The sequence below is a fragment of the Novosphingobium pokkalii genome (genome assembly GCF_014652855.1).
GTDB lineage: Bacteria > Pseudomonadota > Alphaproteobacteria > Sphingomonadales > Sphingomonadaceae > Novosphingobium > Novosphingobium pokkalii.
Genome location: NZ_BMZP01000024.1, coordinates 1 through 57,671 on the forward strand (window position 1 = coordinate 1; position 57,671 = coordinate 57,671).

At 65.6% G+C, this 57,671-nt stretch carries 48 protein-coding genes and 1 tRNA gene (1 of these 49 running past the window's edge); 30 read left to right on the forward strand and 19 right to left on the reverse strand.

The annotated features are described in order from the left end of the window. Positions 1-143 precede the first annotated feature (143 nt). Genes IE191_RS18630 through IE191_RS18645 form a run of 4 tightly spaced genes read right to left on the reverse strand, consistent with a single transcriptional unit; the run spans position 144 to position 6,426 of the window. Entirely contained in the window at positions 144-2,165 is a 2,022-nt protein-coding gene (locus IE191_RS18630) for an acetyl-CoA carboxylase biotin carboxylase subunit (RefSeq protein WP_191325887.1), read from the reverse strand. Between the two features lie 17 nt (positions 2,166-2,182). Further along, positions 2,183-4,459 carry a methylmalonyl-CoA mutase gene (scpA, locus tag IE191_RS18635; protein ID WP_191325888.1) on the reverse strand — a complete coding sequence of 759 codons (2,277 nt, stop codon included), beginning with the start codon at positions 4,457-4,459 and terminating at the stop codon, positions 2,183-2,185. Then, complete coding sequence (gene mce, locus IE191_RS18640) at positions 4,446-4,883, reverse strand: methylmalonyl-CoA epimerase (protein ID WP_191325889.1); 438 nt, start codon at positions 4,881-4,883, stop codon at positions 4,446-4,448. The genes scpA and mce overlap by 14 nt, the downstream gene beginning before the upstream one ends. 16 nt (positions 4,884-4,899) lie before the next feature. Continuing rightward, positions 4,900-6,426: an acyl-CoA carboxylase subunit beta gene (locus IE191_RS18645; protein ID WP_191325890.1), complete on the reverse strand. Its 1,527-nt coding sequence runs from the start codon at positions 6,424-6,426 to the stop codon at positions 4,900-4,902. A gap of 137 nt (positions 6,427-6,563) precedes the next feature. On the opposite strand from IE191_RS18645, the gene IE191_RS18650 reads away from it, so the two are divergent. The 8 genes from IE191_RS18650 (at position 6,564) to IE191_RS18685 (ending at position 19,766) form a co-directional block, all read left to right on the forward strand. Beyond that, positions 6,564-7,973 (forward strand): helix-turn-helix domain-containing protein, encoded by a 1,410-nt coding sequence (locus IE191_RS18650; protein ID WP_191325891.1) that lies wholly within the window; start codon positions 6,564-6,566, stop codon positions 7,971-7,973. Between the two features lie 193 nt (positions 7,974-8,166). Next, positions 8,167-8,541 (forward strand): hypothetical protein, encoded by a 375-nt coding sequence (locus tag IE191_RS18655; protein WP_191325892.1) that lies wholly within the window; start codon positions 8,167-8,169, stop codon positions 8,539-8,541. Continuing rightward, complete coding sequence (locus IE191_RS18660) at positions 8,541-9,296, forward strand: cellulose synthase operon protein YhjQ/BcsQ (protein ID WP_191325893.1); 756 nt, start codon at positions 8,541-8,543, stop codon at positions 9,294-9,296. The genes IE191_RS18655 and IE191_RS18660 overlap by 1 nt, the downstream gene beginning before the upstream one ends. Next, on the forward strand, positions 9,293-13,747 hold the full coding sequence (gene bcsA / locus IE191_RS18665; protein ID WP_191325894.1) for a UDP-forming cellulose synthase catalytic subunit: 4,455 nt from the start codon (positions 9,293-9,295) through the stop codon (positions 13,745-13,747). Before IE191_RS18660 ends, bcsA begins: the two co-directional genes overlap by 4 nt. Before the next feature lies 1 nt (position 13,748). Continuing rightward, a complete protein-coding gene (locus tag IE191_RS18670; RefSeq protein WP_229815640.1) occupies positions 13,749-17,324 on the forward strand; it encodes a cellulose biosynthesis protein BcsC in 3,576 nt (1,191 codons plus the stop codon). Then, entirely contained in the window at positions 17,321-17,788 is a 468-nt protein-coding gene (bcsD, locus tag IE191_RS18675; protein WP_191325895.1) for a cellulose biosynthesis protein BcsD, read from the forward strand. Before IE191_RS18670 ends, bcsD begins: the two co-directional genes overlap by 4 nt. Continuing rightward, a complete protein-coding gene (locus IE191_RS18680) occupies positions 17,778-18,818 on the forward strand; it encodes a family 8 glycosyl hydrolase (protein ID WP_191325926.1) in 1,041 nt (346 codons plus the stop codon). The genes bcsD and IE191_RS18680 overlap by 11 nt, the downstream gene beginning before the upstream one ends. Positions 18,819-18,878: 60 nt before the next feature. Continuing rightward, complete coding sequence (locus tag IE191_RS18685) at positions 18,879-19,766, forward strand: LOG family protein (protein ID WP_191325896.1); 888 nt, start codon at positions 18,879-18,881, stop codon at positions 19,764-19,766. Positions 19,767-19,915: 149 nt separating this feature from the next. Here the strand turns inward: IE191_RS18685 and thiD are convergent, their stop codons facing one another. The 6 genes from thiD to ftsE all read right to left on the reverse strand — a co-directional run bounded on the left by thiD (position 19,916) and on the right by ftsE (position 25,052). Continuing rightward, entirely contained in the window at positions 19,916-20,701 is a 786-nt protein-coding gene (thiD, locus tag IE191_RS18690) for a bifunctional hydroxymethylpyrimidine kinase/phosphomethylpyrimidine kinase (RefSeq protein WP_191325897.1), read from the reverse strand. A gap of 10 nt (positions 20,702-20,711) precedes the next feature. Beyond that, complete coding sequence (locus IE191_RS18695; RefSeq protein WP_191325898.1) at positions 20,712-21,983, reverse strand: NRAMP family divalent metal transporter; 1,272 nt, start codon at positions 21,981-21,983, stop codon at positions 20,712-20,714. Continuing rightward, a complete protein-coding gene (locus IE191_RS18700; RefSeq protein WP_229815641.1) occupies positions 21,980-22,720 on the reverse strand; it encodes a lysophospholipid acyltransferase family protein in 741 nt (246 codons plus the stop codon). Before IE191_RS18700 ends, IE191_RS18695 begins: the two co-directional genes overlap by 4 nt. Before the next feature lie 23 nt (positions 22,721-22,743). Then, positions 22,744-23,295, reverse strand: a complete 552-nt coding sequence (locus tag IE191_RS18705) for a YdcF family protein (protein ID WP_229815643.1) — start codon at positions 23,293-23,295, stop codon at positions 22,744-22,746. Between the two features lie 78 nt (positions 23,296-23,373). Then, a complete protein-coding gene (locus IE191_RS18710; protein WP_191325899.1) occupies positions 23,374-24,291 on the reverse strand; it encodes a cell division protein FtsX in 918 nt (305 codons plus the stop codon). Next, the gene (gene ftsE, locus IE191_RS18715) at positions 24,288-25,052 is read right to left on the reverse strand and encodes a cell division ATP-binding protein FtsE (protein ID WP_191325900.1); all 765 of its coding nucleotides are present in this window, start codon (positions 25,050-25,052) and stop codon (positions 24,288-24,290) included. The genes IE191_RS18710 and ftsE overlap by 4 nt, the downstream gene beginning before the upstream one ends. Before the next feature lie 236 nt (positions 25,053-25,288). Between ftsE and IE191_RS18720 the strand changes: the two genes are divergently transcribed. Together IE191_RS18720 and IE191_RS18725 are read left to right on the forward strand one after the other, a co-directional pair. Next, positions 25,289-26,086, forward strand: coding sequence for an MJ0042-type zinc finger domain-containing protein (locus IE191_RS18720; protein WP_191325901.1), 798 nt, complete (start codon positions 25,289-25,291; stop codon positions 26,084-26,086). 137 nt (positions 26,087-26,223) lie between these two features. Beyond that, positions 26,224-26,310, forward strand: a tRNA-Leu gene (locus tag IE191_RS18725). A 143-nt stretch (positions 26,311-26,453) separates the two neighbouring features. Here the strand turns inward: IE191_RS18725 and IE191_RS18730 are convergent. Both IE191_RS18730 and IE191_RS18735 read right to left on the reverse strand, forming a co-directional pair. After that, a complete protein-coding gene (locus IE191_RS18730; protein ID WP_191325902.1) occupies positions 26,454-27,674 on the reverse strand; it encodes an MFS transporter in 1,221 nt (406 codons plus the stop codon). A gap of 32 nt (positions 27,675-27,706) precedes the next feature. Beyond that, complete coding sequence (locus IE191_RS18735) at positions 27,707-28,717, reverse strand: NAD(P)H-dependent flavin oxidoreductase (RefSeq protein ID WP_191325903.1); 1,011 nt, start codon at positions 28,715-28,717, stop codon at positions 27,707-27,709. Positions 28,718-28,908: 191 nt separating this feature from the next. On the opposite strand from IE191_RS18735, the gene katG reads away from it, so the two are divergent. After that, positions 28,909-31,107, forward strand: coding sequence for a catalase/peroxidase HPI (gene katG / locus IE191_RS18740; RefSeq protein ID WP_191325904.1), 2,199 nt, complete (start codon positions 28,909-28,911; stop codon positions 31,105-31,107). A gap of 166 nt (positions 31,108-31,273) precedes the next feature. After that, complete coding sequence (locus IE191_RS18745) at positions 31,274-31,414, forward strand: hypothetical protein (protein WP_191325905.1); 141 nt, start codon at positions 31,274-31,276, stop codon at positions 31,412-31,414. Between the two features lie 333 nt (positions 31,415-31,747). On the opposite strand, the gene wecB is transcribed toward IE191_RS18745, so the two are convergent. From wecB to IE191_RS18760, 3 genes are all read right to left on the reverse strand, one after another. Then, complete coding sequence (wecB, locus tag IE191_RS18750; protein ID WP_191325906.1) at positions 31,748-32,875, reverse strand: non-hydrolyzing UDP-N-acetylglucosamine 2-epimerase; 1,128 nt, start codon at positions 32,873-32,875, stop codon at positions 31,748-31,750. 115 nt (positions 32,876-32,990) lie between these two features. Then, complete coding sequence (locus tag IE191_RS18755) at positions 32,991-34,226, reverse strand: UbiH/UbiF/VisC/COQ6 family ubiquinone biosynthesis hydroxylase (protein ID WP_191325907.1); 1,236 nt, start codon at positions 34,224-34,226, stop codon at positions 32,991-32,993. After that, positions 34,226-35,905, reverse strand: a complete 1,680-nt coding sequence (locus IE191_RS18760) for an alkaline phosphatase family protein (RefSeq protein ID WP_191325908.1) — start codon at positions 35,903-35,905, stop codon at positions 34,226-34,228. The genes IE191_RS18755 and IE191_RS18760 overlap by 1 nt, the downstream gene beginning before the upstream one ends. Before the next feature lie 212 nt (positions 35,906-36,117). Between IE191_RS18760 and IE191_RS18765 the strand changes: the two genes are divergently transcribed. The 10 genes from IE191_RS18765 to IE191_RS18810 all read left to right on the forward strand — a co-directional run bounded on the left by IE191_RS18765 (position 36,118) and on the right by IE191_RS18810 (position 50,142). Further along, positions 36,118-38,172 (forward strand): protein-disulfide reductase DsbD family protein, encoded by a 2,055-nt coding sequence (locus IE191_RS18765; protein WP_229815645.1) that lies wholly within the window; start codon positions 36,118-36,120, stop codon positions 38,170-38,172. 374 nt (positions 38,173-38,546) lie between these two features. Further along, the gene (locus IE191_RS18770) at positions 38,547-39,209 is read left to right on the forward strand and encodes a hypothetical protein (protein ID WP_191325909.1); all 663 of its coding nucleotides are present in this window, start codon (positions 38,547-38,549) and stop codon (positions 39,207-39,209) included. 109 nt (positions 39,210-39,318) lie between these two features. Then, positions 39,319-39,513, forward strand: coding sequence for a helix-turn-helix transcriptional regulator (locus IE191_RS21395; protein ID WP_191325930.1), 195 nt, complete (start codon positions 39,319-39,321; stop codon positions 39,511-39,513). Then, on the forward strand, positions 39,513-40,652 hold the full coding sequence (locus IE191_RS18780) for an RNA-dependent RNA polymerase family protein (RefSeq protein WP_191325910.1): 1,140 nt from the start codon (positions 39,513-39,515) through the stop codon (positions 40,650-40,652). The genes IE191_RS21395 and IE191_RS18780 overlap by 1 nt, the downstream gene beginning before the upstream one ends. 75 nt (positions 40,653-40,727) lie before the next feature. After that, a complete protein-coding gene (locus IE191_RS18785) occupies positions 40,728-42,320 on the forward strand; it encodes a type I restriction-modification system subunit M (protein WP_229815647.1) in 1,593 nt (530 codons plus the stop codon). Further along, positions 42,310-43,347, forward strand: a complete 1,038-nt coding sequence (locus tag IE191_RS18790) for a virulence RhuM family protein (RefSeq protein WP_191325912.1) — start codon at positions 42,310-42,312, stop codon at positions 43,345-43,347. The genes IE191_RS18785 and IE191_RS18790 overlap by 11 nt, the downstream gene beginning before the upstream one ends. Then, positions 43,344-44,507: a restriction endonuclease subunit S gene (locus tag IE191_RS18795; protein WP_191325913.1), complete on the forward strand. Its 1,164-nt coding sequence runs from the start codon at positions 43,344-43,346 to the stop codon at positions 44,505-44,507. Before IE191_RS18790 ends, IE191_RS18795 begins: the two co-directional genes overlap by 4 nt. Then, positions 44,504-47,548: a type I restriction endonuclease subunit R gene (locus IE191_RS18800; protein WP_191325914.1), complete on the forward strand. Its 3,045-nt coding sequence runs from the start codon at positions 44,504-44,506 to the stop codon at positions 47,546-47,548. The genes IE191_RS18795 and IE191_RS18800 overlap by 4 nt, the downstream gene beginning before the upstream one ends. Continuing rightward, positions 47,548-48,279 (forward strand): M48 family metallopeptidase, encoded by a 732-nt coding sequence (locus tag IE191_RS18805; protein WP_191325915.1) that lies wholly within the window; start codon positions 47,548-47,550, stop codon positions 48,277-48,279. The genes IE191_RS18800 and IE191_RS18805 overlap by 1 nt, the downstream gene beginning before the upstream one ends. Positions 48,280-48,933: 654 nt before the next feature. Then, positions 48,934-50,142: a reverse transcriptase domain-containing protein gene (locus IE191_RS18810; protein WP_191325916.1), complete on the forward strand. Its 1,209-nt coding sequence runs from the start codon at positions 48,934-48,936 to the stop codon at positions 50,140-50,142. Positions 50,143-50,287: 145 nt separating this feature from the next. Here IE191_RS18810 and IE191_RS18815 read toward each other — a convergent pair whose 3' ends face one another. Further along, a complete protein-coding gene (locus tag IE191_RS18815) occupies positions 50,288-50,635 on the reverse strand; it encodes a helix-turn-helix domain-containing protein (RefSeq protein WP_229815648.1) in 348 nt (115 codons plus the stop codon). A gap of 110 nt (positions 50,636-50,745) precedes the next feature. On the opposite strand from IE191_RS18815, the gene IE191_RS18820 reads away from it, so the two are divergent. The 4 genes from IE191_RS18820 (at position 50,746) to IE191_RS18835 (ending at position 53,845) form a co-directional block, all read left to right on the forward strand. Next, positions 50,746-51,348, forward strand: coding sequence for a recombinase family protein (locus IE191_RS18820; RefSeq protein WP_229815650.1), 603 nt, complete (start codon positions 50,746-50,748; stop codon positions 51,346-51,348). Beyond that, the gene (locus IE191_RS18825) at positions 51,345-51,545 is read left to right on the forward strand and encodes a hypothetical protein (protein WP_191325917.1); all 201 of its coding nucleotides are present in this window, start codon (positions 51,345-51,347) and stop codon (positions 51,543-51,545) included. Before IE191_RS18820 ends, IE191_RS18825 begins: the two co-directional genes overlap by 4 nt. Further along, positions 51,542-52,090 carry a hypothetical protein gene (locus IE191_RS18830; RefSeq protein WP_191325918.1) on the forward strand — a complete coding sequence of 183 codons (549 nt, stop codon included), beginning with the start codon at positions 51,542-51,544 and terminating at the stop codon, positions 52,088-52,090. The genes IE191_RS18825 and IE191_RS18830 overlap by 4 nt, the downstream gene beginning before the upstream one ends. 288 nt (positions 52,091-52,378) lie before the next feature. Beyond that, positions 52,379-53,845, forward strand: coding sequence for a hypothetical protein (locus IE191_RS18835; RefSeq protein WP_191325919.1), 1,467 nt, complete (start codon positions 52,379-52,381; stop codon positions 53,843-53,845). Between the two features lie 193 nt (positions 53,846-54,038). On the opposite strand, the gene IE191_RS18840 is transcribed toward IE191_RS18835, so the two are convergent. Then, positions 54,039-54,248 carry a helix-turn-helix domain-containing protein gene (locus IE191_RS18840; RefSeq protein WP_191325920.1) on the reverse strand — a complete coding sequence of 70 codons (210 nt, stop codon included), beginning with the start codon at positions 54,246-54,248 and terminating at the stop codon, positions 54,039-54,041. Positions 54,249-54,399: 151 nt separating this feature from the next. On the opposite strand from IE191_RS18840, the gene IE191_RS18845 reads away from it, so the two are divergent. Further along, positions 54,400-54,867, forward strand: coding sequence for a superinfection immunity protein (locus tag IE191_RS18845; protein WP_229815651.1), 468 nt, complete (start codon positions 54,400-54,402; stop codon positions 54,865-54,867). A gap of 64 nt (positions 54,868-54,931) precedes the next feature. On the opposite strand, the gene IE191_RS18850 is transcribed toward IE191_RS18845, so the two are convergent. Then, the gene (locus IE191_RS18850) at positions 54,932-55,264 is read right to left on the reverse strand and encodes a hypothetical protein (protein WP_191325921.1); all 333 of its coding nucleotides are present in this window, start codon (positions 55,262-55,264) and stop codon (positions 54,932-54,934) included. A gap of 98 nt (positions 55,265-55,362) precedes the next feature. Then, positions 55,363-55,758, reverse strand: a complete 396-nt coding sequence (locus tag IE191_RS18855) for a VOC family protein (protein WP_229815652.1) — start codon at positions 55,756-55,758, stop codon at positions 55,363-55,365. A gap of 308 nt (positions 55,759-56,066) precedes the next feature. Here IE191_RS18855 and IE191_RS18860 point away from each other — a divergent pair, with 308 nt between their 5' ends. The 3 genes from IE191_RS18860 to IE191_RS18870 all read left to right on the forward strand — a co-directional run. Beyond that, positions 56,067-56,357, forward strand: a complete 291-nt coding sequence (locus IE191_RS18860; RefSeq protein ID WP_229815653.1) for a hypothetical protein — start codon at positions 56,067-56,069, stop codon at positions 56,355-56,357. Next, positions 56,354-56,857 carry a DUF6998 domain-containing protein gene (locus tag IE191_RS18865; protein ID WP_229815654.1) on the forward strand — a complete coding sequence of 168 codons (504 nt, stop codon included), beginning with the start codon at positions 56,354-56,356 and terminating at the stop codon, positions 56,855-56,857. The genes IE191_RS18860 and IE191_RS18865 overlap by 4 nt, the downstream gene beginning before the upstream one ends. 447 nt (positions 56,858-57,304) lie before the next feature. Continuing rightward, positions 57,305-57,671 carry the start of a site-specific integrase gene (locus IE191_RS18870; RefSeq protein WP_191325923.1) on the forward strand. Its footprint extends 758 nt past the window's final position, so 367 of the gene's 1,125 nt are visible here — the first part of the coding sequence; the start codon lies at positions 57,305-57,307; its stop codon lies beyond the right edge, outside the window.

The window sequence follows — 57,671 nt, forward strand, 5'->3', positions numbered from 1 at the left end:
CTTCACACGCGGCTTCACGTTGTAGTCGATCACCCGCTTCACGCAGACCAGGGCTTTCATCGCACTCGTGCCTTTCCCATGAATTTTGCAGCGATGTAATTCACGCTTACGTAAACGTCAACTAGCCTTCCGGTCAGGCGCGCTCATTCCATCTCGAGAATGATCGCGTCCACCGCCAGGCTTTCGCCGGCCTTGGCGTGCACTGTCTTGACCGTGCCGCTCTTTTCCGCGCGCAGGATGTTTTCCATCTTCATCGCTTCGACCACGGCAAGCGGCTGACCGGCTTCGACGCTGTCGCCCTCGGCCACGTTGAGACTGACCAGCAGGCCGGGCATCGGGCAGATCAGGAAGCGCGAGAGATCGGGCGGGATCTTTTCGATCATGTGCGCGCGATAGGCGGCGACGCGGGCGGGCAGCACCTGAACCTGGTGGATCGCGCCGCGCGTGGTGAGCTGGAAGCCGCCGCGCGTGGGCTTGACCTTCACGCCCAGCACGTCGCCATCGACTTCGGCCTCCACCAGGCTGTCGCCGGGGGTATATTCCATGGCAAGGTCGAGCAGGGCACCGTCCACGGTGACTTCGTCCCCGGCCAGTTCCACGGCAAAGGTCTGGCCACCGACCAGCACCGACCACTGCGAGGGCGGGCGCAGCCGCTTGCCGAGCTGGCCGTCGACGCGCCGCGCGCGATCGGCCCGCGCGGTGGCGAGGAACGCGGCAATGCCCGCCAGCGCGCGCTGGAGTTCGGCCGAGGCCGGGGCGCCGTGGAAACCTTCGGGATATTCCTCGGCAATGAAGCCGGTGGTCAGCTCGCCCGAACGGAAGCGCGGATGCTGCATGATCGCGCTGACGAAATCGATGTTGTGGCCCAGCCCCTCGATCTCGAAGGCGTCGAGCGCGGCGATCTGGCGGTCGGCGGCTTCGTCGCGGGTCTGGCCCCAGGTGACCAGCTTGGCGATCATCGGATCGTAGAACATCGAGACTTCGCCGCCTTCATAGACGCCGTCGTCCACGCGCACGCCATCCACCCCGCGCCGGCCATTGGCCTGGCCATCGTCGGTCCAGCCGGCGAGCGGCGGGCGATAGCGCACCAGGCGCCCGGTGGAAGGCAGGAAGCCGCGATAGGGGTCTTCGGCATAGACGCGGTTTTCGATCGCCCAGCCGTCGATGCCGATATCGTCCTGGGTCATCGCCAGCTTTTCGCCAGCGGCAACGCGGATCATCTGCTCGACCAGGTCGATGCCGGTGATCGCCTCGGTCACCGGGTGCTCCACCTGGAGGCGGGTGTTCATTTCCAGGAAGTAGAACGACTGGCCGGTCTTGTCCGCGCCCGAGACGATCAGTTCGACCGTGCCGGCGGAATAATAGCCCACGGCGCGGGCCAGGGCGACGCATTGCTCGCCCATGGCCTTGCGCATCTCCGGGCTGACGAAGGGCGAGGGGGCTTCCTCCACCACCTTTTGGTGGCGGCGCTGGATCGAGCATTCGCGCTCGTTCAGATAGAGGATGGTGCCGTGCTGGTCGCCCAGGATCTGGATTTCGATGTGGCGCGGGTTCTCGATGAACTTTTCGATGAACACGCGATCGTCGCCGAACGAATTGAGGCCTTCGCGCTTCACGCTTTCAAAGCCTTCGCGCACGTCCTTTTCGCTGAACGCCAGGCGCATGCCCTTGCCGCCGCCGCCGGCCGAGGCTTTCATCATCACCGGATAGCCGATCTCGCCGGCAATGCGCACGGCATGGTCGGTATCGTCGATTTCGCCCACGTAGCCGGGCACCACGTTGACGCCAGCGGCCTTGGCCAGCTTCTTGGATTCGATCTTGTCGCCCATCGCGGCGATCGCGCCGACGGGCGGCCCGATGAAGGCGATGTTCTCGGCGGCCAGCGCTTCGGCAAAGCTGGTGCGTTCCGAGAGGAAGCCATAGCCGGGGTGAACCGCCTGCGCGCCGGTCGCCTTGCACGCGGCGATGATCTTTTCGGGGATCAGGTAGGATTGCGCGGCCGGGGCCGGGCCGATGTGCACCGCTTCATCGGCCATCTGCACGAAGGGCGCGAGCGCATCGGCATCGGAATAGACCGCCACGGTGGCAATGCCCATGCGGCGTGCCGTCTTGATCACGCGGCAGGCGATTTCGCCACGATTGGCGATGAGGATTTTCTTGAACATCACGCTCTCCCGTCCCGTCATTCGCCCAGCGGCGGCATGTTGTGGCCCAACAGGCGCAGCATGTCGGCGGCGCATTCCACCACGTTGGAGCCGGGGCCATAGATCCCCTGGACTCCCGCTTCGCGCAGGAAATCATAGTCTTGCGGCGGGATCACGCCGCCTGCGACAACCTTGATATCGCTCCGCCCGGCCTCGCGCAGGCGCGCGATCAGTTCGGGGATCAGCGTCTTGTGCCCGGCCGCGAGCGAGGATGCGCCGATGGCATCGACGTCGCTGGCCAGCGCCAGCACGCAGGTTTCCTCCGGCGTCTGGAACAAGGGGCCGCTGGTCACGTCGAAACCCATGTCGCTGAACGCCGAGGCGATGACATTGGCGCCGCGATCGTGGCCGTCCTGGCCCATCTTGGCGACCAGCAGGCGCGGCTTGCGGCCGAGGCGCCGGGTGACCGCCTCGACGCCCTCGATCACCTGGGCATAGCGCGCATCGGCGGCATAGGCCGCGCCATAGACGCCCTTGACCGGGGTGGGGGTGGTGCCGTGGCGGCCGAACACGGCCTCCATCGCGTCGGAAATTTCGCCCAGCGTGGCGCGATGGCGCGCGGCTTCGACCGCGAGGGCGAGGAGGTTGCGGGTGAGGTCTGGGGTGTGGCTCGGGACAGGCCCTTCGGCGTTGCTCGGGACAGGCCCTTCGACCTCGCTCAGGACAGGCCCTTCGACAGGCTCAGGGCGAACGGGGGAAGGGGATGCATTTTTCTCTGCGTCCGTTCGGGCTGAGCTTGTCGAAGCCCCCGCGCGCGCCGCTTCGGTCAGGGCGCGCAAGGCAGCCTGGCAGGCCGCTTCATCGCGGCTGGCGCGCACCTGGTTGATCCGCGCGATCTGCGCCTCGCGCACGGCGTGGTTGTCCACTTCCAGCGTCTCGATACGGTCTTCGCTCGCCAGGCGATACTTGTTGACGCCAACGATCACGTCTTCGCCCTTGTCGACGCGGGCCTGGCGGGCGGCGGCGGCTTCCTCGATCATCGCCTTGGGCCAACCGGCGGCAACGGCCTTGGCCATGCCGCCTTCGGCTTCGACCCGCTCGATGATCGCCCAGGCCTGGTCGACCAGTTGCTGGGTGAGCGCCTCGATGTAGTACGATCCGCCGAGCGGATCGACCACGTTGCACATGCCCGTCTCTTCCTGGATCACGATCTGCGTGTTGCGGGCGATGCGCGCGGAAAAGTCGGTGGGCAGGGCGATCGCTTCATCCAGCGCATTGGTGTGTAGCGACTGGGTGCCACCCAGCATCGCGGCCATGGCCTCGATCGTGGTGCGGATGACGTTGTTGTAGGGGTCCTGTTCCTGCAAGCTGACGCCCGAGGTCTGGCAGTGGGTGCGCAGCATCTTGCTGCGCTCGTCCTTGGCGCCCAGTTGCGTCATGGCGCGGTGCCACAGCACGCGCGCGGCACGCAGCTTGGCCACTTCCATGAAGAAGTTCATGCCGATGGCGAAGAAGAACGACAGCCGCCCGGCAAACTTGTCGATATCGAGGCCCGAGGCGACGCCGTACTTCACATATTCCATGCCATCGGCGATGGTGAAGGCCAGCTCCTGCACTTGCGTGGCGCCGGCTTCCTGCATGTGATAGCCGGAAATCGAGATCGAATTGAACTTGGGCATCCGCGCACTGGTGAAGGCAAAGATGTCCGAGATGATCCGCATCGAGGGTTCGGGCGGATAGATATAGGTGTTGCGGACCATGAACTCCTTCAGAATGTCGTTCTGAATGGTTCCGTCCAGCTTCTCGGTGGCAACGCCCTGTTCCTCGCCCGCGACGATGAAGAAGGCCAGGATCGGGATGACCGCGCCGTTCATCGTCATCGATACCGACATCTGGTCGAGCGGGATGCCGTCGAACAGGATCTTCATGTCCTCGACGCTGTCGATGGCGACGCCAGCCTTGCCGACATCGCCCACCACGCGCGGGTGGTCGCTGTCATAGCCGCGATGGGTGGCGAGGTCGAAGGCCACCGACAGGCCCTTTTGCCCGGCGGCGAGGTTGCGGCGATAGAAGGCGTTGGATTCTTCCGCCGTGGAAAAACCGGCATATTGCCGGATCGTCCAGGGGCGGCCGGCATACATGCTGGCGCGCACCCCGCGCGTGAACGGGGCAAAGCCGGGCAGGCCGGGGTCTGACGTCACATCATCGGCGGTGTAGAGCGGCTTGACCGCGATGCCTTCGGGCGTGTGCCAGGTGAGATCCTTGCCTTTCACTTCCTTGGCGGCGAGGGCTTCCCAGTCCTTAATGGTCCCCACGGGGCGTCTCCATGATTTCGGTGAGCTGGCCCAGCATGTCCTTGGGGTGCAGGAAGAAGATCGGCGTGCCATGGGCGCCGATTCGGGTGGGGCCAAGGATGCGCTTGCCCTGGGCGGTGAACCAGGCGCGCGCGGCCTCGATATCGGCGACTTCGTAGCAGAGGTGATGCTGGCCGCCGGCCGGGTTCTTGGCCAGGAAACCGGCGATGGGGCTGGTTTCGCCCAGCGGCTCGATCAGTTCGATCTGCGTGCCTTCCGTGCCTCCCTGGCCCGGCGTGTTGACGAACGCCACTTTCACGCCCTGCTCGGGCATGTCGAAGGGCTGCGTGATCAGGCTCGCGCCCATCACGTCGCGGTAGGTGGCGATGGCGTCCGGCATCGAGGGCACGGCCACGCCGACATGGTTCAAACGACCCAGTTTCATGCGTTTGCGCGCCTTCTTACAACGGGATGTTGTCGTGCTTCTTCCACGGGTTTTCGAGGGCCTTACCGCGCAGCTTGCGCAGGCCCAGCGCGATGCGCCGCCGCGTGGAATGGGGGTGGATGACCTCGTCGACAAAGCCCTTGGCCGCCGCGACGAAGGGATTGGCGAAGCGGTCTTCGTATTCCTTGGTCCGGTTCGCGATCTCTTCGGTGCCCAGGCCGCGGAAGATGATTTCCACCGCGCCCTTGGCGCCCATCACGGCGATTTCGGCGGTAGGCCAGGCATAGTTCAAGTCGCCGCGCAGATGCTTCGAGGCCATCACGTCGTAGGCGCCGCCGTAGGCCTTGCGGGTGATCACGGTGATCTTGGGCACGGTCGCCTCGCCATAGGCGAACAGCAGCTTGGCGCCGTGCTTGATGATCCCGCCCAGTTCCTGCGCGGTGCCGGGCAGGAAGCCGGGCACATCGACGAAGGTGATGATCGGAATGTCGAAAGCATCGCAGAAGCGCACGAAGCGCGCGGCTTTCTTCGACGAGTTGATGTCGAGCACGCCGGCCAGCACCAGCGGCTGGTTGGCGACGACGCCGACCGTGCGCCCTTCCACCCGGCCGAAGCCGCAGATGATGTTGGCGGCGTGGCCCGGCTGGATTTCGAAGAACTCGCCTTCGTCCACCACCTTGGCGATCACTTCGTGCATGTCATAGGGCTGGGTGGGCGAGGCCGGGACCAGCGTGTCGAGGCTTTCCTCCAGGCGGTCCCACGGGTCGGACGTGGGGCGCTCGGGCACGCCGCTGCGGTTGGTCAGCGGCAGATAGTCGAAGAATTCGCGCGCGGTGAGCAGCGCCTCGATATCGTTTTCCAGCGCCAGGTCGGCCACCGAGGTCTTGGTCGAGTGCGTCACCGCGCCGCCCAGTTCCTCTTGCGTGACGATCTCGTTGGTCACCGTCTTGACCACGTCCGGGCCGGTGACGAACATGTAGCTGGAATCCTTCACCATGAAGATGAAGTCGGTCATCGCCGGGGAATAGACCGCGCCCCCCGCGCAAGGCCCCATGATCAGCGAAAGCTGCGGCACCACGCCCGAGGCGAGCACGTTGCGCTGGAAGATCTCGGCATAGCCGCCAAGCGAGGCGACGCCTTCCTGGATGCGCGCGCCGCCCGAATCGTTGAGGCCGATCACCGGCGCGCCGACTTTCATCGCCATGTCCATGATCTTGCAGATCTTCATCGCGTGGCGTTCGGACACCGCGCCGCCGAACACGGTGAAATCCTGGCTGAACACGAAGACCAGGCGGCCGTTGATCGTGCCCGATCCGGTGACCACGCCATCGCCGGGGATGCGGTTTTCGGCCATGCCGAAATCGACGCAGTTGTGCTCCACATAGGCGTCGATTTCCTCGAAGCTGTCTTCATCGAGCAGCACGTCGAGCCTCTCGCGCGCGGTCAGCTTGCCCTTGGCGTGCTGGGCATCGATCCGGCGCTGGCCGCCACCCAGGCGCGCGGCGGCGCGGCGGCGTTCCATCTCGGCAATGTTGGCTGACACTGGCACCTCTCGCTTTGCAAGTTTGCAGAATTGCTCCCGCGATGCCGCAGGGCGGGGGCGCTGTCCAATGTTAATCTGCAAAGTTGCAAAGCGATACTTTGCAAACAAGCGAGCCCGTGATAGCCGATGGCCCGATCATGGCACGTCGTCCTCTCTTTGCCGGGCAACCCTTGCGCGCGCTGCGCCAGCGCCGCGGCTTGCGCCAGGCGGACATGGCCGGCGCGCTGGGCATCAGCGCCAGCTATCTCTCGCAACTGGAAAACGACGAGCGGCCGCTGACCCCGGCCCTGACCGACACGCTGATCGCCACGTTCCCGGTGGACTGGGCCGACCTGGCGCCCCCGGCGGCCGACGATCTGGCCGAAGCGCTGCGCGGCGCGCTGGCCGATCCACACCTGTCGGCCAGCCCACCGGGCGAGCAGGTGGAGCGGCTGGCCCGCCAGTTTCCCGACCTGGCGCGCCAGGTGGTGCAGCTTCACACGCTTTACACCCAGACCCGCCAGCGGCTGGACATGATGGACGAGACGATCGGCGCCAGCCTGGCCGCCGGCGGGCGCCTGCCGTGGGAGGAAGTGCGCGACTGGTTCCACCACGCCGGCAACTATGTCGATGCGCTCGATCGCGCGGCGGAAGACCTGGCGGCGCGGATCGGGCAGGGCGAACCTTCGCCCGACATTGCCCAGATGCAGGCCTGGCTGGCGGGCGAGGGGGTGGCCGTGGTGTGGCGCGGCGGCGGGCCGGTGCGGCGCTATGACGCGCGGGCACGGGTGCTCACGCTCGATTCCACCCAGCCGCTCGAATCCAGCCGCTTCCAGCTCGCCTACCAGGTCTGCGCGATTGCGCTGGCCGATGGGATCGCCGGGATCGTGGCCGAGGCACCCTTGCGCAGCGAGGCGGCGCGGCATCTCTTGGCGGTGGGGCTGGGCAACTATGCCGCCGGGGCGCTGACGATGCCCTATACCGCCTTTGCCCAGGCGGCGCGCGCCCTGCGCCACGATGTCGACCGGTTGCGCCAGCCGTTCCACACCAGTTTCGAGCAGGTGTGCCACCGCCTGTCCACGCTGCAACGCCCGCAGGCGCGGGGGATTCCGGTGTTCTTCTGCCGGGTCGACATGGCCGGCAACGTGACCAAGCGCCATTCGGCCACGCGCCTGCAATTCGGGCGCTATGGCGGCGCCTGTCCGTTGTGGATCGTGCACGAGGCGGTGGCCATTCCCGACCGCATCCACGTGCAACTGGCCGAAATGCCCGATGGCGTGCGCTATGTCTCGATCGCCAAGGGGCTGGTGAAGCCCTCCGGCTCCTATTACCGCCCCTCGCGCCGCTATGCCGTGGCGCTGGGGTGCGAGGCGGCGCTGGCCAGCGAGTTCGTCTATGCCGACGGGCTCAACCTGGCGAGCGAGGAGGCGGTGGCGCGGATCGGCGCCTCGTGCCGCACCTGCCCGCGCGACACCTGCGACCAGCGCGCCTTCCCGCCCAGCGACCGCGCCATCGCAGTCGACCCGGCGCAGCGTACTCATGTGCCCTACCGCATCGTCACCGGCTAGAAGAGCCGCCGAATCGGTAGGAGCCGGTCTCGCCGCCGATTAACCCAGGTTATCGATTTAGGACGGTTAAATTCGGTGACCGTTGCAAAACCCCGCAGATTCGGGCTGTTTCCGGCGTGCGGGGCGGCTCGGGAAGGCATTTGTTAACCATTGTCTGCAACACCTCTGCGGAGATTACTGAGGGGTTTGCGCTATGCGGGCAGATGCAAAGGTCTTGTTGGAGCGGCTGGGGAAGAGCGATTTTCGCTATCGCGAATTCGTCGATCGCTTTGCCGATCTGGAAAGCTGGCCGATCTTCGAAGCCCTGCTCAAGGATCCCCGGATCATGCCGCAGGACGAGCTGCCGGCGATGGAAGCGGCTGAGCCGGGCGACAGCGTGCGCCAGCCGGCGCCCCGCGCGCAGCCGACTGCTCAGCCGCGCGTTGTGCCGGTGGTGAGCCCCAAGCCGGCGCCGCAGCCCGAAGCCGCCCCCAGCCTGTTTGGCCGTTATGGCCGCCCCGAACGCGCCCAGAACATCCGCTCGCTGCTGCAACGCCTGTCCGATGCGGTCGAAGGGGGAGATGCCTGATGGCCCTGATCCTGTTCCACAGCCCGCGTGGCGGCACCGGCACTTCGTTCCTGGCGGCTACCACCGCGATTGCCCTGTCGCGCGCCGGGCACGATGTCACGGCGCTCGATCTGGCGCAGCGCGGCACGCTGCAACTGCATTTCGGCATCGGCCCGAACGAGGCGCTGCCCGCGCTCGACGCGCCGGCCGATGAGGCGGCGAGCGCCTCGGTCCAGGGCGTGGCGCTGCGCAGCGCTGCGGCCATGGTGCGCCAGCCCGACTTTGCCGAGGCCCTGGCCAGCGGCGAGATCGGCTTTGGCGGCGAGCAGGTGTTCGTGGCCGATATCGCCAGTGGCGATCGCCACTTGCGCGATCTGCTGCTGCCCTATGCCACGCTGGAAATCTGCCCGCTGACTGCCACGGCCGAATGCCTGATGATGCTGCCGGTGGTGAACGACGGGGGCCTGGCCAAGACCTGTTTCGTGATGAGCATGGTGGAAGATACCCGCCGCTTCGCCCGCCATTCGGTGGGCTTCCTGCGCGAATTGCTGGGCGATCGCCTGCTCGGCCAGGTGCGCCGCGACGAAGCGGTGATCGAGGCGGGCGCGATGCTCCAGCCGCTGGGCCGCTATGCGCCGCACAGCGCCGCGCTGGCCGACACCATCGGCCTGGGCGAGACGGTGGCGGCCCTGCTCGCTGACTTGATCGACGAAGACGAGAGCGACGGGCTGGATGTCGATCCGGCCGGCCAGACCGGAAAGAACCGCGCCGCATGATCGCCCTGCTTCGCAATCCCGCCAATCTCTTGCGCCTGGGCACGTTCGTGCTGCTGGCGCTGACCGCGCTGGTGGTGATCGGCGTGCCGCTCGATCTCAAGCAGCAGTGGCTGCTGGCCGGCGGCACGATCGTGGGCATGATGGTGCTTTCGCGCTGGAAGTCGCGCAAGGGCTCGCTGGCCATCGGCATCCTCGCGATCATCACGTCCACGCGCTACATCTTCTGGCGCACCACGCAGACGCTGTCGTTCGGCACGCCGTTCGAGGCGCTGTTCGGCACCGGTCTCTATCTTGCCGAACTCTATGCCTGGGTTCTGTTGATCCTCGGCTTCCTCCAGACCACCTGGCCGCTCGAACGCCCCGTGGCGGAAATCGAGGGCGATCCCGAAACCTGGCCGACGGTGGACGTCTATATCCCGACGTACAACGAGAGCCTGGATATCGTGCGCAACACCGTGTTCGCCGCGATGGACATGGATTACCCGCACGACCGCTTCAAGGTGTTCATCCTCGACGATGGACGCCGCCCGGAATTCCGCGCCTTTGCCCGCGAGGCCGGCTGCGGCTACATCACCCGCGACAACAACCTGCACGCCAAGGCGGGCAACCTGAACGCGGCGATGAAGAAGACCGAGGGCGAGCTGATCGCGATCTTCGATTGCGACCATGTGCCCACCCGCGCCTTCCTGCAACTGACCGTGGCCTATTTCCAGAAGGAGCGGAAGCTGGCGCTGATGCAGACGCCGCACTTCTTCTATTCGCCCGATCCGGTGCAGCGCAACCTGGCCACGGCCAAGAACATGCCGGGCGAAGGCGACTTGTTCTATGGCCCGGTGCAGGGCGGCAACGACTTGTGGAACGCCACCTTCTTCTGCGGCAGTTGCGCGGTCATCCGCCGCGAGGCGCTGATGGAAACCAACGGCTTTGCCGGTGAAACGGTGACCGAGGACGCGCATACCGCGCTAAAGCTGCAACGCACTGGCTGGTCCACCGCCTATATCAGCGCGCGCCTTTCGGCGGGCCTGGCCACCGAGCGCCTGGTGCTGCACATCGGCCAGCGCATCCGCTGGGCACGCGGGATGACGCAGATCCTGCGCATCGAGAACCCGCTGCTCGGCCCCGGCCTGAAGTGGCAGCAGCGGCTGTGCTACCTCAATGCCATGCTGCACTTCCAGTTTCCGCTGCCGCGCATCTGCTTCCTGACCAGCCCGCTGGCCTACCTGATCTTCGGCCAGAACATCATCGCGGCCTCGGCCTCGCTGATCTTTGCCTATGCCGCGCCGCACCTGTTCTGCTCGCAGGTCACTGCCGAGCGTTCGCAGGCCGGGGAACGCCGCCCGTTCTGGGGCGAGGTCTATGAAACCATCCTGGCGTTCCACCTGGTGGCGCCCACGGTGATGACCTGGTTCAACCCGCGCAAGGGCAAGTTCAACGTGACCGACAAGGGCGACCTGCTCGATCGCACGTTCTTCGACTGGGCCATCGTCAAGCCGCACCTGATCTGCATGGCCACGATCGTGTTCGGCATCGTGCTGGCGATCGGCAAGCGCGTGTTCTTCCAGCACCTGTTCAACGTGCAGCTCGATACCCTGGCGCTCAACGTGGCCTGGGCGCTTTTCAGCCTGATCATCCTGACCGCCGCCGTGTCGGTGGCGCGGGAAACCCGCCAGGCCCGCCAGACCATCCGCGTGAGCGCTGAACTGCCTGTGGCGGTTCACTTTTCCTCGGGCCACGTGGTCGATGGCACGACGATCGACATCTCCATGGGCGGGGCCGCCATCGAACTGCCGGCCGAACTGCCGGTGGGCGATGCCACGGTCACCGACATTGTCCTGGCGATGGGCGATGATCGCCTGGCGGTGCCGGTGGAGACAGTGCGCCGTACGCGCGGCCGTGCATTTGTCCGCTATCAGCCGCTTGACACACTGGGCCAGCGCAGGCTTGTTCGTGCCGTTATGGGACGGGCGGACGCCTGGCAGCGCGCCGCGCCGCCGGAAATCGTGCCGGGTCTGCGTTCGCTGAGGGATATTCTGTTGGTCGATGTCTTGACGATCAAGCGCATGCTCTTGCTCAACCGTGCCGAGCGCAAGGCCGCCAAGGAAGACCAGCGCCGCGCCGCCGAAGCCGCCAAGGCCGCCGCGCGCCTGGCCGAGGAGCAGGCCAAGGCCGATGCGAAAGTCGCCGCCAAGGAAGAAAAGCGCAAGAAGCGCGCCGCCATGGCCGCTGCTGCCGCGATGTTCCTGGCGCTGCCGCTCGTCGGCGGGCTGCTGGCGCCGCAGCCGGTTCAGGCAGCGACTGTGGCCGCTCCGGCGGCAGCGGCGACCTCGGCCGGGGGCGTCGCCCGCGAGCGCCTGACGTTCAAGGACTTGCGCATCAAGAACGCCGTGCGGCTCCAGGGCACGCGCGGCGAAATCTCGATTCCCTTTGGCGTGCGCAAGAACCAGGTGGTGACCGACGCCTCGATCACCCTGCAACTGGCCTGGTCCCCCGCGATGCTGGGCGACCTGTCGCAACTGGTGGTGCTGGTGAACGGCGAAGTGGTGCAGACCGTGCCGCTGCGTCCGCAGGATTCGGGCGGCCAGGTGCTGACCCTGCCGATCAACCCGGCGCTGTTCCTGCCCGGCGACAACCAGCTCAACCTGCGCCTGATCGGCCATTATGCCCGCGATTGCGAAGACCCGTTCAATTCCGTGCTCTGGGCCAATGTCAGCAACACGCGCTCGTGGCTCGACATCACCACCCAGGCGCTGCCCAACGTGCCCGATCTGTCGCGCCTGCCTGGGCCGTTCTTCGACCGTGCGCTCAACACCACGCTGAAGATGCCGTTCGTGTTCGCCGGGCAGCCGCACAAGGGCGAACTGGAAGCCGCCGCCGCCATGGCCGGCTGGCTGGGCTCCATGGCCAGCTATCGCGGCTTCTCGTTCCAGCCGCTCTATGGCCAGATGCCCACGGGCAACGCGATCGCTTTCCTCAAGCCCGGGCAGAGCCTGCCGGGCCTCAACATGCCGGTCACCGGCCCTTCGGCAGCGGTGGTGCGCAACCCGCGCGATCCCTATGGCACTGTGCTGGTGATCATGGGCCGCGATGATGGCGAGCTGCGCCTGGCTGCGGCCGCCGTCTCTTCGGGCCGGGGCGTGTTCGGCGGCGCCAAGATGAATTTCGACGGGGCGCGCGTGCCCAGCTATCCGCGCTATGGCGCGCCGCGCTGGATCACCACCGATCACGCGGTCAAGCTGGGCGAGATCATGGAGCCTTACGCGCTCCAGGGCATGGGCCTGCCGCCCGGCCCGCTGACCGCGCGGTTCCGCGTTGCGCCCGACCTGTTCTTCTGGCCACGCCAGGGCGGCACGCTCAACCTCACCTATCGCTATCCGCTGGCCAAGTGGATGGATCGCAAGGCCTCGCGCCTCGACATCTCGATCAACAGCCAGTTCCTCAAGACTCTGCCGCTCGCGGGAAGCTGGTGGAGCGACTGGTTCGGGGCGAGTGGGGCCAAGAGCTTTGACGGGTCCGCCAGCCTTACCCTGCCGCGCTACAACCTGTTCGGCCAGAACGACCTGGTGTTCGATTACAACCTGATCCTGGCCGACAAGCAGAAGTGCACCGGCACCCTGCCCGACAACGTGCGGGTGGCGATCGATCCGACCTCCACGATCGATCTCAGCCACGCCTACCACGCGCTCGAAATGCCCGATCTCGCCACCTTCGCGGGCGCCGGCTATCCGTTCACGATCCGCCCCGACCTGGGCGAGACGACCGTGCTGATGAGCCGCAACCCGACGCCGGCCTCGGTCGAGGCGTTCCTCAACCTGATGGGCCGCTTTGGTGACAGCACCGGCATCGCGCCCACCGGAGTGACCGTGGCCGAAGGCATCGATCCCGATCGCCTGTCGAGCCAGGACATCCTGGTGATCGGCAGCTCGGCGATTGCCGGGGCCGGCCAGGTCTTTGCCAACGCGCCGCTGCACTGGGACGGGCATGGGCTGAAAGTCTCGGAAAAGAGCCCGCTGCAATACGTGACCTCGCTGTTTTCCGATCGCGGCCTGACCAACGAGGCCGATGTCGAGCCGATGATCCACGCCGCGCGCGGCTTTGCCGGCATCGTCAGCTTCCAGTCGCCCTATGCGTCTGACCGCACGGTGGTGGCGCTGGTGGCCGATGATGCGGCCGACCTGCCGCCGCTGGTCGATGGCATGGCCGACTCCAAGATCAACGCGCAGATCCAGGGTGACCTGTCGGTGGCAACCGGCGATGGCATGTCCAGTTTTGCCATTGGTTCAACCTATTGGGTCGGCAGCCTGCCGATCTGGATGAAAGTGGCGTTCTGGTTCAGCCAACGCCCCTTGCTGATGGCGTTCGGTACGCTCATTCTGGCGCTGGGGCTCACCGGCCCTGCCTATGCCTATTTCCGCCGTCAGGCCCGCCTCCGCCTGGGTGCAAAGGATGAATGAGATGTCCGCGCCGATCACCGCTTCCCGTGCCGCTGTTTTCGCCCTGATGGCCTCGGCCGCGCCGCTGGCCGTGCCGCAGGTGGCGTTTGCCGAAGTGCCGGGGGTGAAAGCGCTGATCGCGCAGGGGCTCTATTGGAAAGGCAAGGGACGGCAGGATCTGGCCGAACAGGCGCTGCGCCGCGCCCTGGCGCTGGACCCGGGCAATGCGGAAGCGCGGCGGGCACTGGCTGGTGGCAACGCGGCCCCGGCGGCCAAGCCTGCCCCGGCACCGGCCAGGGTTGCTGCCGCACCCAAGCCGCAGCCGCGCCCTGCCGCCCGGCCTGCCCCGAAGCCGGCCCAGCAGCCAGCAGGCCGTCCGGCCGTGGCTCGGGCCGAAGCACCCGCTGCGCCACAGCCCAGCCCGCGCCAGCGCGCGGCCGATAGCGCCGGCAAGCAGCGCATGGCCGGGTTCGACGCGCTGGATGACAACAACCTGGATGCGGCGGCCAGCCGGTTCCAGAAGGCCTTGGGCGTCAACCGCAACGATGGCGATGCGCTGGGGGGGCTGGGCATCGTGCGCCTGCGCCAGAGCCGCTTTGCCGAAGCGCGCGACCTGCTCGAACAGGCTTCGCGCCAGCCCAATCCCGGCCGGTGGAGCGAGGCGCTGTCTGCCGCACGGTTCTATGCCGGCATGGAGCAGGCGCGCACGCTGCTGGCCCGCGGTCAGACCGACCAGGCCCAGGCCACGGCCGAAGCGCTGGTGCGCTCCGGCTTTGCCCAGACCGGCCCGGCGCTGGAACTGCTGGCCGATATCTATGAACGCCAGGGCCGCTATGCCGATGCGGCCGATTTCTATCGCCAGGCAGCCGAAACCAGCGGCGCGCAGACCGACCAGCGCTTGCAGAGCCGCGCCGCACGCGGCCGCGCGCTGGCAGCCGTGGCGCGGGGCGATGACCTGACCGCCGAGCAGGAATTCCAGGGCGGCTTGATGCTCGACCAGAGCGACCCGTGGATCCGCTATGAATTCGCGCGCTTCCTGATCCGCCATGGCCGCAGCGTGGAGGCCGAATCGCTGATCGGCACGCTCACCCAGTCGAGCGATCCCGATGCGCTCTATGCTGCCGCGCTGATCGATTCCGACCTGGGGCGCAATGCCGCCGCCGATGCCCTGATCGACCGCATTCCCGAAACCCAGCGCACCCCGGCGATGCGCAACTTTGCCCTGGGGGTGAAGACCGACAGCGCGATCGAGCGGGCCAAGGCGATGGCGGCCGGTGGCCAGCGCGAACAGGCGGTGGCCGCGTTGCGCCAGTTGGGCGCGATCAAGACGCTGCCGGCCGCGCGCCGGGCCGCGATCGCCAGCGCGCTCTATGATCTGGGCGATGGCGTGGGCGCCGGGCAATATGCCCAGGCGGCGATGAGCGGCGATATTGCCGATCTCGAAGGCTATGATTCGGTGGTTCGCGTGCTGGCCAAGACCGGGCGCGACGATCTCGCCCGCGCGGCGCTGCAAAAGGCGGCCGCGCTGGGCAATACCTCGCCCGAAGGACAGCGCACCCTGGCGCGCATGGCCGCCGGGCTGGCGGTAGCCACGGCCGATCGCCTGCGCCTCAACGGCCAGTATGCCCAGGCCTTCGACGTTTTGCGCGGGGCCTGGGGCTCTGCGCCCGACAGCCTGGAAATCCTGGCTGCGCTGGCGCGACTCTATCAATCGGGCGGCATGGCCGCGCGCGCGGCGCAGACGTTCCAGATCGTGCTGACGCGCGACGGGCGCAACCGCGATGCCCTGCTCGGCCTGGCACAGACCGCGCAGGCGGCGGGTGACAAGGACTTGTCGCAAAGCGCGGCCAACCGTGCGCTCCAGGCCTTTCCGCAGGATTACCAGGTGCGCCTGACGCTGGCGCAAGTCGCCCAGGCGCGCGGCGATCGCGGCACGGCGGTACGCCTGCTGAAAGAGGCGCGCGCGCTCTATGCCCGCCAATCGGGCAGCAACGGCATCGATGCGTTCGGGGGCAATCCCTTTGCCGCCGATCCGATGGGCGTGGGCAGTGGCAATCCGTTCCGCGACCAGCCGGCGATGCAGGCCCAGCCGCAGATCAATCCCTTTGCCCTGGGCAGCGGCACGCGCCTGCCTGCCGCGCAGATGGTGCCGATGGGCGCCATGGGGGCCGCGCCTGTCGGCGGTAGTGCCTATGCCGCCCCGGCATCGTCGGTGATGGATGGATCGGGCGCTGGCTATGCCGCGCCAGCCAGTTATGCCGCCCCTGCCGGGTATGGTGCGCCTGCGAGTTACGGTGCGCAGGGCGGCTATGGTGCTGTTCCCTCCTCCACTCCACTGCCTGCTCCGGCGTTCGGCGGTGGGGGCTTTGGCGCGGCGCCGGTGGCCTCTCCGTTCGGCGATGCCGCTGCGCCGCTTGCCGCCGGTGGCCCGGTCGATCCGGTCCTGGCCAAGATTTCGGGCGATATCGCGCAACTCACCCGCGAAAGCGGGCCGCGCGTCGATCTCGCCACGTCCTATCGCGAGCGCAAAGGGGAGACCGGGCTGTCGCAACTGAGCGACCTGCGCGGTTCGGCCGAAGTGTCCACCGGCCTTGCCGGCGGCCGCGTGCGCGCGCGGGCCGAAGCGGTGGTGATCGATTCGGGCCGGCCCACGGGGTCGGGCCTGGCACGTTTTGGTACCAATGCCACGATCGAGGCGCAGGCCATCGTCGACCAGAAGGCCTCGGCGCTGGTCCAGGCCGATACCCAGCACCGCTCCGGCGTGGCGCTGAGCGTGGGCTATGACAGCAAGCTGGTGCAGGCCGATGTCGGCACCACGCCGGTGGGCATGGGCCAGACCCAAGTGCAATTCCATGCCGGGGTGACGCCGGGCCTGGGCAATGGTGTGCAGGCGCAGGCCTGGGTGGAGCGCCGCCCGGTGACCGACAGCGTGATTTCCTATTCCGGCACGCGCGATCCGGTCACGGGGCAGACCTGGGGCCAGGTGATGCGGCTGGGCGCGGGCGGGGGCCTCTCGGTCGATCGCAACGGCAGCGGCGCCTATGGCACGGTCGCGTTCAATCGCTACACCGGCACCAACGTGGCCGAAAACCGTGGCGTGGAAGCCAATGCCGGCGGCTATCTGCGGGTCTATCGCAGCGAGCATTCCTCGATCACCAGCGGGATCAACGTCAACTACCAGTCGTATGACAACCCGCAGAACTACTTCACCTATGGCCATGGCGGCTATTTCAGCCCGCAGAGCTTCCTCTCGGTCAGCTTCCCGGTGCGCTATGCGCTGGACAAGGACCAGTTGAGTGTGCGTGCGGCGGTCACGCCCGGTTACCAGAGCTACAACCAGAACGAAGTGGCGCTCTATCCCACCGATCCGGCCCGCCAGGCCGTGCTCGATGCGCTCAAGACGCAGGATAGCGACGTGCGCGCCCGCTATGACAGCTTGAGCAAGACGGGCTTTGCCCTCTCTGCCGAAGGCTCGCTGTACTACCAGATCAGCCCGTCCACCCGCATCGGGGGCGAGGCGAGTTACAATACCTTTGGCAGCTATGACGAGCTTCGCTCGACCATCGGCATCCGCCAGAGTTTGGGAGCGACCAAATGATGTTTGAGGACCCGAAGACACCGCGCGTGTCCAGCGCGTTCCGAGCCACGCCACCTGCCGGAGCCAGCTTCCTGGTGGCGATGATCGCCCGCGAGCTGGCCAGCGCCGCCACCGAAGACCAGAGCCACGGGTTCTACGTGGCAGTGGGCAAGCGCATTGCCGATTTCGTACCGCTCGACGATGTGGAAGACCTGGGCACGATGACCGCGCGCATCAATGCGCTGTGGGCCACGCTGGGCTGGGGCAGCGCGGTGGTGACGGTGGAAGACAGCGCGATCGTGGTGCGCCAGGACGGGCTCTATCCCGAAACCGAGGCGGAAATCGCCGATCCCTGGAAAGCCCTGCTGCCGCCCTTGATGGAAGGCACCTATGACAGTTGGTTCCGCATGATGGGCAGCAGCCAGGCCCTGGCGACCACGGCGGAGTGGAAGGAACAGACGCTTGAAATCCGGCATGGCCGCTGACACGGTGCACGATACGGGTCGCAGGGGTATCGATCGGCGGGGTTTCGGGTTCGGGTTGCTGGTGGCCTTCACCGCCGCCTGCGCCCCGGGACGGCAGAGCAAGGCGATGGGCGCAGGTGGCGATTGGGATACGTTCAAGGCGCGTTTCCTCGATCCCTCGGGCCGCATCGTCGATCCGCAGAACGGCGGCATCAGCCATAGCGAGGGGCAGAGCTATGGCCTGGTCCTGGCGCTGGAGGCCGAAGACCGCGCCACGTTCGAGCTGATCGCGGACTGGACCAACGACAACCTTCTGCGCAGCGATGTGGCGCTGCATGCATGGAAATACGATCCGAGCAGTCCGGACCGGGTGCCCGATCGCAACAACGCCACCGATGGCGACATCCTGATCGCCTGGGCGCTGGAGCGGGCCGGGCGCCAGTGGGGGCGGGGCGAATGGCGCACCCGTTCGGCCGCGATCCGTGCGGCGATCCGCCAGCGGCTGGTGGTCGATCGCTTTGGCATGAAGCTGCTGCTGCCGGGGCTGGAAGGGTTCCAGCAGAACGGCCGGGTGATCGTCAATCCGTCGTACTTCATCTGGCCCGCGTTTCGCAGCTTTGCCGAATGGGATGGGCCAGGGGTGTGGCAGCCGCTGGCCGATGATGCCACCGCAATTCTCGCCCAGGCGCGCTTTGGCCAATATCGCCTGCCGGCCGATTGGGTGGAAGTGGCCGGCCCCGGGCAATATGCCCTGGCCCCCGGGCACGATCCGCGCTTCGGCTTCGATGCCATCCGCGTGCCGCTCTATGCCATGGCCGGCCATCGCACCGGCCTGGTGCAGCCGGTCGCCGATTTCTGGCGGCAGTGCTTGGCGCAGGGGCAGCCGATCCCGGCGTGGATCGACCTCAACACCGGCGAGCGCGCGCCCTTTGCCGTGTCCAACGGCGGCGCAGCGATTGCCAGCAAGCTGATCGGCACCAAGCCGCCGCTGGGCCTGGCGCCGGAGTATTTCGGCGCTTCGCTGCAAATGCTTGTCACGGCATTGACGTAACACCTGAAACAATACCGGATGGGCTTGCCAAGCGGCGCCGGCAAGCCCACCTTGCGGCAAATGACCGAAGAAGAAATCAACCGCCAGCTCGTCAACCGCAAGTTCTACAAGGCCGAGCAGGAAGCCGGGTTCGCGCAAAGCCACCCCAAGACCACCCCCCAGCAGCAGGATCCGGCCTATCGCCTCGCGTTTGGCGATACCGACTTCCTGTTGCGCGAGGAACTGCGCCCGGTGCGCTTCCAGCTTGAACTGCTCAAGGCAGAGATGCTGCTGGAAGAGGCCGATATCGGCTCCACCCTGGTGATCTATGGCTCTGCCCGCATCCCCGCGCCCGACGCTGTCGAGGCCGCGCTGGCCACGGCCACCACGCCCGAACGCAAGGCCGTGATCGAGCGGCTGGCGAGCAAGTCGAAGTATTACGAAGAAGCGCGCAAGCTGGCCCGCTATGCCTCCACCTGCGGCGTGGTGGAAGAAGGCAAGCGCCAGTTCGTGGTCTGCTCGGGCGGTGGCCCATCGATCATGGAAGCAGCCAACCGGGGCGCGGTGGACGTGGGCGCGGATTCGATCGGCCTCAACATCGTGCTGCCGCACGAGCAGGCGCCCAATCCCTATGTCACGCCGCACCTCTCGTTCCAGTTCCACTATTTCGCGCTGCGCAAGATGCACTTCCTGATGCGCGCGCGGGCCGTGGCGGTGTTCCCGGGCGGCTTCGGCACGTTCGACGAATTCTTCGAGCTGCTGACCCTGATCCAGACCGGCAAGATGAAGCCGATCCCGGTGCTGCTGTTCGGCGGCGACTACTGGAACAAGGTGATCAACTTCCGCGCCATTGCCGAGGAAGGGGTGATCAATTTCGAGGATCTCGACCTGTTCAAGCCGGTGGAAACCGCGGAGGAAGCCTGGGCCGAGATCGTCAAGTTCTATGAACTGGATTGCGGCGCGGAATGAGCGCGTTTGGCCCTCCCTCCGCATGGCGGGGGGAGGGTATCCTCTGTGCCAGGCGCACAGGTGGAGCGGTACCCCGGGTCAAGCCCGGGGTGACGGAGAAGAGAAATCTCTCAAATCTTTCGTCACCCCGGACTTGATCCGGGGTCCCGCTAGATGCTTTCGATGAGAGCCGCCCTGACCGCATGATGCCCCATCGGGCCGTGCCCGCTGCCCAGGCCGGGGGCGGCGAGCAGGGCGGCGCGCACGAAGGTGCGGGCGCGCTCGACTGCCTGTTCCAGGCCGGCGCCGCGGCCCAGTTCGGTGGCGATTGCGCTCGAGAGGGTGCAGCCGGTGCCGTGGCTGTGGCGCGTGGCGATGCGCGGCGATTGCCAGAGGCGCGGGGCCTGGCCGGGCACCACCAGGCGGTCTTCCACGACCGGCCCCTGCGCGTCGCCGCCCTTGGCGAGGTAGGCCACGCCGCGCGCAGCCATCGCCGCGTCGCCGCCCAGCGCAGCCAGTTCGGGCACATTGGGCGTGGTCAGCGTGGCCAGAGCCATCAGCCGCTCGAACGCGGCAATGGTGGCCGCATCGGCCAAGGCCGCGCCGCTGGTGGCGATCATCACCGGATCGAACACGATCGGCACGCCAAGCGCTTCCAGCCGATCGGCGACCACAGCGGCGATGGCGGGCGAGCCGAGCATGCCGATCTTGACTGCGTCCACGCCGATATCGGCCACGCAGGCGTCGATCTGCGCGGCGACCATGGCCGGATCGACCGCGACCACGGCGCTCACGCCCAGCGTGTTCTGCGCGGTGAGTGCGCAGATCGCGGTCATGGCAAAGCCGCCAAGCATGGTCACCGTCTTGATATCGGCCTGGATACCTGCGCCGCCGCCGGAATCCGAACCGGCGATGGACAGGATGCGGGGCGGTTTCGCAAGAGTCTTTGCGGTCATGGCGAGCCTTTCACGCAAGCAGGAACAGCAGGCCCACCGCGGTCATCGCCGCCGTCGCGAGCCAGCCCAGCGCGGCGAGCGGGCGCGCGATCACGAGGTGGCCCATCACGCGCGGATTGCGCGCGATCAGCATGGTCACGACCATCAGCGGCGGGGCGAGCAGGCCATTGATCACCGCCGTCCAGTATAGCGCGCGCATCGGGTTGATGCCGAGGAAATTGATGCCCAGACCGGCGAAGGTGGCGAGCGCGATGGCGATGTAGAACGCGCCCGCCTCGCGCGGGGTGCGGTCCAGCCCTTCGCGCCAGCGCAGCGCCTCGCTGACGGCATAGGCGGCAGAGCCCGCCAGCACCGGCACCGCCAGCAGCCCGGTGCCGATGATGCCCAGGGCAAACAGGGCGAAGGCGAAATCGCCGGCAAAGGGGCGCAGCGCCATTGCCGCCTGATCGGCCGAGGTGATGTCGAACACGCCATGCGCGTGCAGCGTGGCCGCCGTGGCGATGACGATAGCCTGCGCCGTCAGGTTGGAAAAGCCCATGCCCACCAGCGTATCGGTGCGGATGCGGCGCAGTTCGCCGGACGCCTGGCGCGGGGCCATGTAGAGCGGGCGCAAGTGGCGGCGGCGCTGCTCTTCCACTTCCTGGCCGGCCTGCCAGAAGAACAGGTAGGGGCTGATCGTGGTGCCGAGCAGGGCGACCAGGCCCATCGCGTGATCGCGGTCCAGCCGGAACGCGGGGATTGCCATGCCGCGCAGCACCGCCAGCCAATCCACCGGCGTGGCCGCCAGCACGGCAAAATAGGCAAACAGTGACAGCGTGGTCCACTTGAGCACCCCGGCATAGCGGGCATAGGGCACGAAGACTTCCGCCGTGACGCTGAGCACGGCAAAGCCCAGCGTGTAGAGCAGCATCGATCCGGGCAGTAGCAGGTTCAGCGCGGCGGCCATCGCGCCCAGATCGGCGCCCAGGTTGATCACGTTGGCCACCAGCAGCAGCAGGACCATCACGCGCAGCAGCCAGGGCGAATAGTGGCGCCGCAGGTTGGTGGCGATGCCGCGCCCGGTGGTGGCGCCGATCCGCGCGCAGATGGCCTGGATCGCCGCGAGCAGGGGAAAGGCAAAGACCATCGCCCACGACAGCGAAAAGCCGAACTGCGCACCCACCTGGCTGTAGGTGCCGATGCCGCTGGGATCATCGTCTGCCGCGCCGGTCACCAGGCCGGGACCGAGCGCGGACAGCACTGATCGCTGGCCTTGCGCGTCTGGCGTCGGGGCGGTGTTCATGGCGTTGGCGCAGTGATCGCGTCGAGCACGCGCGCTTCGATCTCCTCGCGCGGCAGGCCGGGCGGGATCGTCTCACCGATCACGTAGCGGATCGTGCCGCGCCGTTTCCACACGCGATGATAGAGCGCGCCGCTGTGCACGGCCACCGGCACCACTGGCAGCGACAGCAGCTTGTAAAGCCCGGCAAAGCCCGATTGCAGCGGCACACGCTGCCCCACCGGCACCCGCGTGCCTTCGGGAAAGATCGCCAGTGGGCGCCCTTCGGCCAGCCGCGCGCGGGCATGGCTGAGCATGGTGCGCAGCGTCTTGGCGCCGGCATCCCGCTCCACCCCGATCAGGCCATAGGCCCACCCGGCGCGGCCCCACACCGGAATGCGCATCAGTTCCATCTTGGCAAAGATGCACGGGCGGTGCAGCACTTGCGGCAGGTCGATCGCCTCGAAGAAGCTTTCGTGGCGCAGGGCATAGAACACGCCCTCCTGCGGTGGGGTGCCGATCACTTCCACGCGGATGCCCAGCACGTGCCGCACCAGCGCGCGATGCACGGCGGTCCAGGCCTGGACCATCGCGAACACGCCGCGCGGCGCCACCAGCAATACTACTGCCAGCGCCAGCAGCAGGAGCACGGTATAGCCATAGAACAGGGCATAGAACGCCAGGCTGCGCGCGATTTCAGGCAGGGTCGGCGCGCGCTCGTCCACCGCGGCACTCGTCATCTCGCCAGTCCCGGTCGTCATTTCGCCAGTCATTGTGCGGTCCGTCACCATCCCAACAGCCAGGCCACGATGCGGGCCAGCAGCTTGTTGTATTCCAGGAACAGGATCTTGAGGCTGGGGCGGGAGGGCACGGCATCGCGCACGATCACCAGCCCCTTGGGTGCCACCACCCACAGATCGAACGTGGCGCGGCGCATGTGCCAGTCGGTGGTGACCAGCCGCACCGAGCGAATCTTGTGCTGGGCGATCCATTGCGCTGCCTCGCGCGCGTTGGAGCGGGTGTCCACCGAATCGAAGCCCAGGGTGATGCAGCAGTTCAGCCGCGCGGGATCGACCTTGTATTCCGCCGCGAATTCCGCCGGGCGCACCTGGCGGTCCACCCCGCTGACCAGCAGGGTGCGCGCCTTGCCTGCGTCGAGCATCGCCAGCGCGCGGGGGATGCGCCCGCCGCCGCCGGTCAGCACGACGATGCCGTCGGTGGCGGTGCCATCGGGCGCGCGCTGCGGCAGGAACCAGGCAAACCACAGGAAACCCAGCATCCACACCAGGATCAGCGCCGAACCGATGCGGCGGAACAGGCCCGGGGGCTTTCTCATGGCATGGCGTCTCGCGCGGGCAGGGCGGGGGGCATGATCGTCAACATCTGAGCCATCAACATGGGGTGTCCGGCGCCATCATACCATGCGCCGCAGCGCCGCCAGCACGGTAAGTCGGGCTGTCAGCATGACCAGGAGAACCCCGGCGACCGGAATGGCCGCCAGCACCAGCCAGTCGGTCCAGGCCAGCGAGCCCTGCGCGACCATGCCCGAGCCCAGTGCGGCGAACTGGCGCACGAGGCCCAGAACGGTGACGACCCCGGCGAGCAGGCCGACCACGCCGCCCATGGCCGCATCGGTGGCCATCGAGCGCTGGAACACGCGCGCGATCTGCACGTCGGTCGCCCCCAGCATGTGCACGATCTCGATCGTTTCGCGGTAGGTGCCCAAAGCATTGCGCGACGCGAGCAGCACGGCCGATGCCGTGGCAAAGGCGAACAGCGCGATGAGGCCGCCCGCCGCCCACTGCAAGGCGCCGATCGCGCGGAACACCGGGGCCAGCCAGCTCGATTGCGCATCCACCCGCGCTGCCGGGGCCTGCGCCGTCACCGCCTTGCGCAGCGCATCGAGCCGGGCGGGCGTGGCCGCGCCGGACAGGCGCACGTCGATCAGCGCCGGAATCGGCAGGTCATCCAGGTCGTCCCCGGCGCGGGTGCCCAGCCAGGGCTCGACCAGGCTGTCCAGTTCGTCCTGCGGCACGGCGGTGGCGCTGACCACGCCGGGCGCCTGGCGCAGCACGCCGAGCGCGGCCTGCGCCTCGCGCTGGCGCTGGGCCGGCGCGGCCGAGACGATCTGCACTGTCACCCCGCCTTCCAGATCGGCGCTGGCGGCCTGCGCGGCATGACGCAGCGCGAGTGCGCTGGCCGCGGCGACCACGGTCAGCGCGATCATGATGGCGATGACCCAGGGCATCGGGCCCGAGAGGCGCGCTTCAGGCAGCAGGCGGGATTCGCCCTCACCGCCCAGCGCGCGCAGGGTGCTGGCCAAGCGCTTCATGGCAGCCCCGCGCCGCCCAGCGGGCCGTCTGCTCCCTGGCTGCCGTCCATCGGCCGGCGCGGCGGGTAGCGCAGCGCCCCGGTGGGATCGGCCAGCTTGCCCTTGTCCAGGCGCATGATCAGCGAATCCGGCACCTTGCGGATCAGGTGCAGGTCGTGCGTGGCCACCACCACCGTGGTGCCCAGGCGGTTGAGGCTTTCGAACAGGCGCAGCAGCTTGATCGCCATTTCGGGATCGACGTTGCCGGTGGGCTCGTCGGCCACCAGGATGTCGGGCCGGGCGATCACCGCGCGGGCGATGGCCACGCGCTGCTGTTCGCCGCCGGAAAGCGTGGCGGGGCGGGCTTGGAACCGGTCACCCAGGCCGACCCATTCGAGCATGTCGGACACCGGCTTGGCGATGTCCTTCTCGCTTTGCCCGGCCACGCGCAGCGGCAGGGCCACGTTGTCCCACGCGGAAAGGTGCGGGACCAGGCGGAAATCCTGGAACACCACGCCGATGCGGCGGCGAAAGCCGGGCAGCCGCTCGCGCGGCAGGGTGATCGCGTCGGTGCCGAACATGCGGATGAGCCCGCGCGACGGACGCTGCGCCAGGTAGAGCAGCTTGAGCAGGCTGGTCTTGCCCGCGCCGCTGGCGCCGGTGAGGAAGTAGAAGCAGCCCGGATAGAGCGTGAACGAGACATCGGCCAGCACTTCGCGGCCGGCGCCATACCGCAGCCCGACATTGTCGAACTGGACAATCTCGGCAGCGGCTTGGTTCATGGACGAAAGATCGAGCCCCGTTCGCGTGTCTGGTCGTGCGCCCGGCATGCGCACCGGGCCTCTCTACCATGTCGGCGCAGCGGCCGTTTGGCAATCGCCCGCAAGGGGCAGAGGCCCTCGCGCGATGGGCCAGCGGGCCTATACGCGTCAATGCATGTGGAAAAAAGGGCGCATGGGCGATTTGCCCCCTTGCGTCCTATTGTTTCCCCCCCTCTCGCCATGCTTAGACCGTTGTCATGATCATCGCCTGTCCCGCCTGTGCGACGCGCTATGTCGTTCCCGACAGTGCGATCGGTGTGGACGGCCGCACCGTGCGCTGTGCCAAGTGCCGGCATAGCTGGTTCCAGGCCGGCCCAGAACTGCCCGCACGCCCTTCGGCCGATGCGGCGCCGCCCGAACCCGCGCCTGCCGCAACGCCACCCGTGACGTCGGCTGCTGCGCCCGCGCCGGTTGCTCCGGCGGCGCCACCAGCCCCGGCTGCCGATGTTCCGCCCGAGCCGGCGCCCCGTGTGGAGCATCGTGTGGAGCAGGCGCGCGCGCCGGCCCCGGCGGCTGAATTCGTTTCGCCGGTATCCAGCTTCGAGCATCAGCCCCCGTTCCGCCCGCGCCGCAACCCGGCCCGGCTGTGGACGGCAGCCGGCGTGACCTTCGCCCTGGCCGTGGCGGCGATGATCGGCCTGGTTTCATGGCTGGGCTTTCCCGACTGGTTGCCGGTCAACCGGCCCACGTTCGGCAGCGGCCGCCCCGATCTGGTGCTGTCGTTTCCGCCGGCGCGCCAGGATCGCCGCACCCTGCCCAACGGCACTGCCTATTTCGGTGCCAGCGGCACGGTGACCAACGTGGGCAAGGACCTGCGCGAGGTTCCGCCTATCCTGATCGTGCTGCGCGATGCGCAAAACCGCATCGTCTACACCTGGGATGTCGCCCCGCCGAAAGACAAGCTGCGCCCAGGCGAAAGCGTGACGATCAACGAAGCGGTGACCGACGTTCCCAAGACGGCCAAGTCCGCAGAAATCGGCTGGAAGCCCGAATAGGCAGCGCGCGCGCCGGATTGCAGCGGGGCTGGGGATAAAAAAGTGCATGGTCCCTGTTGCGGACCCCAAAAACCCCTGCTAGGGGCGCGCTCCTACCCCGACGGGATCTGGCCACGGCCAAACCCCGGATGCGATATGCGGTCGTGGCGGAATTGGTAGACGCGCAACGTTGAGGTCGTTGTGGGCGAAAGCCCGTGGAAGTTCGAGTCTTCTCGACCGCACCAGCACCCATCCCAGAGGTGCTTGGAAAATCGCCAGTTGGCTGCAGGCAGCCGATATCTCTGAAAATCGTTTGAACCGGTCGATCTTGGAATTCCCGAGCCCACGCGGCGCGGGATTTTTCCTGTGGCGTCAGGTCTCTGTGGCCTCAGGCCTTGGCCTCGTGCGCCTTGGCTGCGCCTTTCAGGAACAGGACAAGCGCCACGCCGGCAATCGCCGATGCCACCAGCATCGGCATGGTCGGCAGGTTGATCACCGCGCCCGGTCCGCTGAACCGGGCCAGGGTCTGGGCATAGAGTGGCGGGCCGATGATCTGCGCGATCGAGCCGATCGACTGCACCGCGCCCTGCAATTCGCCCTGGCTGCGCGCGTCCACCGCGCGGCTGTTCATCGCCGAGATCGAAGGCTGCACTGCGCCCTGGAATGCCCCCACGACGATGGCGAGGTAGACCTGCCAGACATCCGCCGCGAGGCAATAGAGCACGGCCGAAACGCAAAGCGAGACGACACCCATCACCACGGCGCGGGTTTCACCCAGGCGCGGCAGCAGGGTGCGCATGCCCAGCCCCTGGAACAGGGCGGACGAGAGGCCGACCACCGCCAGCGCCAGCCCCACGGCCTTGGTGGAAAAGCCGTAGGCCGCGATCGCCATGTAGGTCCAGATCGCCGGATAGACGACATTGGCCAGTTGCCAGGCGCCCAGCGCTGCCACGAACCACAGCACTTGCGCGCTTTGCCCCTTGAGCGCGCGCAGGCTGGACAGCGCGTTGGCGCGGCGCCAATCGAACGGGCGGCGGTGATCGGCGTCGAGCGATTCCCGCAAGGTGAAGAACCCGAACAGGAAATTGGCCAGGCTGAGCCCGGCCGCCGCCAAGAACGGCACGCGCGGCCCCAGCGTGCCGAGCAATCCGCCCAGCGCCGGCCCGAGCACGAAGCCGATGCCGAAGGCCATGCCCATCAGGCCAAAGCTGGCCGCGCGCTTTTCCGGCGGGGTGACATCGGCGATATAGGCATAGGCCGCCGAAAAACTGGCGCCGGTGATGCCGGCGATGATGCGCCCTGCCACCAGCCAGCTCATCGCCGGGGCAAAGGCCTGGAGCAGGTAATCGAGGCCCAGTGCGAAGACCGCCGCGAGCAGCACCGGCCGCCGGCCAAAGCGATCGGACAGGTTGCCGATCACCGGGGCGAACACGAACTGCATCACGGCATAGCCCGCACCCAGCCACCCGGCATATTCGGCCGCCTGGGTGATCGAGACCCGGGCCAGGTGCATGATCAGGCCGGGGAACACCGGAATGACAATGCCAAAGCCCAGCATGTCGAGCAGCACGATGGCAAACACGAAGCCCAGCGAGGCGCGATGCGTCATATGGTCCCCCTGCCCATGCGGGCGCCTGCGGTTCAGCGGCTGGCGAGCGCCGCTTCGCTTTCGGCGAGCAGTTGCGCCATGATCGTGGCCACCGGCTCTTCCTTGGTGACCATGCCGACCGATTGCCCGGCCATGACCGAGCCGCGCTCCACGTCGCCGTCGATCACCGCGCGGCGCAGGGCGCCGGCCCAGAAGTGCTCGATCTCGAGCTGGGCGGCCGCCATGTCGAGCTCGCCTGCGTCCAGCCGCTTGGCCACTTCGATCTGCTTGGCGGTGAATTCCTCGGTGCCCTTGTTCTTGAGCGCGCGCACCGGGATCACCGGCAGGCGCGGATCGACCTGGACCGAAGCGACGGCATCGCGCGCATTGCCGCGGAAGAATGCCTGCTTGAACGCGGGGTGGGCAATCGATTCGCTGGCACAGGCAAAGCGGGTGCCAAGCTGCACCCCGGCCGCGCCCATTTCCAGATAGGCGGCGATCGCTTCGCCCCGGCCAATGCCGCCGGCCACGAACACCAGGTGATCGGCCGCGAGGGCGGGCAGGAATTCCTGCGCCAGCACCGAGGTGGAAACCGGGCCGATATGGCCGCCCGCCTCGCTGCCTTCGATCACCAGCGCGTCGGCACCGGAACGGAACAGCTTCCTGGCCAGCGCGATGGTGGGGGCAAAGACGATGACTTTGGCGCCGAAGGCCTTGATCGCCTCGACACTGCCCTTGGGCGGAATGCCGCCGGCCAGCACGACATGGCCCACGCCATGCTTTTCACACACCGCGATCAGATCGAACAGCAGCGGGTGCATGGTGATCAGGTTGACGCCGAACGGCTTGGTGGTGAGCGCCTTGGTGCCGGCGATTTCCGCGTCGAGCAGCGCGGGCGTCATCGCCCCGCAGGCGATCACGCCAAAGCCGCCGGCGTTGCTGATCGCGGCCACCAGGTTCCGTTCCGAAACCCAGCTCATCGCACCGCACAGGATCGCGTGCTCGGTGCCCAGGAAGGCAGCGCCGCGCGCCATCAGCGCGGAAGTCTTGGGAGTGGCCGTCATGTGTGAAAAATCGCCCCGTCTGCGATGAAGAAAGTGCCCGCGCTTTACGGCGGGGAAACGGGCCGGGCAAGGGGGAAGCGGGCCTATAAATCGGCAAGCCGACTTACTGTGCACGTTTTAATCCATTTAGACGATCAATAGATGGCCGTTACAAGCCGGGGCAACGCATTTCCCGATATGGAGACCAAGCGATGTCCGATCCCGCCAAGTGCCCGTTCCACCACGGCGCCAGCGCCACCGCCATGGTGCAGAGCCAGACCAACCAGATGTGGTGGCCCAACCGGCTGGACCTGGGCGTGCTGCGCCAGCATTCCACGAAAAGCGATCCGATGCCCCATGGGCACGATTATCGCGCCGCGTTCGCCCGGCTCGATCTCGATGCGGTGAAGGCCGATATCCATGCGCTGATGACCCAATCGCAGGACTGGTGGCCGGCCGACTATGGCCACTATGGCCCGCTGTTCATCCGCATGGCCTGGCATAGCGCGGGCACCTATCGCACGTTCGACGGGCGCGGTGGCGCGTCCACCGGCACGCAGCGCTTTGCCCCGCTCAATTCCTGGCCGGACAATGCCAACCTCGACAAGGCGCGCCTGCTGCTGTGGCCGGTGAAGCAGAAGTATGGCGCGGCGCTGAGCTGGGCCGACCTGATGGTGCTGGCCGGAAACTGCGCGCTGGAATCGATGGGCCTGCCCACCGTGGGCTTTGGCGGCGGCCGCGAAGACGTGTGGGAAAGCGAGGCCGACATCTATTGGGGGCCGGAACGCGAATGGCTGGGCGACGAACGCTATAGCGGCGACCGCGTGCTCGACGATCCGCTGGCCGCCGTGCAGATGGGCCTGATCTATGTGAACCCCGAAGGCCCCAACGGCACACCCGATCCGCTCGGTTCGGCGCGCGACATTCGCGACACCTTTGCCCGCATGGCCATGAACGACGAGGAAACCGTGGCCCTGATCGCCGGTGGCCACACCTTTGGCAAGGCCCACGGCGCGGGCGATGCCGCCCATGTCGGTGTTGCCCCCGAAGGCGCGGACATCCTGGCCCAGGGCCTGGGCTGGATCAGTGCGCATGGCAGCGGCGCGGGCGTGGATGCGATCACCAGCGGCCTGGAAGGGGCGTGGACGAGCAACCCGATCGCCTGGGACAACGGCTATTTCGACACGCTGCTGGGCTATGACTGGGAACTGACGCGCAGCCCGGCGGGCGCGCACCAGTGGAAGCCCAAGGGCGAGGCCGGTGTGGGCACCGTGCCCGATGCCCACGATGCCACGCGGCGCCACCAGCCGATGATGCTGACCAGCGACATCGCGCTGATCGCCGATCCGGCCTATCGCGCGATTTCCGAGGATTTCCACGCCAACCCTGACAAGTTCGCCCGCGCCTTTGCCGAGGCGTGGTTCAAGCTGACCCACCGCGACATGGGGCCGCTGGTGCGCTATCTGGGCAAGGAAGTGCCGGCCGAGCCGCGCCTGTGGATGGACCCGCTGCCGCCGGTCGATCACCCGCTGGTGACCGACAGCGACGTGGCCACGCTCAAGGGCCATGTGCTGGCGAGCGGGTTGACGATCGCCGATCTGGTCAAGACCGCCTGGGCCAGCGCGTCCACCTTCCGCCAGTCCGACAAGCGCGGCGGTGCCAATGGCGCGCGCATTGCCCTCTCTCCACAAAAGGACTGGGCGGTGAACGAGCCTGCCGAACTGGCGCGCGTGCTCGACGTGCTGCGCGGCATCAAGGCCGCGTTCGACACCGGCAATGGCGCTGGCCGCAAGATCAGCCTGGCCGACCTGATCGTGCTGGCCGGCAACGCCGGGGTGGAAGCGGCCGCGAGGGCTGCGGGGCACGAGGTGACCGTGCCGTTCCATCCGGGCCGCACCGATGCGACGCAGGCGCAGACCGACGCGGAGAGCTTTGCCGTGCTCGAACCCAAGGTCGATGGCTTCCGCAACTATGCCAGCGGCCAAAGCCGGCGCAGCCCGGAAGAACTGCTGGTGGATCGCGCGCAACTGCTGGGCCTCACCGCGCCGGAAATGACCGTGCTGGTGGGCGGCCTGCGGGTGCTGGGCGCCAATCATGGCGGCAGCACGCTGGGCCAGTTCACCGACCGGCCCGGCACCTTGAGCAATGACTTCTTCCGCAACCTGCTGGCCGCAACCACCGCGATGCGCTGGCAGGAAACCGGGGAAGGGGTGTTCACCGCGTTCGACCGCAAGACCGGCGCGCCCCGCCATGGCGCCACCCGCGTGGACCTGATCTTCGGCGCCAATTCGGAACTGCGCGCGCTGGCCGAAGCCTATGCCACCGATGATGCGGAAAAGCCCTTCGTCGCGGCCTTCGTGGCGGCCTGGACCAAAGTGATGGAGGCCGACCGGTTCGACTTCACCGCCTGATATGGTCGGCAAGAAAGGTGCGGCACCCCCTTTGCCTGTACCTTTCTGGCTTACCGCCCCGCCTTTTTCCGGTATCCCCACCGGAACAAGGCGGGGTTTTTCATGCTTCGATGGCACAGGGTGTGCCATTCCGCCGTTGCGATGGGATGCGCGCCCGGCCCCGCCTATGTTGAAAGCCACGCTGGAAATCGTGCTGTTCCTGCTGTCGGGCATCGCCATGGCTGCCGCCAAGGTGGCGGCGCTGGCCGCCCTGGCGCTGGCCGTGCCCGTGGCGGGGGTGCTGCTCTGGCGCCGGCGGCGGAAGTAGGGGGCTTGGAGATTTAGAGCTGGCGGCTGTGATACAGGCGCTTCCACGCCGCCTGGAGTGCGATGACAAAAAGTGGGAACCAGTTTTTGTCAAAAATCGCACGACCACAAATATCTGGAGCGTGAGGGCGTTTCATCGAAACGTCATCACGCTCTAGACCTGAACTGAATGTCGATCCAGCCACGAGCCCTGCGCGCAGCCCTTCGACAGGCTCAGGGCGAACGGGAGGTGGGTATGGATTTCCCTGAGATTCCGTTCGGGCTGAGCTTGTCGAAGCCCCGTGTCCGCAGGCCCTCTGCCGATGCCAACCAAAAAGTCAGGGGCGAAGGTCTTCTACCCCGCCAGCAGATCCGCGATCCGCGCTGCCGAATGCCCATCGCCGAACGGATTGTGGGCGCGGGCCATGGCGGCATGGGCGGCGGGATTGTCGAGCAACGTCGTCGCCTCGGCCACGATGCGCGCGGCATCGGTGCCCACCAGCCGGGCAGTGCCGGCCGCCACGCCTTCGGGCCGTTCGGTGGTTTCGCGCATGACCAGCACCGGCTTGCCCAGCGCCGGGGCTTCTTCCTGCACGCCGCCGCTGTCGGTCAGCATGATGTCGCTGATGGCCAGCAGGCGGGCGAAGTGGGGATAGTCCAGCGGCTCGATCAGGGCGACGTTGGGCAGGCCGGCCAAGGCGGCATCCATCACGGCACGCACGTTGGGGTTGGGATGGACGGGGAAAATCAGCGCCACGTCGGGCCGCTGGGCCAGGGTGCGGATCGCCTCGGCAATCGCTTCCAGCCCGCCGCCGAAGTTTTCGCGCCGGTGGCTGGTCACGCCGATCAGGCGCTTGCCGGCAAAGCGGGCCTCCAGATTGGCCAGGCCGCTGGCCAGCGCGGGCTGCGCGGCGATCCGGTCGGTCACCCAGTGCAGCGCATCGATCACGGTGTTGCCGGTGACGTGGATCCTGGCGGGATCGACGTTTTCGGCGCGCAGCGCGGCGGCGGCGGTTTCGGTGGGGGCGAAATGCAGCGCGGCGATCGTGCCGATGATCTTGCGGTTCACCTCTTCGGGCCAGGGGTGATAGATGTTGTGGCTGCGCAGGCCCGCCTCGACATGGGCCACCGCGATTTTGCGGTAATAGGCCGCCAGCGCGCCGGCCATGGCCGTGGCCGTATCGCCCTGGACAACCACCCAGTCGGGCTTTTCCGCGTCCAGCACTTTGCCGATTTCGGTGAGCAGCGCGGCGGTCAGCCCGTCGAGCGTCTGGTTGGGGCGCATCAGATCGAGATCGTGATCCGGCACGATGCCGGCAATCGCCAGAACCTGATCGAGCATGCCGCGATGCTGCGCGGTGACGCAGGTGACCACGCGAAAACGCCCGTCGGCGCGCAGCGCGTGGACCACGGGGAACATCTTGATGGCCTCGGGCCGGGTGCCGAAGACGAGAAGGATGGTTTGGGGCGCGCGCTGGGTCATGGCCCCTGCCTTATAGCGCGAATGTTAAGCCCCGGATAAGGGGCGAGACTTAGGGGAAATATCGGTTCCGGAGCGATAGGAAGACCGGAACCGATTTTCGAGGCGGCGCCGCCCTTCAGGCCTTGAGCAGTTCGGGCAGCTTTCCGCTCATGCCCCGCGCTTCGTCCATGAACCAGCGCTTGAGCGTGGGCAGGCGCTGCACCCCGGCCATGCCGAAGCGGCGGACCATACTGGGCAGGCGGCCGCGCAGCCCGAACAGGCGGGTCAGCACGTCGGTTGCCGCCGCGACCATGAAGGTATCGGCCGCGCGCCAGCGTTCATAGCGGGCGAGCAGTTGCGCATCGCCTGGCTCCAGCCCCAGCCGCGCGCCTTCGGCCAGCACTTCGACCAGCGCCGCCACATCGCGCAGGCCCACGTTCAGGCCCTGTCCGGCGATCGGATGCATCCCGTGCGCGGCATCGCCCACCAGCGCGAGGCGATGATCGACGACCTTGGCGGTGTGGTGGAAGTTGAGCGGATAGGACGAGCGCGGGCCATTGAGCGCGATCTTGCCGAACACGCCGCCCATGCGCTTTTCCACTTCGGCGAGGAACGCCGTCTCGCCCAGCGCGAGCACCCCGGCGGCATCCTTTTCCGCCACGGTCCACACCAGCGCGCTGCGATGGGTGCCATCGGCCTCGTCCAGCAGCGGCAGCAGGGCAAAGGGACCGGCGGGATAGAAGATTTCCCAGGCAGTGTTTTCGTGGCTGCGTTCGTGAGTCAGCCCGGCAATGATCGCGCGGTGGCCATAGTCCCAGCGCGCGGGGGTGAAGCCGGCTTCATCGCGCGTCGGGCTGCGGCGCCCTTCGGCGGCCACCAGCAGGCTGCCTTTCAGCACGCGGCCATCGGCCAGCGTCACCGCCACGCCATGCTCGCCGCGTTCGCGCGTGGCGACCTGGGCGTTGGGCAGGAACGTGATCAGGCTTTCGCGCGCGGCCACATCGTACATCGCCATGCGCAAGTCGCGGTTGGCATACATGCGGCCGAGCGAGCCATCCTCGGCGCCGGGGCGGAAATCGATGCGCCCTGGCTTCAGGCTGTCGGTGACGGCAATGGCATCGATCGGGCAGCCCTTGGGCGCCAGCGCTTCTGCCATGCCGAGGTTGGTGTAGAGATTCCAACTGGCGGTGGAAATGGCCGAAGCGCGCCCGTCGAAACCTTCGGCGGTCTGCGCCGCCGGATCGGAGGAATCGACCACCAGGCTCGACAGGCCCTGCTTGGCAAGGCCGATCGCCAGCGTCATGCCGACCAGGCCACCGCCCAGGATCACCACGTCGCCCGCCAGACTCTGTTCCGCCGCCACGTTGCTCATCACTTCACTCCACAGGTGCTGCCCGGCCCGGAATCGAGATCGAGGCAGCGACCGTCATAGGCGCCTTGCGGCACCGGCAAATTGATCCATGCCGAAAGGGTGGGGGCAATGTCCACCGTTTCCACCGCCGAAGGCTGTTCAAACCCGGCCATGCCCTTGCGCCAGAACAGGATCGGCACGCGACGATCATAGTCCCACGGCGAGCCATGGGTGGCGACATAGCCCGGCCCCGGCTGCGGCAGGGCCATCACGCCGCGGTTGAGCAGGACCACGAAATCGCCCGAGCGCGGCGCATAGAACGAAGCACGCGCGCGCTGGATCAGTGTCCAGGTTTCGGGCGAGCCGGTCGGCATCGGCGTGGCGGCCAGTTCCGCGGCGGTGAACACGGCGGCCACCTGGGGATGGCTGGCCAGCACCGCGCGCGCTGCTTCCACCACGCGGGCCTTGTCGGCGGGGGGCAGATCGGCCTTGACCCAGAAATCGCCGGCCGCGCCATCGCCCAGGATCAGGCCTTGCGCCGGCAGGCCGGTGCGGGCCGCCACCGCCGCGCTCAGCGCCTTGGGCAGCAGCGCGGCGTCGGCCCGCGCCACCTGCGGCATGGCTGCGCGGTTCTGCCGCTCGGGCATGTCGAACCCGCCGTGATCGGCCGAGAGCACCACGCCATAATCGATCCCGCGCGCATCGAGCGCGGCAAAGAACGCGCCCAGTGCCTGGTCCACGGTGGCAAGCTGGAGGCACATTTCGGGGCCTTGTGTGCCGGTTGCGTGGCCGACATAGTCGGTCGCCGAAAGGCTGACCGCGAGCATGTCGGGCGCGGCGCCCTTGCCCAGCTTCATCGCGTCGACCAGCTTGAGCGCGAGATCGAGCGTCGCCTGGTCCAGCCGGGGCGAGGCGCGGAACGCGGTGGCATCGCCCGCCGCCAGGGCGAAGTGCCCTGTGCCGACAGTCGCGCTGCCGGCCTGGATCGCGCCTTCGCGCGGGGCGCAGAACGCGGGCAGGGGCAGGGCCGGCGCGCCCTTGGCCAAGAGCTTGGCCACGGCAGCGTTCTCGGCGCGCGCGGCGGGAACATCGCTGCGGCCGTCCAGCGTGACAAAGCCGTTGTTCTTCCACCACCAGACCTGGTCGATCACGTGGCCGCCCATCATCAGCGCGGCGCGGTCCTTGCCCGAAACCGCCACGTTGCGCGCGGCAGGCCAGTGCTGCTTCATCCGCTCGCCCAGCGTGGGCACGAGCAGGTGGCCAACGCTCGCCACATAGTCCTTGGGATCGGCGGCGGCGCGGGTTTCATCCTCCGCGCAATAGACTTCCTTCTTGGGCCGCGCGACCGACTGGTCGATCCAGGTGTTGGCGATGATGCCGGTGTGGGCCGGGCGGTTGCCGGTCAGCAGGGTGGAATGGCCTGGGCAGGTTTCGGTGGCGGCATGGCTTTGATAGCCGGCGGGGAATACCGCGCCGGTCGCCAGTCGCGCCAGGCCGCCGGTGAAATGGCTGCGATATTCGGCAAAGAGATCGGCCGAGAACTGGTCCATCGCCAGGGCAATGAGCAGGCGCGGCGGGGCCGGCTCGGACGCAGCCGTGGCTGGCGCTGGCGCTGCCGAGGCTGCGGCCGGCGCCCCGATCGACAGGGCAGCAGCCGCGATGGCGGCAAGGGCGGGGGAGAGAGCCGAAGTGTATCGCATGGAGAAACCTCAAACGAGATGCCGCGCGCCTTGTCTATCCGCCCCTTGGGCCATTTCCCAAGGGGTGTTCTGGACGGCGCCGGCCGTGTGCCGTACAGCGCCGGGGCGAATGGCCGATCCTCGGCGCCGGAAACGGAGAGCGTGTGCCCCTGCTACAGCGGTTCTGGAACAGCCTGACGGGCGCCCCGGCGCGTCTAGCCCTGCCATTGCGCGTGATTGTTGCAGTCTTGTGGCTGGGCGTCCTGACGCTGGTTGGTCCCGCCACGGCCACGGCCCAGGCCGCGCCGCATATCCGCGCCACGCTGCTGGCCGAAGGGCCGGCACTGCCGGGCCAGACCGTCACCATGGCCGTGCTGATGGAGCCGGAAGCGGGCTGGCATGGCTATTGGAGCAATCCCGGCGATGCCGGGCTGCCGCTGTCGCTCGACTGGACTCTGCCGCCCGGCGCCAAGGCGGGCGAACTGCAATTCCCCGTGCCGCAGACCCTGATCGTGCAGGGCCTGATGAACCATGTCTATGAGCAGGCCTATGCGGTGCTGGTGCCGGTGACGCTGCCTGCCGATGCCCGCGTGGGCAGCACGCTGCCGGTCAGCGCCAGGGCGCAATGGCTGGCCTGCACCGCGCAGATCTGCGTGCCCGAACGGGCCAGCTTGATGGGCACGATCACCGTCGGCAGTGGCCCGAAGGACACCCGCTTCGCCGCCTGGCGCGCCGCCCTGCCGGCGCGGCTCGACCAGCCTGGCCGGTTTGAAGCGACGCCCACAGGCCTGGCCCTCGCCATTCCCTTTCCGGCCAGCGCGCAAGTGCGTGATCCGCATTTCTTCATCGCCGCCCAGGGCCTGGTTGATTATGCCGCGCCGCAGGCGTTCCGCCGCAAGGGCGATTGGCTGATCGTGGAGCTCGCGCGCGCGAAAGGCGCCATGGCCGAACATCCGCAAAGTGTTTCGGGCGTGCTCTCGCTGGGTGCTGGGGCCGGAGGCCTGGCCATCACCGCCTCGCCGGGCATGGTGCCCAAGGGCGGGACGCCGCTCTCTGGCGGCACGCAGACTGCGTTTTCGTGGCGCACGCTGGCCTTGGCCATGCTCGGCGCGCTGGCGGGTGGCCTGATTCTCAATGTCATGCCCTGCGTCTTTCCGATTCTCAGCCTGAAAGCCATGGCCCTGGCGCGCGGCAACAGCCGCCATGCGCGGGCCGAAGGCGTCGCCTACAGCGCCGGGGTGATCCTGGCCTGCCTGGCACTGGGCGCGGCCCTGCTGGCGCTGCGCGCGGGCGGGGCGCAAGTGGGCTGGGCCTTCCAGTTGCAGAACCCCGGCGTGGTCGCGCTGCTGGTCCTCCTGGCCACGGCGATCACGGCGAATTTTGCCGGGCTGTTCGAGCTGCCCGGGCTTTCGGTGTCGCGCAGCGGCGCCAGCGCGGGCACGGTGGGCGGTGCGTTCGGCACCGGGCTGCTGGCGGCCTTCGTCGCCACCCCGTGCACCGGGCCGTTCATGGCGGCGGCCATGGGCGTGGCGCTGGTCCTGCCGCCGGTAGCCGGGCTGGCGGTGTTTGCCGCGCTGGGCCTGGGGCTGGCGCTGCCGTTTCTGCTGATCGGCTTTGTCCCACCGCTGCGCCGCCTGCTGCCGCGCCCCGGCGCCTGGATGGATCGTTTCCGCCGCGCCATGGCCGTGCCGATGGGGCTGACGGTCGTGGCCCTGCTGTGGCTGGCCTGGCGCCAGGGCGGCTGGGCCCTGATGGGCGCTGCGCTGGCGCTGGCGCTGGTGCTGCTGGCGGTGCTGGTCGTGGTGGAGCGGCAGCGCCGCCAGGGCTGCCGCGTGGTCGCCTGGCTGGCGCCGGTGACCCTGGCGCTGGTTGCCGCCGCCCTGCTCGGCGCGCCGCGCCTTGCCGCGCGCCCGGCGGCCGAAAGCGCCGGCCTGCCCGGCACCGTGCCGTTCAGCCAGGCCGCGCTCGACCGCGCGCGGGCCAGCGGCAAGCCGGTGTTCCTCTATTTCACCGCCGATTGGTGCCTGTCGTGCAAGGTCAACGAAAGCGTCGCGATCGATCGCGAGGCCACCGCCAAGGCCTTTGCCAAGGCCGGGGTGCAGGTGATCGTGGGCGACTGGACCCGTGCCGATCCGGCGATCACCAGCTTCCTCACCATCCAGGGCGCCGCCGGCGTGCCGCTCTACCTGTGGTATGCCCCGGGCGCCGCCACACCCGCCAAGCTGCCCCAGGTGCTTACCCCGCAGACCCTGCCAGACCTCGCCGCACGCGCCCAACAAGGGAGTTGACCGCCCCGCCCCCCTGTGGCAATCGCGCCCCACCCGAGCGGGTGTAGCTCAATGGTAGAGCAGCAGCTTCCCAAGCTGTGAGGTTTGGCTGTTTTTCGCCATTCTTGCTGTAAAACGGCCGATTTCAGCCTCTTGTAGTATCAATGACTTGCGCGAAGGCCGTAAAAACGGTCTTCCGAAAATATGACCCTGGAACCAAGCGGTTATGGGACATTTGTTTGTTGCAACTGTTGCAGCGCTCCGCCTTCATCTGCACTGCGCGACCTCCCGGCAGAGACGGGCAACTGCTTCGCCCATCGAACCTTCTGTTTACCTATGGTGGCTACCTCTCCGAGCACCCATTCATGGGGCGAAAGTATCGGGGATGATATTTTATGGGGCGACCGAAGCGCCACAGCGGCGGACATGCTATTCGGAATGCCCATGAGCTTTACCGTCAATCCGTTGAGAACGGCGCGCCTGATTACACGTATGTAGCTCTGGCGATTGGTGCCGCCCCCCACGCACCGCCGAGTTGGGCCATCATGGAATGTATCGCGCTGCGTCGCCAGCACGAGTTGGTGCCTGCACGAGGTAATCTGAACGACATTCCGGACATTCTTGATGACATTGTCCGCTACTACGATCAGAAACAACGCGACTTCGAAGCCTCCGACCCGGAGGGATACCGGGCGCTTGGGCGATACCGCGCCCCATCCTTGCGATCTGCTATACTGGACGTCTTGCGTGTCACAGGGCGACGGCGCGAACTCGCCAACTCTGCCAATGACGATTGGTTTCGCGATATTCGCGAGGCATGGGAATGGGAGCAGTTGCACGATCTTGTGCCCGGCAGTTTCATGGAACTGGATGAGGGCGACATCACCGAGGATGAACGAAAGCTCAAAACCACATCCCGGATCGAGCGTGTGCTGATGCAGCGTTTGGCTGCTGAAAACGGCGATCCCGAAGATACGGCGACTTGGGCATGGGTCACGTCAGAGTTGATCCGGGCGAGCGATGTCAAGGAAGCGCGGTCCACCCTGCCGAAATCGTGATTTTTACGGGCCCATTGTGATCATGGGTTTGGGTCGCTGGGTTCGCCAAAACGTCGCCATCAGCCACATAGTGATTGAGGGTGACATGACAACACAAATCGAACAGCCGATGACAAGCCAAGAGGTTTGCAGCCTTCTCGGCATTTCTCGCCGCACGTTGCACCGCTGGCGGCGACTTCGGAAAGGCCCACCTGCGATCAAGGTCGGGCGAGCAGTGGTTTACCGCCGCGAGGCGGTCGAACGCTGGTTGGTGGCCCAAGAAAGCGATGCTGGTCGTGGTGCAACCGTTGCAGGGAGGCACTGATGGCCATTGCAACCTATCGGCGTTATCGCCGTCGTCTCCTTGCCACCATCGCCCGGCATGCCGCTATGGCCGACCGAAGTGAAATTGCCGCCGCACAACTAGAACGTGAGAAGGAACGGTATCTGCTGTCTCATGCAGTGCAGGCAGCGATCTTCTATGACATATGGCGGGATCGGTTCGGTCTGGAAGAAGCGCAGCAAAGGCTGGCGCAGGCAGAGCGGATGCCCCGCTGGCCGCATCGGTATCAGATGTTCGACCCACAGACCGTGACGTTCTTCAACAAGCCTCGGACCACCGAAGGCTTCCGCAAAATCTGCCAGTTCACAATGGTTGAGGCGATGTGGCACGAAATGGCCCGCGATCTCATTGTGGCCCAACATCAACCCCGGCCCCATATCGGGGATTGGAAGGGGCGTGGTCGTGACCGGCAGATCGACGGTATCAATGCGATGCTGGCTTCATCCCGGCAGGCCGTGGTCTCCGCGGACGTGGTCAGCGCCTTCGCCAGCGTCAACATCGACGCTGTTTACGATCTTCAACACCTGCTGCCTGAACAGTTGATCCGCAGGGCAATTGACTACAGGACACATCGGTTCATGCGTAGGGAGCGAAGCGAGTATGCCCACGACATACACAGGGCTACTTGTAATGGTCATCATGACGATCTCGAAAGGTCCCCGTCCGGTCTTATGGAGGGTTCCCCCGTGTCAAATGCGATCTTCTCGGTGTTGATGGATGATTTGGCTGATCACGTAGGAGAAGGCATTCAAACCTTCGTTTACTGTGACAACATCGTCTTGATTGCACCGTCAATGTCGCTCGCCCTGCGGGCACAGGAAGCCCTTGCTCGGTATCTTTCCGGGCACCGAGCGGGGCCGTTTGAGATGCGCAGTTGCGTGACCAGCGTAATAGACGGATTTGAGCACGTCGGATACCAACTGCGAAAACGACCTCGGGCGCGGACCATAGTTGGACCGTCGCTGGTTGGCTGGAAACGACTGGTGGATCGCATATTCGAAGGGCGGGGTGCTACCGAAACGGCGCAGTGGATGTCAGCATCTTATAGCCGCACCACGCCGCAAGCATGGGCCGAATTTATGGATATGGCTCGCCACGCTTCAACCCGAACTACGGCATAACAACTTGGTCACCCTGACATTTGCCGTCAGGGTGACCCACTGCCGTTGCAACCCGTTGCACCGTGCCAACAAAAGTTGATCCCGGTCGCCTTCCGACATAGACAGGCGTTGGCCCGGCCCCGACAACTCGCCTCGTGCGCGGGCACGGGCGGCGCATTTGGGGTGATGATGGCAAAGCTGACACAGCAAGAACTTGAACGGCATCTTTGGGGGGCAGCGGATATTCTGCGCGGCACCGTCGATGCCGGGGATTACAAGCAATACATATTCGGCCTGCTGTTCTACAAACGCCTGTGCGACGTGTGGGAAGAGGAATACCAGAAACTGCTGGCCGAGACGGGCGACCGCGAGGAAGCCGCCGATCCCGACGAGCACCGCTTTCACATCCCTCCCGAACACCGCTGGGAGGCCGTCCGCCAGCAATCCACCCTGATCGGCCAGCGGCTCAACAACGCGCTGGCAGCCATTGAAGATGCCAACCTACGGTTGCGCGGCGTGTTCGGCGACGTGGATTTCGCCAATCAGGATCGGTTTTCCGATGCTTTGCTGGAGAAGTTGCTCGCCCACTTCGAGAAGCATCGGCTGCGCAACGCCGACGTGCCCGCCGACATGCTCGGCGACGCCTACCTCTACCTCATCAAGATGTTCGCGGAAGGCGCGGGCAAGAAGGGCGGCGAGTTCTACACGCCCCGCTCCATTGTCCGGCTCATGGTGGAGATTATCGACCCGCGCCCCGGCATGTCGATCTATGATCCCACCTGCGGTTCGGCAGGCATGTTGCTGGAGGCGGTGCAGTATGTGAAGGACAAGGGCGAGAACGCCCGCAGCCTGTCGCTCTACGGGCAGGAGAAAAACTTCGCCACGTGGGGCATCGCACAGATCAACCTGTTCCTGCATGACGTGGACGACGCCTTCATCGCCAAGGGCGATACGATCCTGTCACCAAAGCGGTATGACCCCAAGGCCCGCGAGTTCGTCGAGGGCGTGGGCGCGTATGACCGGGTGCTGGCCAACCCGCCGTTTTCCGAAAAGGTTTGGGGCTTCGAGGTCTGGCAGAACGGCGATCCGTTCGGACGCGACGAATATGGCTGCCCGCCCAAGGGCTATGGTGATCTTGCCTTTGTCCAGCATATGCTCGCCAGCCTCAAGGATGGCGGCGTGCTGGCGGTGGTGGTGCCGCATGGCGTGTTGTTCCGTGGCGGGGCCGAGGGGCGCATTAGGGAGGCCATGCTAGCCGCAGATGTGATCGAGGCGGTGGTGGGGCTGGCCCCGAACCTCTTCTACGGAGCGGGCATCCCTGCCGCCCTGCTGATCTGCCACAAGAAGAAGCCCGCCGACCGGCGCGGGAAGGTGCTGATCGTCAACGGCGATGCCACCTACACGCCCGGCAAGGCACAGAACTTCCTGACCGACGATCATATCCGCACGCTGGCCGATGCCGTCCACGGCTTTGCCGACATTGAGAAACTGGCCCGCGTGGTGCCGGTGGACGAGATCGCCGCCAACGGCCACAACCTCAACATCAGCCGCTATGTCCAGACCGGCGCGGATGCCGAGGCGGTCGATGTCGCGGCAGAAGTCGCCAAGCTGCAAGACCTGATCGCCAAGCGCAACGAGGCCGAGGCCGTGATGTTCGGCCACCTGCGGAGGCTCGGCTATGTCGGGTGAGATCGTTCTTTATACCACCGAGGATGGCAAGGCCGCGATCCAGTTGAAGGCCAGCGATGGCTCGGCATGGCTTACGCAGGCGCAGATTGCCGAACTGTTCGAGGTGACGCCGCAAGCCGTCACCCAGCACATTCGCGCCATTTACGCCGAAGGGGAATGGGACGAGGCGGCAACTTGTAAGCCGTTCTTACAAGTTCGGTCCGAGGGCAATCGCGAGGTCTCGCGCCAGATCGCGCACTACGCCCTGCCCATGATCCTTGCCGTGGGCTTCCGGGTCCGCTCGCCACGCGGTGCACAGTTCCGGCGCTGGGCGTCCACCACGCTGGCCGAGTATCTGGTCAAGGGCTTCGCCATGGACGATGCGAAGCTGAAAGACCCCGAGGCTGACTATTTCGAGGAACTGCTCGCCCGCATCCGCGACATCCGTTCGTCGGAAAAGCTGTTCTACAAGAAGGTCTTGGACATCTACGCCACAGCCGTGGACTATGACGGCAGCGCCGAGGCCAGCCAGTTGTTCTTCCAGACCGTGCAGAACAAGATGCATTGGGCGGCGCATGGCCACACCGCTGCCGAGATCATTGATGCCCGCGCCGATGCCGCCAAGGACAATATGGGCCTGACCTCATGGGCCAACCAGTCCAAGGGTGGGGCGGTGCGCAAAAGCGACGTGGCCACCGCCAAGAACTATCTGAACGAGGAAGAGATCGAGGCGCTGAACCGCATCGTCACCGCCTATCTGGAGTTTGCCGAGTTGCAGGCGATGGCGCGCAAGCCCATGACCATGCGCGACTGGATCGCCAAGCTGGATGACTTTCTGCGGCTGGGCGACCGCGATGTGCTGACCCATGCGGGCCATATCTCTGCCGAGGTCGCCAAGGCCAAGGCGCTGGCGCAATATGACCAATGGCACGCCCGCCAGCTTGATGCGCCCAGCGCGGTGGAAGGCGCGTTTGTGGAGGCGACGAAGAAGGCCAAACAGATCGGCGCAGCCCGGCCCAAGGCCAAGCCGAAGGGTAAGGGCAAGTGAGCGCGGTGGCGGAACTGGAGCGGGCCGTGACGGGCTTGCCGAGTGGCTGGCACGAAGTCGTGCTATCAGATGTCGCCGAGGTGAACCCGGACACGCTTCGCGCATCGACCGCGCCTGACTTCGCTTTTGGCTACATCGACATCTCGCAAATCGACGGCCCCGGCCAGTGCGCCGGTTGGACGGAACAGACATTCGGCGAGGCTCCAAGCCGGGCGCGGCGACGGGTGCAGGCTGGCGACATTCTTGTTTCGACCGTTCGGCCCTACCTGCGTTCGTTCGCACAAGTGCCATCCGCACCGTTGCCGCTAGTCGCATCGACCGGGTTCGCAGTTATCCGTGCTACCGGCGAGGCAGATCAGCAGTTCCTCTACCAGCACGTTCTACACGCCAGCTTCATCGACCACCTGACGCCCCGCATGACAGGGTCGAACTATCCGGCAGTGTCGGCGAGCGACGTGGAGGCATACCCCATCAGCCTCCCCCCGCTCGACGAGCAACGGCGGATCGCCGAGGTGCTGCGGTCGGTGGATGAGGCGATTGCGGCTAGTGCTGCCGTAGTCGCAAGCGCCAGAGCCTTGCTTTCCAATGTGGGCCGAGAAGTTTTGCGCTCTGCTGACGAGGAGCCAGCGGAGGGTGAACAACGATTTGCACTGCTGGATATATGCAGGCCGAAACAACATCCTATCATTGGCAAAGCCGAACTGACGGAAAGTGGCTATCCAGTCTATGGTGCCAATGGTCAGATCGGCTATTGCCACTCTTACACGCACGCTCAACCCGTAATAGCAATCACCTGTAGGGGGGCGACGTGCGGCACGGTGAACTGGGTTCCCGCGAAGTCATACGTGACTGGCAATGCCATGGCGCTTGACCAACTTGATCGCAAGCGCTTGGATGAGCGTTTCCTATTCCACTACGTTTCGACTTGGGGTGTGGATCGAAGCATTTCTGGATCGGCACAGCCACAAATCACGCGGCAGTCGTTGAGTTGTGTCGACATCATCGCCCCTGATCTTGAGAGGCAGCGAGAGATCGCGGACGCCCTTGACGCGATTGAAGATCAGGTGCGTGCCGCCTCAAGCGCGTTTGAGGCTACAAGGAGCGTAAAGACAGCCCTCATGTCCGACCTTCTCTCCGGTCGCGTCCGGGTGCCTGTATGAGCGAGTATCGCCTTGCTGAAAAGCCCGCGCTCGATGCGCTGGTGGCGATGGGCTGGCTGGCGCTGTCGCCAGCCGCCGCCTTGGCGATGCGGGTGGAAGAGAACCGGGTTATCCTCAAGCCGGTGATGATCGCGGCGCTGCGCGACCTCAACGGCATTGGCGAGGCGGACGCCGAGGCGATCTATGCCGACCTTGCCACCCTGTCCGACAACGAGGATTGGCAGCGTAAGCTGCGCGGCGGCTATTCCCGCCGCCTGACCGGCGAGAACCGCGATAGCCCGATCACGCTGATCGACTTCAAGAACCCCGCCCGCAACCAATTCCACGTCACCCGCCAGTTCCGCGTCGCCGCCCAGCGCCCACGCATCCCCGACGTGGTGCTGTTCGTGAACGGTATCCCGCTGGTGGTGATCGAGGCGAAGTCGCCGCTGAAAGCCACGGCGCGGGCTGAGGAAGCCTTCGAGCAGATCAAGCAATATGAGCGCGACATCCCGCGCCTGTTCGCGCCCAACGCCTTCAACATCGTCACCGATGGCATGGCAACGCTCTATGGCGCGACCGGCAGCCCGGCGCAGTTCTATGCCCCGTGGCCCGACGCATGGCCCCGGACACTTGCGGACTTCCCGGACCCGCCCGCTAAAGACCTGTGGTGCCTGTGCGAACCCAGCCGCCTGCTCGACCTGCTGGCGCACTTCATCGTGTTCGAGGTGGACCCGGAAACGGGCCGCAAGATCAAGAAGGTCTGCCGCTATCAGCAGTTCCGCGCCGTCAACAAGGCGGTGCAACGGGTTGCAGCGGGCGAGCACCGCAAGGGGCTGATCTGGCACACGCAAGGGTCGGGCAAGAGCCTGACCATGGTGTTCCTCGCGCTCAAACTGAAAACGCACCTGACGCTGGACGCGCCCAGCCTCGCCAACCCCAACATCCTTGTGCTGACCGACCGGATCGACCTCGACGATCAGATCAGCAAGACGTTCGTCGCCTGCGGATTGCCCAACCCCACGCAATGCGGGTCGGTGGCGGCGCTACGCGAGGCGGTGAACCGGGGTGGCAACGGGCAAATATTGCTGTCCACCATCTTCAAGTTCGCCGGATCGAAGGAGGCCATCCCCAACTCGGCCAACTGGATCGTGCTGGTGGATGAGTGCCACCGCACGCAGGAAAAGGACTTGGGCGCGTTCCTGCAAGCGACGCTGCCCGATGCCCACTTCTACGGCTTCACCGGCACACCGATCAAATCCACCGACAAGGACACCTACGCCCGGTTCAGCATCGCCGGGGAAGGCTACCTCGACAAATACGGCATCGACGACGCAGTGCGCGACGGGGCTACGGTGCCGATCCTCTATGAAGGCCGCAAGGCGGACTGGTCGATCAACGAGGCCGAGATCGACATCCTGTTCGACCGCTGGTTTGTCGATCTGCCCGATGACAAGCGCGAGGAACTGAAACGCAAGGGCCTGACACTGGCGACCATCGCCAAGCACCCCGAACGTATCCGGCTGATCGCGCTCGACATCTGGGAGCACTTCAAGGCGGTGTGCCAGCCGGACGGCTTCAAGGCGCAGATCGTGGTGGTGGATCGCGAGGCGGTGATCCTCTACCGCGCCGCGCTCGCCGGGGTGATCGCCGCCGATCTGGTGCGCGGTGGCGAGGATGCTGAAACGGCTGCCACAAGGGCCGACGCCATGATCGCCTGCGTCTATTCCAAGAGCCAAGAGGACAACAAGCCCAGCGAGAACCCCGAGGTGCAGGCGCTCCGTGATGGGCTGGAGGCGTTCTATCTGGACGCCGAGGGCGAGAAGGACGCCAAGAAGCGGTTCAAGGCATACGGGCAGGAGCCCAGCTTCCTGATCGTCTGCGACAAGTTGCTGACCGGGTTCGACGCGCCCATCGAGCACGTCATGTATCTCGACAAGCCGTTGAAGGAGCATAACCTGCTCCAAGCCATCGCCCGGACCAACCGGACATGTTCGATCAAGCTGCCCGATGGCGGGGAGATCGCCAAGCCCAATGGCCGGATCGTCGATTACATCGGCGTCACCAACCACCTCGATGAGGCGCTCAAGTCCTATCGCGCCGATGACGTTGAAAACGCGCTGCGCGACATCGCTATCCTGCGCAACGACCTCAAGGAAGCGCACGCCCGCTACCGGACGCAGAAGCGCGCCATGGGGCTGGAGGGCATGGACGAGAAGGCCGCTGCCTATGCTGCCGCTGCCATAGCCGCAGACGGGCGCGAAGATGAATGGTTCGATCTCCAGCGCCTGACCCGGACCTTTATCAAGGTCTATGCCGACCTGTCGCCCGATCCCGCCATCCTGGACTTTACCGCCGAGGTGAAGTGGGCGGCGGCGTTCCTGCGCCTCGCCACGCAGGCCATCGCCAAGGACGAAAGCCTCGACCACCGCAGCTACAGCGGCAAGATCAGGGACATGCTGGAGGCGCATGTCCACGTCACCGGCCTGTCCACCACGATCCGGCTGCGCAACCTCACCGACCCCAACTTCGCCGATGACTTCGATACGGAAGAGAAGTCCGAGGCCGAGTTGCAAGAAGCGTTCGTGCGCAAGTCCGCCGAGCTTCGCCGCGTCACCCGCGAACTGGTGGACAAGAACCCGGCGCAGTATGGCCGGTTCTCCGAACGGGTGCTGGAGATCATCCGGCGCTTTGAGCAAGGACAGATCGCCGCCGCCGATGGCTTGGCCGACTTTGAGGGTCTGACCGGCGACATTCAGGCCGAGCAGGGCGCGCACGCCGAACTTGGCATGGACGAGAACGCCTTCTCGATCCTGCGCATCATGGAAGCCATCGCGCCGGACACCGCGCACGACAGGCTACAGGCCGCCGCCATCGCCATCGGCGCGGTCTATACCGAAGCCGCCGCGACGCAGCCCGCTTTCGCGCACATGGAAGCCTACCTGCGGTCCTTGCGTCAGCAGGTCCGCCGCATCCTGACCGATCACGGCATTGGCGAGACCAAGGTCATCCGCGAGAAGGTCGAGGAGTTCGCCGTCAACGCCTACGGGGGCGGAGCCTGATGCCCACGATCCAGATAGGCCGGGCCGAGATCGCTTACGAGCTTCGCCGCAGCGCCACAGCGGGGGAACGGCGCATCACCGTCACGCCCGGCCATGTCGAGGTAATGGCGCTCACCACCGATGGCGACGATGACATCGCGGGCTTCCTCGACCGCAAGCGGCAGTGGCTGTTCAACACCATGCGCGACATGGAGCGGATCGCCGCCAGCCGCCACGCCGTGCCCCGCTTCGCCACCGGCTCCAAGATACCCTACCGGGGCCGGAACATGCCGCTCACCGTCCGCCGCAGCGATGCCGAGCGGGCCGCCGTCACCTACCGCAACGGCTTCATCGTCGATCTGCCACATTGGAGCGGCGACGATCCCGACCAGCTTGTCGCCAGCGAGTTGAAGCACTGGCTCAAGCAGCGCGCCCGGCGCGATGTGCTCGACATCGCCGCCGACATCGGCAAGCGTCATGGTCTTGCGCCCCGCTCGATCCGCGTTGCCGACTTTGCGAACGGTTGGGGATCATGCGGACCGGAAGGCAATGTGCTCGTGAACTGGCACCTGATCTTCGCGCCGCGCAAGGTGCTGGAATATGTCGTGGCGCACGAACTGGCCCACCTGCGGCATCGGTCGCACGGGCGCGAGTTTTGGGATTACGTCGGCACACTGGCCCCCGGCTGGGAGGCGAGCAAGGCTTGGCTCGACAGGCATCAGACGATGCTTGCGGCGGAGTTTCTGCGATAGCCCTCCATCCACCTACAACTTTTCTTTCATCGTGCTTGGCGGCGGCCTTTTATTTGAGAGCGCACGAACTATCTTGGCCTCGCTGACTTGTCCCTCGTTCTGGCTTGGCCCATCATGGGTGCAGGCCACGGAGGCGGGGGCCAGCGCGTGGCGATGAGCCTCGCGGTGCGGGTTGATGTAGCGGCCACCATGGTTGCCGGTGCGATGCCCGAAGGACGCCCGCACGCCCCGGCTGGTGAGTGTGAGACTGGTGTTCCGTCGCTGGCGGCCTGTCGATCAGTCTCCGAACTAAATTGTCGGTCGGGACGGCGAGCCGCGCAAGCACTTGACGCGCCCAAAAAGCTGCTATGCTGAACGGGGGTATCATTATGCGCGGTCGCGGAGTTTTGGCGGTGTCGATGCGGGAGCTTTCTCGTCTTTCGGTCACCGGGTTGTCATTGTCCCTCATTATGGCTTGGCCCATCATGGGTGCAGGCCACGGAGGCGGGGGCCAGCGCGTGGCGATGAGCCTCGCGGTGCGGGTTGATGTAGCGGCCACCATGGTTGCCGGTGCGATGCCCGAAGGAACGTTCCACTAGCCGGGGGAAAACTTTGTCGACAGGCCCCACAGCTAGCAGAACGAGATCGCTTACCGAGAGGGTGCGGTCCACAAGGGTGCTCGTCGATGCGTGGCACGCGATACGGCGAAATGCCGAAACGTCGCAGACTGTGTCAACGAAGCAGGCAGCTAAGGACTTTGGAATAGACCTTCCACAGAACATCAGCCGCCTCCAGCGCAGGCTTCGCAATGGATACCAGTTCGCACAGGCATACGGCGCGACCCCACCAAAGGGCGGAGGAAAAGCCGGAAAACGGCCAATCGTGGTTGCGCCATTGGAAGACAGGATTGTCCAACGCGCCATCTTGAATGTGCTACAAGATGCTAAGGATGCGCCGGGTGTTCAACGAGTTCTCGCCACGCCAACATCCATCGGCGGCATACGAGGTCGCGGCGTCGATAACGCGATTGCTCTATTCGACAACTGTTGTGGCAACGGGGCCAAGTTCGTTGCTGGCTCCGACATCTCCGGGTTCTTCACGAAAATACCGCGCAAAGCAGTGATAGACTATGTGCGCCGTGACACCGATGATGAAGCTTTCGTTGATCTGCTGGAAAGGGCGCTCACAGTCGAATTGAGTAACGCCGCTTTGCTAAGCGACGAGGATCGCAAGCTCTTTCCGACTGGAGCGGACGGCGTGGCGCAGGGCTGCCCTTTGTCAGCTTTGGCTGGAAATATTGTGCTGGAGGCTTTCGATCAGCAGATGAACGCTGCGGGTCGGGGCATCACTTGCATCCGATACATCGACGACTTTATTCTTGTGGGCAGCACGAGGTCGCAAGTGTCGAAAGCGATGCAGAGCGCGAAAACACATCTGGCTACGCTCGGGATGGACATTTATGATCCCGTGGCTAACCCGGACAAAGCCTTCATCGGGGCGATTGGTGAGCCACACGTTTTTCTCGGCTACGAGATCATCCCCGGTCAGTATCGCCCGTCACAACGCGCCTGCGATGCACTAATCGGACGGATTGACGCACTGCTAAACGGTGGACGAAGGTCGATTAGGCGCGCCGTTGAACAGAAGCCACTTGCACCAACCGAGCGTTGCTATGCGCAAACCATTGCTGCGGTCGATAACACGATTAGGGGTTGGCGCGGTTCCTACAGTGCGGCTCTTTGTTCCACGACCTTCGCAAAACTGGATCGGGTGGTTGAACAGCGCCTCAACGGCTTCGATCAATTCTTTCGATCTCATACTGCCAATGCGAACCCCAGCGCTCGAAGACGCGCACTTGGCGTGCACCTATTGGAACACTGCTGACAATATGTCCCATATGCCCCTGCCCATGCGCGACAGTGCCAGCCGGGCTGAAACCTGTCTCACTGGAATGGTCAGGCGCGCAGTGAGACACTGTCGCGCAGGGTCATAGGCCCATGTGCGACAATGCCCGGTGCAACGGGGTGCATCAGCCCAGCGCCCGGCTGACGGCCTCCGGCTCCCGGTCGATGACGGCAAGATAGGCGAGCAGCGCGCTATCGGCTTTTGTCCGGCCTTGCTCCAGATCGCGCAGGCGCGCCACGTTGATCCGGTATCGTTTGGCGAAGCGGTCCTGACTTAGCCCGGTGCGGGCGCGCACCCGGCGGACAACGCTGGCAGCTTCCATACGGGCCATCTCTTCCGCCGTCAGCGGTGGGTTGTCGGCATCCGCCTTCGCCGCCGCCGTGATGTCGGCATCGGTCATGGCGTCGAGCCGCGCCGCCTGCTCCCCGGTCAACGTCGGCATGCTGTAAGGATCGAGTTTGAAGCGTTCCATAGCTCAATATGCGGGAGTTCGTGTGTCGCCTTCAAGCCCATTCGGCACGGCATACCGGGCGTCGCTTGACAAAGAAAGTCTCACTATTTCCGTGACTTAGAGCTTAGGCCGTGCATTATCTTCTTGAGAAAACCAAGGAGAAACAAGTGCTTATCGGCTATGCACGTGTCAGCACCGTAGATCAGGTAGCAGGTTTGGAAGCGCAGTTGCGCGACCTTGCTGCAACGGGTTGCACGGAGAAGATATTTTCGGAGCGGGTAAGTTCCCTTGCCCAGCGCGATCAGCTTGCCGCCGCGCTCGATTATGTCCGCGAGGGGGATTGCTTATGTGTCGTCAGATTGGATCGGCTGGCGCGTAGCACGGCGGACTTGCTGTCAATCATCGCGACGCTGGAACGGAAAGGCGTCTCCCTTCGCATTTTGGACTTCGGCGGACAGGTGGTTGACACAATGTCACCGTCCGGGAAGCTGATCGTCACCATGTTCGGCGCGGTGGCGCAGTTCGAGAGAGAACTGGCGCGTCTCCGCGCCTGCGAAGGCATTGCCAAGGCTAAGGCGGATGGCAAATACAAGGGCCGCGCACCAACAGCGCGCCGCCTCGCGCCGCAGGTCCGCGAATTGCGGGCGTCCGGCATCGGCCCCAGCGCCATCGCGGCGCAATTGGGTATCAGCCGGGCGTCGGTGCACCGGATCATCGCGGAGGTCGCCGCATGAGGCCCGATCTGCCCCGCGCCTTCGCCGACGTCACCGCCCGGCTGGAGGATGCCCACAGTCTCGCCGTGGAGGGCCAGCGCCGCGATAATGCCTCGGACATGCAACGTGTCCTTGTGGGCCAGCTTCGTGCTGGCTTGGCGGAGATTGACGGCAGGCTGTCCGCCATGGCTGCGATGCTCGACAGGTCTTCCCGATGACGGCCTCGCTCGACATCGACGCCTATATCGACGCCCTACCATCGCACCGCCTGCGCCAGCCGCTCCGGGTGCCGCTGGCCTATCAGGAAAGCCCATGGCCACTTTTGCGGGCCTATAACGGCTTCACGGGCGAGGAACGGCGGCGCGGTGGCCAGTTGATTGGCTGGCTGCAAACGGCGGGTTGCCTAGCCCGGCCTAGCCGATGTGATATTTGCCGAAGCCGTGAGCGCGTGGCCTTCCACTCCGAGAGCTATTACCACGCCCTGCGCCCGGCCAGCTTGTGCAATGCCTGCCACATGGCTCTGCACAAGCGCCATTTCGCGTGGGATGCGTGGCGCAGGATCGTCGGTGCCCACGCGGTCAATGGCAGGGAGTGGTGGGCAATCACGCCGCGCCATGGCCTCGCCATCGCGGAGCATCTGCGCGCCCGGCATGGTTGGGCGGCGGCGGACATTGAACATTCGCCGATTGCACCGCTGCCCGATGCCATCACCGCGCTGTTGCCCGGCAACATGTTGCACCACAGCCGCATATTCACCCCTTGAAATAAATATCCGACGACGACACCGGTAAATTGACTAAAAATCCAGTCCATGTTGACAAAAAATGCAGGCCATAAGTAGAGTTTTATTTATATTTGCTCATTACTCGAAATAGTCTATATTGCGCCAGTCGGGATTGATCCCCCGTCGCGTGTGTGCTGCTGCCCAGTTGCGTTTTGCGCTCGAAGGGCTGGTCGGCAGCACACACAACTTCGAGCGCAACATGACCCAACCAACCCGCAACGACCAATCCGGACATGAGCAGCCTTCGGCAGTGAAGGCTGCCAAGGCTTGCGCGTGCGTCCCGCACCTGATGTGCGGCGCAACTTTCCGATCTTGCTCTTGCGGCGCTCGCAGGAGATCAACATGACCGGCAAAATAATCGACTTTGTATCGCACGCCGAAGCGGCAAAAGCCGTCCCGCTACAGGCTAAACTGGAGGCGTATCAGCGCGTGATCCGGGAGTGGTCCGGGCATCTCACGGTCAATGAGTTTGTCGTGCTCATAGCAGTCACAGACCGCACCATTGGCTGGGGCAAGCGCGAAGCACGCTTCCGTGTCAGCGCCCTGTTATCCGGCGATACAGTGTATGCGCGGCTACCAATCAAGCGCACAGCCATTTTCGATGCGCTCGCCAGTCTTGAGGCCAAGGGCGTCATTCACCGCCGCAGGGATCGCAGCAGGCCGGATCATGTGCATTTCCGTGTCAACATCAACTGGAAGCCGGGGACGGCATCACTTCTTGAGTATCCCGAAGGGACTGAAAGCGGGTCCGCCACGCGAACTAACCCGTCCGCAATACGGACCGGCCAGTCCGCCACACGGACCCTATATACAGTATCAGACACAGTAATCGAAAACGGTAGTCAGGAGCGCGCCGTCCCGGCACGCTCGGCAACGGAAGAAAAATTTTGTCCGGGGAAAGAAGAAAGGCCCCAACCCCAAACCCCTTCCCCACGCCCTCGCAAGCCGCTGGCTGATCCGGTCACTTTGATCCGGGAGAAGGCGGCCAATGCGCAAGCCATCGAGCGGGCGCGGCAGGCAGATGAGAAAGCTGGTCGGACCAGCCCAAGTCCAGCGACGAAGCTCGTCATCATCGAAGGCGCGTGGCGGGATGCGATCCTTGAGGCGTTCCCGCACAACGTCATCCCGGTTTGGGGCGTCCGCGAAAAGGCGCAGGCCAAGCAAGCCGCCGCGAAGTTCCTGCACCACAACCAGATCACCTTCCCGGCGTTCGTGGCTTGGGCCGCGACCAACTGGACGGCGATCATGCGGAAGCAGTTCAAGTGGATGACGAAAAGCCCGCCGCCTGCTGTCCCGGCATGGGGATTTTTCATCGCGCAGCTTCACCAGTTCGCCGAGTGCTGGGGCGAGCGTAAGCTCGAAGCCTGGCTGTCCGACACCGACCGCACCGAGATCGAGAAGGCTATGGGCCGTGGCGCGACGTGGGAGCAGGCCGTCGCCCAACTCTCCGAAGCCAAGGCCAAGGGCGTGCTCCGGCAAGAGATGGACAAGCGCGAGCTTGACGTTCGCATCCGGGAGGCCGCAGCCGAACTCAAGATGGCGCGTGCGCAGAAACTGGCCGATTACGCGGGCAATGCCCCGGTGCATCCCCGTTCTCGCGCCGCCATGCGCATGAAGCGCGAGGCCGAACAAGCCGCCAATCCTCTGCCGCCGCCAGAACCAACGCAAGGCGACTTCACCGGCTTTGTCCCCGCTCCCCTCTTGCCAGAGAAGTGCCCGTTCGATGACGAGTAAGACCACAGCACAAATCGTCTTGATGTCGCTCGGGCATGAACCGCTGGCGAGCGGCGCTGCCATGCGCAATCGGCGCTGCAACCCGTTGCAAATCGGCATCCGGACGATGCGCCACGAGCGTGGACATCCGGATGCGCAGTTGACGGTGAGTTTGATGGTGCCGGTCGGCCACCCTAATACTGCGGGGCCGCACTCAATCCAAGAGATCGCCCATGCTGACGCCAAGGGCCTTGGCCAGCCGGTCCACGACGCGGATGGTCGGATTGCGGGCACCGCGCTCCAGATCGCTGATATACGTCCGGTGGATGTCAGCATCATGAGCGAAGTCTTCCTGCGACCGCCCCGCCGCCGTGCGCAGCCGCTTCAAGTTCCCGCCAAGCCGTTTGCAGACATCCGCTTCCATGCCCGGACATGGGCGGCAATGTCGCCGATCAGTCCACAGACGATCAGTGACGTGTCACTGATAAGTGACGACTGGTTTACCTTATCCCCGTATGCTGACGCTCAACCGGACACATTCGCCCGCCACACGACACACCAGCAAAGGGACACTTATGCGCGAAGACATTATCCGCCGTGCAGCCGCTGCCGACGCCGCTGCAAGGGAACAGCAGGCGCGGTTGGGAATTGAACGACCGCGACCAGCCCCAGCACGTCCGAGCACGAGGCCCGTGTGGATCGCGGCGCTGCTGCTCATGCTACTCCTGCTTATCCCGCAGATAGCGGATGGTCACAAAGCTCCCCTTGCGTTTTTTGCTTTGGCCCCGCTGGCGGCAGTCATCTATTTTATGCCGAGCTTTGTGGCCTACAAGCGAGGCCGCCACAACAGGTCGGCAATCCTGCTGCTGAACCTGTTCTTGGGGTGGACGTTCTTTGGCTGGGTCATAGCCTTGGTATGGTCAACCACGACACCCTCGGCACCGACCATGGCATATGGTGGACGCATGGGCCTTGGCGAATTGGCGGCGCGGACAGCCGTCCGAGCAACAGTATGGGAAACCGTGTTTCGGTTGTTCCGGTAAGGGGCGGCGGTTATTGGTCAGGAATGCGGCGGGGCTGATGGCGGAATTGTTAGGGGAGACGTCCTCACCTTCCCGACATCGCATCAGAAGCGACCATTGCGAAAATCCAGCCATACATAGCAAGAAGTCCACCGTAGGCAGCGGCTAACGTCCAAAAACCGACAGGGGAGTTATTCCGCTCAACCTTTGCTCCCCGTGCGGGCATTATGCCGGTCTTCAATCCCACAAAAAGTAGCCAGCCTACAATTTGAGGAATTAGGAGAAACGCGGTTCCTCCAATCATCGCTCGCCAACCGAACGACGATCCGCCAAATATCAAGAATGGCATGATTGCAATGGCGAAGAAGCACGCCAGCGTGCCTCCTCTTTGTTTCCATGACCAATCCCACCAGAGCATTTCGACGAAATATCATGTGCTCGGCACAGTCCGCAATAGCTCCGCGTCAATAATAGCGGCTTCCGATGAAAATTGGGCTATCCTCCGCCCGCACCGGATTATGCTTCCACCCCGTTGCCCCGGATCGGCTGCACCAAGTCCCATCGGTTGCCATACAGGTCTTCAAAGACCGCGACGGTGCCATAAGGCTCATGCCGGGGCTGTTCGACAAAGCGCACCCCGCGCTGCGTATAGGCTGCATGGTCGCGGGCGAAATCGTCGGTCTCAAGGAACAGGAACACCCGCCCGCCACTCTGGTCGCCGATGACGCGGCTTTGCCGGTTCCCGACCGCTCGCGCCAGCAGCAATTCGCTGCCCGCCCCTTGCGGAGCCACCACAACCCATCGTTTCCCATCACCAAGCGCGGTGTCCTCGCGCAGGTCAAAGCCGAGCTTGCCGACGAAATAGGCAATAGCCTCGTCATAGTCGGCAACCAGAAGGGACGTGAGGCTCAATCGCTGCGGCATTGCGCTGATCTATCCGAAGCGCGCCACCCCGCCAACGCCGGATTGCTGGTGCGCCGGGAGCGGCATGACTGGCCGATGATCCTGCCCGCCGTCAGCCCCATCAATTCAGAGCCGACAAATCGAGGCCATGTTCTGACCTGCTCCCACAGAACCTTGCTTGCAATCTGCCCTGCCTCTCCGCCTCGCAACCCCATGCAAAACAGCTATATGCGCCCCGAGAGCGCGTCGGCATAGCTCTGGCCCTCGGTGTGCCGCCCGCGCCGCCCTCGCGCCAGCGACCCGCTCTGGCGCTCGCCGTGGCGGGCCTGTATGAGAGAAACGAACTATTGGACGAGGCGACCATGCGAAAGTCAGGATGGACACCGGAGCGGCGCGCCAAACAAGCCGAGGCGATCCGTCGCTGGCAGCCGTGGGCACAATCGACCGGCCCGCGCACCGAGGAAGGCAAGGCTCGATCCAGCCGCAATGCCAACAAAGGCGGGGCAGCGCTTGATGAGCGGTTGCGGGAGGTCCGGCTGGCAGTGCAGGCCGATCACCTGCGACAGGCCGAACTGCTGCTGACCCGTTTGCGCGCCATGGGTCTGTGATCTTGCAACCCGTTGCAATCGAAGAGATCGCGCCGCTGCTCGATGCTGCCCGTGAGGCGGCGATTGCCTATTATCGCCTGACCGGCAAGCCGTTGGGCATCACCGGGGAGATCGGCGAATACGAGGCGGCGAAGATATTGGGCCTGCAACTCGCCCCGGCCCGCACGCCCGGCTACGATGCCATCGGCCCGGATGCCCGCCGTATCCAGATCAAGGCCCGCATGTATCCGCGAAATAAGCCCTTGGGCGGGCAGCGCATGGGTTCCATCAAGCGGACGGGCGATTTTGACGCCGTGATGCTGGTCATGCTCGATCACGCTTATCAGCCGTGGGGCATATGGGAGGCGCAGCGCGATGATGTCTTCCGCGAGCTTGATCTCCCCGGCAGCAAGAGCAGGAATGAACGCGGCGCATTAGCCGTCGCCAAGTTCATCAGCATCGCAACGCAGTTGTGGAACACGACACCACAATCACGCGCTGCAACAAGTTGCAAGTTATGACATCAATCGTCGTTCGGAATAATTTTTCATTCACAGACAATCGTTCTCGTTATGTTTAGCTTTGGCGAGAAGTGCATTTTATTGAAGTCAGCAAAGCTACATTACTTGTTGCCAAGTTGAAATTCGTGCGTATTGTTAGAGACCGCTTGTAAATCGAGAAGTGGTCATGTCGCAGATTACGCCTATCAGATCGGCAAATGTAAGAACCCCACAGGCACGCATAAGGCCGGTATCGACACCGTCAGCCTCTCCAACGCCCCCGGAGCAGCCGAAGCGACGCCGCAAAACGGCTTTCCGCAAATCCGATGTCGCCCGCGCCATCTCGGCGGTGACAAAGGCTGGCCTTGTCGCAGGCCGGGTTGAAGTCACGCAGGACGGCACGATCCGAATTTATGCAGCCGGTGCGGAACCCGCCGACAACCTGTTTGACCAATGGGCAGACAAACTATGATCGAGGGGCTGCATATCGTGCGAAGCGCGAAGCGGGGCAAACCAACGCGCTGGTATATCTATGCGTGGCGGGGCGGACCGCAAATCAGGTCCGCCGTGCAGCCGGATCGTCCTAAGCTCACGCGCACCGACATAGCTGCGATTGCGAAGGCCGTTGAAGGACGAGCCGAAGACAGGAAGCCCGGCAATACGGTGGCGGCGTCGGTCGCTGCCTTTCGGCGCACGAAATATTGGGCGTCGCTCACCGCCAACACCCGCAGAACATGGGGTGTGGCCCTCAACCAGATCGAGGCGAAATGGGCCGAAGTGCCAATGCCGGTTCTGGCTGATGAAAAAGCCCGCTCCAAGATCGTGAAGTGGCAAA

Bases quoted from the DNA above. Each gene is read 5' to 3' on its own strand.
- IE191_RS18745 (WP_191325905.1), top strand. From the start codon at position 31,274: ATGTTGAAAGCCACGCTGGAAATCGTGCTGTTCCTGCTGTCGGGCATC.
- IE191_RS18805 (WP_191325915.1), top strand. From the start codon at position 47,548: ATGCCCACGATCCAGATAGGCCGGGCCGAGATCGCTTACGAGCTTCGC.
- IE191_RS18660 (WP_191325893.1), top strand. From the start codon at position 8,541: ATGGCCCTGATCCTGTTCCACAGCCCGCGTGGCGGCACCGGCACTTCG.
- IE191_RS18850 (WP_191325921.1), bottom strand. From the start codon at position 55,264: ATGCTCTGGTGGGATTGGTCATGGAAACAAAGAGGAGGCACGCTGGCG.
- IE191_RS18630 (WP_191325887.1), bottom strand. From the start codon at position 2,165: ATGTTCAAGAAAATCCTCATCGCCAATCGTGGCGAAATCGCCTGCCGC.
- ftsE (WP_191325900.1), bottom strand. From the start codon at position 25,052: ATGAACCAAGCCGCTGCCGAGATTGTCCAGTTCGACAATGTCGGGCTG.
- IE191_RS18800 (WP_191325914.1), top strand. From the start codon at position 44,504: ATGAGCGAGTATCGCCTTGCTGAAAAGCCCGCGCTCGATGCGCTGGTG.
- IE191_RS18760 (WP_191325908.1), bottom strand. From the start codon at position 35,905: ATGCGATACACTTCGGCTCTCTCCCCCGCCCTTGCCGCCATCGCGGCT.
- IE191_RS18650 (WP_191325891.1), top strand. From the start codon at position 6,564: ATGGCACGTCGTCCTCTCTTTGCCGGGCAACCCTTGCGCGCGCTGCGC.
- IE191_RS18780 (WP_191325910.1), top strand. From the start codon at position 39,513: ATGGCCATTGCAACCTATCGGCGTTATCGCCGTCGTCTCCTTGCCACC.
- IE191_RS18845 (WP_229815651.1), top strand. From the start codon at position 54,400: ATGCGCGAAGACATTATCCGCCGTGCAGCCGCTGCCGACGCCGCTGCA.
- katG (WP_191325904.1), top strand. From the start codon at position 28,909: ATGTCCGATCCCGCCAAGTGCCCGTTCCACCACGGCGCCAGCGCCACC.
- IE191_RS18755 (WP_191325907.1), bottom strand. From the start codon at position 34,226: ATGAGCAACGTGGCGGCGGAACAGAGTCTGGCGGGCGACGTGGTGATC.
- bcsD (WP_191325895.1), top strand. From the start codon at position 17,321: ATGATGTTTGAGGACCCGAAGACACCGCGCGTGTCCAGCGCGTTCCGA.
- IE191_RS18770 (WP_191325909.1), top strand. From the start codon at position 38,547: ATGGGGCGACCGAAGCGCCACAGCGGCGGACATGCTATTCGGAATGCC.
- IE191_RS18735 (WP_191325903.1), bottom strand. From the start codon at position 28,717: ATGACGGCCACTCCCAAGACTTCCGCGCTGATGGCGCGCGGCGCTGCC.
- mce (WP_191325889.1), bottom strand. From the start codon at position 4,883: ATGAAACTGGGTCGTTTGAACCATGTCGGCGTGGCCGTGCCCTCGATG.
- IE191_RS18790 (WP_191325912.1), top strand. From the start codon at position 42,310: ATGTCGGGTGAGATCGTTCTTTATACCACCGAGGATGGCAAGGCCGCG.
- IE191_RS18705 (WP_229815643.1), bottom strand. From the start codon at position 23,295: ATGAGAAAGCCCCCGGGCCTGTTCCGCCGCATCGGTTCGGCGCTGATC.
- IE191_RS18680 (WP_191325926.1), top strand. From the start codon at position 17,778: ATGGCCGCTGACACGGTGCACGATACGGGTCGCAGGGGTATCGATCGG.
- IE191_RS18695 (WP_191325898.1), bottom strand. From the start codon at position 21,983: ATGAACACCGCCCCGACGCCAGACGCGCAAGGCCAGCGATCAGTGCTG.
- thiD (WP_191325897.1), bottom strand. From the start codon at position 20,701: ATGACCGCAAAGACTCTTGCGAAACCGCCCCGCATCCTGTCCATCGCC.
- IE191_RS21395 (WP_191325930.1), top strand. From the start codon at position 39,319: ATGACAAGCCAAGAGGTTTGCAGCCTTCTCGGCATTTCTCGCCGCACG.
- IE191_RS18825 (WP_191325917.1), top strand. From the start codon at position 51,345: ATGAGGCCCGATCTGCCCCGCGCCTTCGCCGACGTCACCGCCCGGCTG.
- IE191_RS18815 (WP_229815648.1), bottom strand. From the start codon at position 50,635: ATGGAACGCTTCAAACTCGATCCTTACAGCATGCCGACGTTGACCGGG.
- IE191_RS18710 (WP_191325899.1), bottom strand. From the start codon at position 24,291: ATGAAGCGCTTGGCCAGCACCCTGCGCGCGCTGGGCGGTGAGGGCGAA.
- IE191_RS18730 (WP_191325902.1), bottom strand. From the start codon at position 27,674: ATGACGCATCGCGCCTCGCTGGGCTTCGTGTTTGCCATCGTGCTGCTC.
- wecB (WP_191325906.1), bottom strand. From the start codon at position 32,875: ATGACCCAGCGCGCGCCCCAAACCATCCTTCTCGTCTTCGGCACCCGG.
- IE191_RS18840 (WP_191325920.1), bottom strand. From the start codon at position 54,248: ATGGAAGCGGATGTCTGCAAACGGCTTGGCGGGAACTTGAAGCGGCTG.
- bcsA (WP_191325894.1), top strand. From the start codon at position 9,293: ATGATCGCCCTGCTTCGCAATCCCGCCAATCTCTTGCGCCTGGGCACG.
- IE191_RS18685 (WP_191325896.1), top strand. From the start codon at position 18,879: ATGACCGAAGAAGAAATCAACCGCCAGCTCGTCAACCGCAAGTTCTAC.
- IE191_RS18670 (WP_229815640.1), top strand. From the start codon at position 13,749: ATGTCCGCGCCGATCACCGCTTCCCGTGCCGCTGTTTTCGCCCTGATG.
- IE191_RS18655 (WP_191325892.1), top strand. From the start codon at position 8,167: ATGCGGGCAGATGCAAAGGTCTTGTTGGAGCGGCTGGGGAAGAGCGAT.
- IE191_RS18830 (WP_191325918.1), top strand. From the start codon at position 51,542: ATGACGGCCTCGCTCGACATCGACGCCTATATCGACGCCCTACCATCG.
- IE191_RS18700 (WP_229815641.1), bottom strand. From the start codon at position 22,720: ATGACGACCGGGACTGGCGAGATGACGAGTGCCGCGGTGGACGAGCGC.
- IE191_RS18720 (WP_191325901.1), top strand. From the start codon at position 25,289: ATGATCATCGCCTGTCCCGCCTGTGCGACGCGCTATGTCGTTCCCGAC.